Annotated in this window: 55 protein-coding genes (2 of these 55 cut by a window edge); 23 read left to right on the top strand and 32 right to left on the bottom strand. The window is 75.0% G+C overall.

Annotation, left to right across the window (positions count from 1 at the left end; all coding sequences use genetic code 11):
* On the bottom strand, window positions 1-825 hold the 5' end (the start) of the coding sequence (locus ACQP6G_RS06010; RefSeq protein WP_429763336.1) for a Y-family DNA polymerase. The gene continues 927 nt to the left of window position 1, outside the view; only the first 825 of its 1,752 coding nucleotides appear in the window; the start codon lies at window positions 823-825; the stop codon falls past the left edge of the window.
* Window positions 825-1,667 carry a hypothetical protein gene (locus ACQP6G_RS06005; RefSeq protein ID WP_429763335.1) on the bottom strand — a complete coding sequence of 281 codons (843 nt, stop codon included), beginning with the start codon at window positions 1,665-1,667 and terminating at the stop codon, window positions 825-827. Before ACQP6G_RS06005 ends, ACQP6G_RS06010 begins: the two co-directional genes overlap by 1 nt.
* Window positions 1,668-1,937: 270 nt before the next feature.
* Between ACQP6G_RS06005 and ACQP6G_RS06000 the strand changes: the two genes are divergently transcribed.
* The 4 genes from ACQP6G_RS06000 to ACQP6G_RS05985 are packed head-to-tail and all read left to right on the top strand — an operon-like array spanning window position 1,938 to window position 4,857.
* Complete coding sequence (locus tag ACQP6G_RS06000; protein WP_429763334.1) at window positions 1,938-3,086, top strand: zinc-binding dehydrogenase; 1,149 nt, start codon at window positions 1,938-1,940, stop codon at window positions 3,084-3,086.
* Entirely contained in the window at window positions 3,083-3,853 is a 771-nt protein-coding gene (gene fabG, locus ACQP6G_RS05995) for a 3-oxoacyl-ACP reductase FabG (RefSeq protein ID WP_429763333.1), read from the top strand. The genes ACQP6G_RS06000 and fabG (ACQP6G_RS05995) overlap by 4 nt, the downstream gene beginning before the upstream one ends.
* Window positions 3,850-4,314, top strand: a complete 465-nt coding sequence (locus ACQP6G_RS05990) for a MaoC family dehydratase (protein WP_429763332.1) — start codon at window positions 3,850-3,852, stop codon at window positions 4,312-4,314. The genes fabG (ACQP6G_RS05995) and ACQP6G_RS05990 overlap by 4 nt, the downstream gene beginning before the upstream one ends.
* Before the next feature lie 57 nt (window positions 4,315-4,371).
* Complete coding sequence (locus ACQP6G_RS05985; protein ID WP_429763331.1) at window positions 4,372-4,857, top strand: pyridoxamine 5'-phosphate oxidase family protein; 486 nt, start codon at window positions 4,372-4,374, stop codon at window positions 4,855-4,857.
* A 3-nt stretch (window positions 4,858-4,860) separates the two neighbouring features.
* Here ACQP6G_RS05985 and ACQP6G_RS05980 read toward each other — a convergent pair whose 3' ends face one another.
* Both ACQP6G_RS05980 and ACQP6G_RS05975 read right to left on the bottom strand, forming a co-directional pair.
* Window positions 4,861-6,087: an acetyl-CoA C-acetyltransferase gene (locus ACQP6G_RS05980; RefSeq protein ID WP_429763330.1), complete on the bottom strand. Its 1,227-nt coding sequence runs from the start codon at window positions 6,085-6,087 to the stop codon at window positions 4,861-4,863.
* A 44-nt stretch (window positions 6,088-6,131) separates the two neighbouring features.
* Window positions 6,132-7,376 carry an acyl-CoA dehydrogenase family protein gene (locus ACQP6G_RS05975; RefSeq protein WP_429763329.1) on the bottom strand — a complete coding sequence of 415 codons (1,245 nt, stop codon included), beginning with the start codon at window positions 7,374-7,376 and terminating at the stop codon, window positions 6,132-6,134.
* A gap of 99 nt (window positions 7,377-7,475) precedes the next feature.
* On the opposite strand from ACQP6G_RS05975, the gene ACQP6G_RS05970 reads away from it, so the two are divergent.
* The 5 genes from ACQP6G_RS05970 (at window position 7,476) to ACQP6G_RS05950 (ending at window position 12,789) form a co-directional block, all read left to right on the top strand.
* Window positions 7,476-8,183, top strand: coding sequence for a QsdR family transcriptional regulator (locus ACQP6G_RS05970; protein ID WP_429763328.1), 708 nt, complete (start codon window positions 7,476-7,478; stop codon window positions 8,181-8,183).
* A 51-nt stretch (window positions 8,184-8,234) separates the two neighbouring features.
* Complete coding sequence (locus ACQP6G_RS05965) at window positions 8,235-8,636, top strand: acyl-CoA thioesterase (protein WP_429763327.1); 402 nt, start codon at window positions 8,235-8,237, stop codon at window positions 8,634-8,636.
* A gap of 126 nt (window positions 8,637-8,762) precedes the next feature.
* Window positions 8,763-9,854 (top strand): phosphotransferase family protein, encoded by a 1,092-nt coding sequence (locus tag ACQP6G_RS05960; protein ID WP_429763326.1) that lies wholly within the window; start codon window positions 8,763-8,765, stop codon window positions 9,852-9,854.
* Window positions 9,854-11,071 (top strand): acyl-CoA dehydrogenase family protein, encoded by a 1,218-nt coding sequence (locus tag ACQP6G_RS05955; protein ID WP_429763325.1) that lies wholly within the window; start codon window positions 9,854-9,856, stop codon window positions 11,069-11,071. Before ACQP6G_RS05960 ends, ACQP6G_RS05955 begins: the two co-directional genes overlap by 1 nt.
* Window positions 11,072-11,133: 62 nt before the next feature.
* Window positions 11,134-12,789, top strand: a complete 1,656-nt coding sequence (locus ACQP6G_RS05950) for an AMP-binding protein (RefSeq protein WP_429763324.1) — start codon at window positions 11,134-11,136, stop codon at window positions 12,787-12,789.
* A 74-nt stretch (window positions 12,790-12,863) separates the two neighbouring features.
* On the opposite strand, the gene ACQP6G_RS05945 is transcribed toward ACQP6G_RS05950, so the two are convergent.
* The 9 genes from ACQP6G_RS05945 to ACQP6G_RS05905 form a co-directional block, all read right to left on the bottom strand.
* Window positions 12,864-14,138: an ABC transporter substrate-binding protein gene (locus tag ACQP6G_RS05945; protein WP_429763323.1), complete on the bottom strand. Its 1,275-nt coding sequence runs from the start codon at window positions 14,136-14,138 to the stop codon at window positions 12,864-12,866.
* Window positions 14,139-14,143: 5 nt separating this feature from the next.
* On the bottom strand, window positions 14,144-15,316 hold the full coding sequence (locus ACQP6G_RS05940) for an ABC transporter permease subunit (protein WP_429763322.1): 1,173 nt from the start codon (window positions 15,314-15,316) through the stop codon (window positions 14,144-14,146).
* Entirely contained in the window at window positions 15,313-16,191 is an 879-nt protein-coding gene (locus ACQP6G_RS05935) for a branched-chain amino acid ABC transporter permease (RefSeq protein ID WP_429763321.1), read from the bottom strand. The genes ACQP6G_RS05940 and ACQP6G_RS05935 overlap by 4 nt, the downstream gene beginning before the upstream one ends.
* Before the next feature lie 48 nt (window positions 16,192-16,239).
* Window positions 16,240-16,959: an ABC transporter ATP-binding protein gene (locus ACQP6G_RS05930; protein WP_429763320.1), complete on the bottom strand. Its 720-nt coding sequence runs from the start codon at window positions 16,957-16,959 to the stop codon at window positions 16,240-16,242.
* Complete coding sequence (locus ACQP6G_RS05925; RefSeq protein WP_429763319.1) at window positions 16,956-17,747, bottom strand: ABC transporter ATP-binding protein; 792 nt, start codon at window positions 17,745-17,747, stop codon at window positions 16,956-16,958. The genes ACQP6G_RS05930 and ACQP6G_RS05925 overlap by 4 nt, the downstream gene beginning before the upstream one ends.
* 128 nt (window positions 17,748-17,875) lie before the next feature.
* Window positions 17,876-18,631 (bottom strand): glucose 1-dehydrogenase, encoded by a 756-nt coding sequence (locus ACQP6G_RS05920; protein ID WP_429763318.1) that lies wholly within the window; start codon window positions 18,629-18,631, stop codon window positions 17,876-17,878.
* Window positions 18,632-18,679: 48 nt separating this feature from the next.
* A complete protein-coding gene (locus ACQP6G_RS05915; RefSeq protein WP_429763317.1) occupies window positions 18,680-19,729 on the bottom strand; it encodes an NADPH:quinone oxidoreductase family protein in 1,050 nt (349 codons plus the stop codon).
* 60 nt (window positions 19,730-19,789) lie between these two features.
* The gene (locus tag ACQP6G_RS05910) at window positions 19,790-20,374 is read right to left on the bottom strand and encodes a TetR/AcrR family transcriptional regulator (protein WP_429763316.1); all 585 of its coding nucleotides are present in this window, start codon (window positions 20,372-20,374) and stop codon (window positions 19,790-19,792) included.
* A gap of 11 nt (window positions 20,375-20,385) precedes the next feature.
* A complete protein-coding gene (locus tag ACQP6G_RS05905) occupies window positions 20,386-21,147 on the bottom strand; it encodes an SDR family oxidoreductase (RefSeq protein WP_429763315.1) in 762 nt (253 codons plus the stop codon).
* A gap of 165 nt (window positions 21,148-21,312) precedes the next feature.
* Between ACQP6G_RS05905 and ACQP6G_RS05900 the strand changes: the two genes are divergently transcribed.
* Both ACQP6G_RS05900 and ACQP6G_RS05895 read left to right on the top strand, forming a co-directional pair.
* Window positions 21,313-21,843 (top strand): YbhB/YbcL family Raf kinase inhibitor-like protein, encoded by a 531-nt coding sequence (locus ACQP6G_RS05900; RefSeq protein ID WP_429763314.1) that lies wholly within the window; start codon window positions 21,313-21,315, stop codon window positions 21,841-21,843.
* 20 nt (window positions 21,844-21,863) lie between these two features.
* Complete coding sequence (locus tag ACQP6G_RS05895) at window positions 21,864-22,433, top strand: YbaK/EbsC family protein (protein WP_429763313.1); 570 nt, start codon at window positions 21,864-21,866, stop codon at window positions 22,431-22,433.
* A gap of 70 nt (window positions 22,434-22,503) precedes the next feature.
* On the opposite strand, the gene ACQP6G_RS05890 is transcribed toward ACQP6G_RS05895, so the two are convergent.
* The 5 genes from ACQP6G_RS05890 to ACQP6G_RS05870 form a co-directional block, all read right to left on the bottom strand.
* The gene (locus ACQP6G_RS05890; RefSeq protein ID WP_429763312.1) at window positions 22,504-23,556 is read right to left on the bottom strand and encodes a siderophore-interacting protein; all 1,053 of its coding nucleotides are present in this window, start codon (window positions 23,554-23,556) and stop codon (window positions 22,504-22,506) included.
* Between the two features lie 96 nt (window positions 23,557-23,652).
* Window positions 23,653-24,588 (bottom strand): universal stress protein, encoded by a 936-nt coding sequence (locus ACQP6G_RS05885; protein WP_429763311.1) that lies wholly within the window; start codon window positions 24,586-24,588, stop codon window positions 23,653-23,655.
* A 46-nt stretch (window positions 24,589-24,634) separates the two neighbouring features.
* Window positions 24,635-26,731 carry an iron ABC transporter permease gene (locus ACQP6G_RS05880; protein WP_429763310.1) on the bottom strand — a complete coding sequence of 699 codons (2,097 nt, stop codon included), beginning with the start codon at window positions 26,729-26,731 and terminating at the stop codon, window positions 24,635-24,637.
* 20 nt (window positions 26,732-26,751) lie between these two features.
* Complete coding sequence (locus ACQP6G_RS05875) at window positions 26,752-27,738, bottom strand: ABC transporter substrate-binding protein (protein WP_429763309.1); 987 nt, start codon at window positions 27,736-27,738, stop codon at window positions 26,752-26,754.
* 99 nt (window positions 27,739-27,837) lie between these two features.
* Entirely contained in the window at window positions 27,838-28,644 is an 807-nt protein-coding gene (locus tag ACQP6G_RS05870; RefSeq protein WP_429763783.1) for an ABC transporter ATP-binding protein, read from the bottom strand.
* Window positions 28,645-28,871: 227 nt separating this feature from the next.
* Between ACQP6G_RS05870 and ACQP6G_RS05865 the strand changes: the two genes are divergently transcribed.
* A complete protein-coding gene (locus ACQP6G_RS05865) occupies window positions 28,872-30,824 on the top strand; it encodes a protein O-GlcNAcase (protein ID WP_429763308.1) in 1,953 nt (650 codons plus the stop codon).
* A gap of 73 nt (window positions 30,825-30,897) precedes the next feature.
* Here the strand turns inward: ACQP6G_RS05865 and ACQP6G_RS05860 are convergent, their stop codons facing one another.
* Window positions 30,898-31,749: a TrmH family RNA methyltransferase gene (locus tag ACQP6G_RS05860; RefSeq protein WP_429763307.1), complete on the bottom strand. Its 852-nt coding sequence runs from the start codon at window positions 31,747-31,749 to the stop codon at window positions 30,898-30,900.
* 52 nt (window positions 31,750-31,801) lie between these two features.
* Window positions 31,802-32,821: an AraC family transcriptional regulator gene (locus tag ACQP6G_RS05855; protein WP_429763306.1), complete on the bottom strand. Its 1,020-nt coding sequence runs from the start codon at window positions 32,819-32,821 to the stop codon at window positions 31,802-31,804.
* 135 nt (window positions 32,822-32,956) lie between these two features.
* Here ACQP6G_RS05855 and ACQP6G_RS05850 point away from each other — a divergent pair, with 135 nt between their 5' ends.
* Both ACQP6G_RS05850 and ACQP6G_RS05845 read left to right on the top strand, forming a co-directional pair.
* Complete coding sequence (locus ACQP6G_RS05850) at window positions 32,957-33,658, top strand: NAD(P)-dependent oxidoreductase (protein ID WP_429763305.1); 702 nt, start codon at window positions 32,957-32,959, stop codon at window positions 33,656-33,658.
* 34 nt (window positions 33,659-33,692) lie between these two features.
* On the top strand, window positions 33,693-34,226 hold the full coding sequence (locus ACQP6G_RS05845) for a GNAT family N-acetyltransferase (RefSeq protein ID WP_429763304.1): 534 nt from the start codon (window positions 33,693-33,695) through the stop codon (window positions 34,224-34,226).
* 32 nt (window positions 34,227-34,258) lie between these two features.
* Here ACQP6G_RS05845 and ACQP6G_RS05840 read toward each other — a convergent pair whose 3' ends face one another.
* The 6 genes from ACQP6G_RS05840 to ACQP6G_RS05815 form a co-directional block, all read right to left on the bottom strand.
* Window positions 34,259-36,283 carry an ABC transporter ATP-binding protein gene (locus ACQP6G_RS05840; RefSeq protein WP_429763303.1) on the bottom strand — a complete coding sequence of 675 codons (2,025 nt, stop codon included), beginning with the start codon at window positions 36,281-36,283 and terminating at the stop codon, window positions 34,259-34,261.
* A complete protein-coding gene (locus tag ACQP6G_RS05835; protein WP_429763302.1) occupies window positions 36,280-38,031 on the bottom strand; it encodes an ABC transporter ATP-binding protein in 1,752 nt (583 codons plus the stop codon). Before ACQP6G_RS05835 ends, ACQP6G_RS05840 begins: the two co-directional genes overlap by 4 nt.
* Window positions 38,031-38,801 carry a TetR/AcrR family transcriptional regulator gene (locus tag ACQP6G_RS05830; protein WP_429763301.1) on the bottom strand — a complete coding sequence of 257 codons (771 nt, stop codon included), beginning with the start codon at window positions 38,799-38,801 and terminating at the stop codon, window positions 38,031-38,033. The genes ACQP6G_RS05835 and ACQP6G_RS05830 overlap by 1 nt, the downstream gene beginning before the upstream one ends.
* A 142-nt stretch (window positions 38,802-38,943) precedes the next feature.
* A complete protein-coding gene (locus ACQP6G_RS05825) occupies window positions 38,944-40,131 on the bottom strand; it encodes an SPFH domain-containing protein (protein WP_429763300.1) in 1,188 nt (395 codons plus the stop codon).
* Window positions 40,132-40,225: 94 nt separating this feature from the next.
* A complete protein-coding gene (locus tag ACQP6G_RS05820; protein ID WP_429763299.1) occupies window positions 40,226-40,705 on the bottom strand; it encodes an NfeD family protein in 480 nt (159 codons plus the stop codon).
* A 125-nt stretch (window positions 40,706-40,830) separates the two neighbouring features.
* On the bottom strand, window positions 40,831-41,628 hold the full coding sequence (locus ACQP6G_RS05815) for an ABC transporter ATP-binding protein (RefSeq protein WP_429763298.1): 798 nt from the start codon (window positions 41,626-41,628) through the stop codon (window positions 40,831-40,833).
* 87 nt (window positions 41,629-41,715) lie between these two features.
* Between ACQP6G_RS05815 and ACQP6G_RS05810 the strand changes: the two genes are divergently transcribed.
* Window positions 41,716-42,483 carry a hypothetical protein gene (locus ACQP6G_RS05810; RefSeq protein WP_429763297.1) on the top strand — a complete coding sequence of 256 codons (768 nt, stop codon included), beginning with the start codon at window positions 41,716-41,718 and terminating at the stop codon, window positions 42,481-42,483.
* A gap of 31 nt (window positions 42,484-42,514) precedes the next feature.
* Here the strand turns inward: ACQP6G_RS05810 and glgA are convergent, their stop codons facing one another.
* Window positions 42,515-43,828: a glycogen synthase gene (gene glgA / locus ACQP6G_RS05805; protein WP_429763296.1), complete on the bottom strand. Its 1,314-nt coding sequence runs from the start codon at window positions 43,826-43,828 to the stop codon at window positions 42,515-42,517.
* 65 nt (window positions 43,829-43,893) lie between these two features.
* Here glgA and glgC point away from each other — a divergent pair, with 65 nt between their 5' ends.
* From glgC to ACQP6G_RS05785, 4 genes are all read left to right on the top strand, one after another.
* Entirely contained in the window at window positions 43,894-45,138 is a 1,245-nt protein-coding gene (glgC, locus tag ACQP6G_RS05800; RefSeq protein WP_429763295.1) for a glucose-1-phosphate adenylyltransferase, read from the top strand.
* Window positions 45,131-45,871 carry a phosphoserine phosphatase SerB gene (serB, locus tag ACQP6G_RS05795; protein WP_429763294.1) on the top strand — a complete coding sequence of 247 codons (741 nt, stop codon included), beginning with the start codon at window positions 45,131-45,133 and terminating at the stop codon, window positions 45,869-45,871. Before glgC ends, serB begins: the two co-directional genes overlap by 8 nt.
* Before the next feature lie 74 nt (window positions 45,872-45,945).
* The gene (locus tag ACQP6G_RS05790; protein ID WP_429763293.1) at window positions 45,946-47,418 is read left to right on the top strand and encodes a purine-cytosine permease family protein; all 1,473 of its coding nucleotides are present in this window, start codon (window positions 45,946-45,948) and stop codon (window positions 47,416-47,418) included.
* The gene (locus ACQP6G_RS05785; protein ID WP_429763292.1) at window positions 47,415-47,981 is read left to right on the top strand and encodes a cysteine hydrolase family protein; all 567 of its coding nucleotides are present in this window, start codon (window positions 47,415-47,417) and stop codon (window positions 47,979-47,981) included. Before ACQP6G_RS05790 ends, ACQP6G_RS05785 begins: the two co-directional genes overlap by 4 nt.
* Window positions 47,982-47,985: 4 nt before the next feature.
* On the opposite strand, the gene ACQP6G_RS05780 is transcribed toward ACQP6G_RS05785, so the two are convergent.
* The 3 genes from ACQP6G_RS05780 to fabG (ACQP6G_RS05770) are packed head-to-tail and all read right to left on the bottom strand — an operon-like array spanning window position 47,986 to window position 50,146.
* The gene (locus ACQP6G_RS05780) at window positions 47,986-48,534 is read right to left on the bottom strand and encodes a SixA phosphatase family protein (RefSeq protein WP_429763291.1); all 549 of its coding nucleotides are present in this window, start codon (window positions 48,532-48,534) and stop codon (window positions 47,986-47,988) included.
* Window positions 48,535-48,585: 51 nt separating this feature from the next.
* Complete coding sequence (gene fabI / locus ACQP6G_RS05775; RefSeq protein WP_429763290.1) at window positions 48,586-49,350, bottom strand: enoyl-ACP reductase FabI; 765 nt, start codon at window positions 49,348-49,350, stop codon at window positions 48,586-48,588.
* A 55-nt stretch (window positions 49,351-49,405) separates the two neighbouring features.
* The gene (gene fabG / locus ACQP6G_RS05770; RefSeq protein ID WP_429763289.1) at window positions 49,406-50,146 is read right to left on the bottom strand and encodes a 3-oxoacyl-ACP reductase FabG; all 741 of its coding nucleotides are present in this window, start codon (window positions 50,144-50,146) and stop codon (window positions 49,406-49,408) included.
* Window positions 50,147-50,362: 216 nt separating this feature from the next.
* Between fabG (ACQP6G_RS05770) and ACQP6G_RS05765 the strand changes: the two genes are divergently transcribed.
* From ACQP6G_RS05765 to ACQP6G_RS05755, 3 genes are read left to right on the top strand one after another with little or no spacing between them, the layout of a single operon-like run.
* Window positions 50,363-50,848, top strand: a complete 486-nt coding sequence (locus ACQP6G_RS05765) for a DUF3099 domain-containing protein (RefSeq protein WP_429763288.1) — start codon at window positions 50,363-50,365, stop codon at window positions 50,846-50,848.
* Window positions 50,848-51,084, top strand: coding sequence for a hypothetical protein (locus tag ACQP6G_RS05760; RefSeq protein WP_429763287.1), 237 nt, complete (start codon window positions 50,848-50,850; stop codon window positions 51,082-51,084). Before ACQP6G_RS05765 ends, ACQP6G_RS05760 begins: the two co-directional genes overlap by 1 nt.
* Window positions 51,081-52,076, top strand: coding sequence for an SURF1 family cytochrome oxidase biogenesis protein (locus ACQP6G_RS05755; RefSeq protein ID WP_429763286.1), 996 nt, complete (start codon window positions 51,081-51,083; stop codon window positions 52,074-52,076). The genes ACQP6G_RS05760 and ACQP6G_RS05755 overlap by 4 nt, the downstream gene beginning before the upstream one ends.
* On the opposite strand, the gene ACQP6G_RS05750 is transcribed toward ACQP6G_RS05755, so the two are convergent.
* Window positions 52,049-53,647, bottom strand: a complete 1,599-nt coding sequence (locus ACQP6G_RS05750; RefSeq protein ID WP_429763285.1) for an ABC-F family ATP-binding cassette domain-containing protein — start codon at window positions 53,645-53,647, stop codon at window positions 52,049-52,051. The two genes, ACQP6G_RS05755 and ACQP6G_RS05750, sit on opposite strands and share 28 nt — an antisense overlap.
* A gap of 111 nt (window positions 53,648-53,758) precedes the next feature.
* Between ACQP6G_RS05750 and ACQP6G_RS05745 the strand changes: the two genes are divergently transcribed.
* The gene (locus tag ACQP6G_RS05745; protein WP_429763284.1) at window positions 53,759-55,240 is read left to right on the top strand and encodes a DUF2809 domain-containing protein; all 1,482 of its coding nucleotides are present in this window, start codon (window positions 53,759-53,761) and stop codon (window positions 55,238-55,240) included.
* Between the two features lie 22 nt (window positions 55,241-55,262).
* Here ACQP6G_RS05745 and ACQP6G_RS05740 read toward each other — a convergent pair whose 3' ends face one another.
* Window positions 55,263-55,742 carry the 3' portion of a Type 1 glutamine amidotransferase-like domain-containing protein gene (locus ACQP6G_RS05740; protein ID WP_429763283.1) on the bottom strand. Its footprint extends 255 nt past the window's final position, so the window shows 480 of its 735 coding nt (coding positions 256-735); the start codon falls outside the window, past its right edge; its stop codon occupies window positions 55,263-55,265.

The following is a 55,742-nucleotide window of genomic DNA, read 5'->3' as shown; positions in this document are numbered from 1 at the left end:
GACGGCCAGGTCCTCCTCGACGCGACGCCGCGCCGGAGGGCGCAGGTCCTCGCCGCGGGCCAGCCGCTGCGCCCAGGCGCCGAGGTCGCCGAAACGCGCCTGCACGCTCGCCGCGGGCAGGGCGGCCAGGTCGCCGAGGGTGCGCAGGCCGAGCCGCCACCACAGCCCGGCCGCCTCCCGGACGGCCGCCACCCCCGCCGGGTCGCAGACGGCGTGCACCAGCTCCCCCACGGGGCGGTCGGCGAGGAACGCCGCGGAGCCGCCCGGGGGCACGACGGCGTCCTCGCGGGCGGCGAGCACCGCCGCGAGCAGACCGTCGGCGACGCCCACCTGGCTCTCGTGCCCGGTGCGCGCGGCGACGGCGCCCACCAGGGCCTGCGCCAGGGCCAGCTCGGAGCCGTGGTAGCGCGCGGCCCCGCCCGCCGGCAGCAGGAGCAGCCCCGGGCGCGCCACCTCCAGGCCCGCCACCACCGTCTCGGCCGCGAGCGCCACCGGCTCGAACTCCCGCGCGTCACGGGCGTCGTCGGCCGCCAGCAGCGCCACCTCGGGGCACCGCTCCTGCGCCTGCCGGCGCCGCATCCCGCGCCGCACCCCTTGGGCGCGGGCGACGGCGGAGACGGCCACGACGGTGTGCCCGGCGCCCGACCCGCCGCCCGACCGGGCGCCGAGCACCGCCGCGGGGACGTGCGCGTCCAGCCCGGCGCCGGCCAGCGCCGCCACCACCGGCCAGTCCGGGACCCACAGGACGGCCGTCCGTGAGGTCGCCCCGGACGAGGTCGTCGCGGACGCCGCGGACGCCGCGGACGCCGTCTTCCCGCCCGTCATCACGCCACCCGCAGCCGGGCGGGCGCGGAGGGGCCGCGCGCCCCGGCGGGCACGTGGGCGCCCGGGACGGTGCCCACGGCGTCAGAGCCGCCGACCACCCGCTCGACCTGCAGCGGCACGTCCACCTCGATCTCGACGGGCCGGGCGGCGGCCCCGCGACCGGTGCGCCGCACGCGCAGGGTGCGGCGGCGCAGCCAGCCCGCCCCGTGGTCCACGCCGGACCAGGTGCCGCCCCGTGCGTCGAGGGTGACGTGCGCGCCGGGCCACGACGCCTGCGCCAGCAGCACCGCGCCCCGCTCCCGGGCGCGCGCGGCCAGGCGGCGCCGGTCGGCGTCGAGCAGGGCGGCGCCCGGGCCGACGACCACCACGTCCATCCCGTCGAGCAGCGCGGCGAGGGCCGCCGGCGCGTCCGGGCCCGGGGCGGGGACGAGCACGGTCCGCCCGAGCGCGACCCCGGCGTCCGCGGCGGCCAGCATCCCGACGTCCGGCGTGCCGACGAACGCGACCCACGCGCCGGACCGCGACGCCTCGGCCAGCAGCGCGAGCAGGAGCGTCGACGAGCCGCGGACGGCGAGCACCGTGCCCGCGGCCAGCCCGCCCTCGGGCAGGAGGGACGCCAGCCCCGGGTGGACCGGCAGCAGGCGGCCGCCCGGCTCCGCCACGCGGCCTCCGTCGGCGCGCTGACCTGCGCGGGGGGCGGAGTGCGGGGTGGCGCGCTTCCCGGTGCGCTGCTCCGCCGCCCGCAGCGCGGCCCGCGCGACGGCGGCGCGGTCGACCGGTCGCTCGGGCTCGGGCTCGGGCATGGAGCGGGCCGCGGTACGCGGCGGGGCGACGACCGTCATGCGACCTCCCCCCGAGCCGGACGCCGGGCGACGCCCGGCGGACCGCGACCAGCAACGACCAGACGACGACAGCACGACGACCGTCGTCCTTCGAACGCTTGTTCGAACACTGCCAGTAGACGTCGCGACGGCGACCGCTGTCAACCGCGCAGGTCGGCCGCACGGGCGCCTCGCTCGTGTACGCTGCTGCCGACATACCGCGCAGTCGGTATGTCGGATGGACGGGCTCTCGGGAGCAGACTGGGGCCCTCAGCGACGAGGAGGTCGACCGTGCAGATCGTGGGCGCCGTGCTGGACCGCACCGGAGCACCCCCGCCGTACGCCACCTCCGGGGCGCTGCGCACCAGCACGCTCGACCTCGACCCGCCCGGGCCCAGCGAGCTCCTGGTCCGCATCGAGGCCGCGGGGCTGTGCCACTCGGACCTGAGCGTCGTGGACGGCAGCCGCGAGCGCCCCGTCCCCCTGCTCCTCGGCCACGAGGCCGCCGGGATCGTGGAGACCGTCGGCGACGCGGCGCACGACGGCACCGATGGCACCGATGGCACCGACGACATCGCCCCGGGACGGCGCGTCGTCCTGACCTTCCTGCCGCGGTGCGGCGCCTGCGCAGCCTGCGCCACCGACGGCCGGCTGCCCTGCACGGCCGGCAGCGCCGCCAACGCCGCCGCCACGCTGGTCGGGGGCGCGGTACGGCTGCACCGCGGCCCGGAGCCGGTCCACCACCACCTGGGCGTCAGCGCCTTCGCCACCCACGCCGTCGTGCACCGCACCTCCGTGGTCCCCGTGGACGACGACGTGCCCGCCGACGTCGCCGCCCTGCTGGGCTGCGCGGTCCTCACGGGCGGCGGCGCCGTGATCAACGCCGGCCGCCCGGCACCCGGCGACCGCGTGGCCGTCGTCGGTTTGGGCGGGGTCGGGATGGCCGCGCTGCTCGTCGCGCTCGCCCTGGGGCACGAGGTGCTCGGCGTCGACCCGGTGCCCGCCAAGCTCGACCTCGCGCGCCGCCTCGGCGCCACCACCGCGCGCACCCCCGACGAGGCGCTCGACGCCGGCGAGCGGGCGCCCGTCGTCGTCGAGGCCGCCGGCTCGGCGCGCGCCTTCGAGACCGCGCTCGCGCTCACCGTGCCCGGCGGCACCACCGTGACGGCCGGGCTGCCCGGCCCCGACGCCCGCGCGTCCGTCGCGCCGCTGACCCTGACGGCCGAGGCCCGCACGGTCGTGGGCTCCTACCTCGGGTCGTCCGTGCCGAGCCGCGACATCCCGCGGTACGTCGACCTCTGGCGCGCGGGCCGCCTGCCGCTCGAATCACTCGTCTCGGCCCGCATCGGGCTCGAGGACCTGCCGGCCGCCCTGGACCGGCTCGCCGCCGGCGCCGAGCTGCGCCAGCTCATCACCTTCGACGAGAGGACCACCGCATGACCGCCACCGCCGACCCCACCTCGCGCGTCGCCGTCGTCACCGGAGCCGCCCGCGGCATCGGGGCCGCGACCGCCCGCCGGCTGGCCGCCGACGGCCACGCCGTCGCCGTCCTGGACCTCCTGGAGGAGCAGGCCGCCGCGACCGCCGCCGACATCGTCGCCGGCGGCGGTCGCGCGATCGGCCTCGGCGTGGACGTCGCCGACGCCGCGGCCGTCGAGGCCGCCGTCGCGCGCGTGACGGACGAGCTCGGCGCGCCGACGATCCTGGTGAACAACGCCGGGATCCTGCGCGACAACCTCCTGTTCAAGATGTCCGAGGACGACTGGGACGCCGTGCTGCGCGTGCACCTGCGCGGCGCGTTCGTCGCGACGCGGGCCGTGCAGGCGCACATGGTCGCCGCCGGCTGGGGCCGCGTCGTCAACCTGTCCAGCACGTCCGCGCTCGGCAACCGGGGCCAGGCGAACTACTCCGCCGCGAAGGCGGGCATGCAGGGGTTCACCAAGACGCTCGCGATCGAGCTGGGCAAGTTCGGTGTCACCGCCAACGCCGTGGCACCGGGCGTCATCGCGACCGACATGATCGCCGAGACCGCCGAACGCATCGGCATGACGCCCGAGGAGTTCCACGCCGCGGCGGCCAAGGACGTACCGGTCGGGCGGGTCGGGCAGCCCGAGGACATCGCCGCCGCCGTGTCGTTCTTCTGCTCCGAGGAGGCGTCGTTCGTCTCGGGCCAGGTGCTCTACGTCGCCGGCGGGCCGAAGGCGTGACCGCGGCCATCCAGGTCTCCTCCCCCGCCGCGCTGGACGGCGCCGTCGGGCAGAAGGCCACGGGCGAGTGGTTCACGATCGCGCAGGAGCGCATCGACGCGTTCGCCGACGCCACCGAGGACCTCCAGTGGATCCACGTCGACCCGTGGCGCGCCGCCGACGGCCCGTTCGGCACGACGATCGCGCACGGGTTCCTCACCCTGTCCCTGCTGCCCCGGCTGGCGTCGTCGCTGGTCGAGGTGGGCGGCGTCGCGATGGCGATGAACTACGGCCTGGACAAGGTGCGGTTCCTGCACCCCGTCCCCGCCGGCTCGCGCATCCGCGCGACGACGGAGCTCACGGGTGCCGAGACCGTCGCCCAGGGCGTGCGGCTGGCCTCGACCGTGACCGTCGAGATCGAGGGGGTCGACAAGCCGGCGCTCGTCGCGCAGACGCTGGCGCTGTACGTCCCCGAGCGATAGGCGGCGCCCCCGGACGGCGCCGCCGTCCGGAGGCACCGGATCGGGCAGGATGGCGCCATGACGACGAACCCGCAGGTCGCACCCGGTCCTCGCACACGCGAGCAGCGCCGCGCCGACACGCTGGCGATGCTGAGCTCCCCGGTGCGAGACGTCTGGGTCGCCACGGCGTCGACGGCACCCGACGGCACGCCCGAGCCCTACCTGGTGCCCCTGTCGCTGGCCTGGGTCGACGACCGCGTCGTCCTCGCGCTGGAGGCGACGTCGCGCACGGGCCGCAACCTGCTCGCCACCGGTACCGCGCGGCTCTCGCTCGGGGCGACACGCGACGTCGTCATGGTCGACGCCGTCCTCGAGCGCTCGGTCCGGGTCGCCGAGGCGCCGCCGGAGCTCGCCGAGGGGTATGCCGCGCAGGCGGACTGGGACCCGCGCCCGGGCGGCGAGCACGACGTCTACCTCGTGCTGCGCCCGCGACGCGTCCAGGCCTGGCGCGAGGTGGACGAGCTGGCCGGCCGTACCCTCATGCGCGACGGCGAGTGGCTCTGAGCGCTACGCGACGCGCTCCAGCACCATCGCCATGCCCTGCCCGCCGCCGACGCACATGGTCTCCAGCCCGTAGCGGCCGCCCGACGCCTCGAGCCCGTTGATCAGCGTGGAGGTGATACGGGCGCCGGTCATGCCGAAGGGGTGCCCGACGGCGATGGCGCCGCCGTGGACGTTGAGCCGCTCGTCCTCGATGCCCAGCTCGAGGGCCGACGCGATGACCTGCGCGGCGAACGCCTCGTTGATCTCGACGAGGTCCATGTCGTCGATCCCGAGCCCCGCGCGGGCGAGCGCCTGGCGGCTCGCCCCCACCGGGCCCAGGCCCATGATCTCGGGCGACAGGCCCGTGACGCCGGTCGACACGATGCGCGCCAGCGGCGTCAGGCCGAGCTCGTCGACGACGCGGTCGGAGACCACGACGACGGCGGCGGCCCCGTCGTTGAGCGGGCACGCGTTGCCGGCGGTGACCGTGCCGTCGGGGCGGAACACCGGGTCGAGCGTCGCGAGCCTCTCGACGGTCGTGCCGGGGCGCGGGCCGTCGTCCGCGGACACCACCGTGCCGTCGTCGAGCGTGACGGGCGTGATGTCCCGCGCCCAGAAGCCGTCGGCGATCGCCGCCTCGGCGCGCTGCTGGCTGCGCGCGGCGAACTCGTCCTGGTCGCGGCGCGAGATGCCGCGCAGGTCCGCGACGTTCTCCGCCGTCTGCCCCATGGCGACGTACGCGTCCGGCAGGGCCCCGACGGCGCGCGGGTCGGTCCAGGGCCCGGCGCCGCCGACGGCGCGCTTCGCCGTGCGCTCCAGCGCGTCGGCGAAGCGAGGGTTGGTGAGGTCGACGCCGGGGATCTCGTCGCTCGACCCGACGGCCATGCCGCTCACCGACTCGACGCCGGCGGACACGAAGACGTCGCCCTCCCCCGCCCTGATGGCGTGGAACGCCATGCGCGTGGTCTGCAGGCTGGAGGAGCAGTACCGGGTCACGGTGGTGCCGGGCACGGAGTCCCAGCCGTTCAGCACGGCCACGACGCGGGCCATGTTCATCCCCTGCCGGCCGCCGGGCAGGCCGCAGCCCAGCAGGAGGTCGTCGATGCGCGCCGGGTCGAGCCCGGGCACCTGCGCGACGGCGGCCTCGACCATGCGCGCGGCGAGGTCGTCGGCGCGGACGTCCTTGAGCGATCCCTTGTGCGCGCGCCCGATCGGCGAGCGCGCGGTGGCGACGATGTACGCCTCGGTCATGTCGTGTCTCCTTCGGGTCGGTACGAGATGGGGGAGCGGGCGGCTCAGACGAACGCCGCGTGGCCGGTGATCTCGCGGCCCACGATGAGGTTGTTCATGTCCCGGGTGCCCTCGAACGTGTACACGGCCTCGGCGTCGGCGAAGTACCGCGCGACGCCGGTGTCGAGGGTGATGCCGTTGCCGCCGCAGGCCTCGCGGCACAGCGCGACGGTCTCGCGCATGCGGGTGGTGACGAACGCCTTCGCCATCGCGGCGTGCGCGTCGCGCTGCGTCCCGGCGTCCTGCAGCTGGGAGACGCGCACGCACACGGCGAGGCTCGCAGTGACGTTCGCGAGCGCGGTGGCGAGCTTGTCCTGGATCAGCTGGTAGCTGGCGATCGGGTGCCCGAACTGCTCACGCTGCCGCGTGTACGCCACGGCCGCCTCGTAGGCGCCGATCATCGTGCCCAGCGACTGCCAGGACACGCCGTCGCGCGTCACGCGGAGCACCTGGGCGACGTCGCGGAAGCGGTCGACGCGCTGCAGCCTGTCGGCCTCCGCGACCTGGACGCCGTCGAGCGCGATGTCCGCGTTCTGCACGATGCGCAGCGACTGCTTGCGCTCGATCTTCGTGGCGGTGAAGCCTGGCGTCCCCTTCCGGACGAGGAAGCCCTTGACCTGGTCGTCGGCCGTGTCCTTGGCCCAGATCACGACGACGTCGGCGAACGTCGCGTTGCCGATCCAGCGCTTGGCGCCGTGCAGGGTCCAGGTGTCGCCCTGGCGCGTGGCGGTGGTGCGCAGCCCCTTGGCGGTGTCGGAGCCGGACAGCGGCTCGGTGAGGCCGAAGGCGCCGATGACGTCGCCGCTCGCCATCGGGGGCAGCCACTGCGCGCGTTGCTCGGGCGAGCCGCCCAGGCCGATCGCGCTCATCGCGAGCCCCGAGGACACGCCGATGAAGGTGCAGAACGAGGAGTCCACCCGGGCGAGCTCCATGCCGATCCAGCCGCGGAACACCGCCGAGCTCTCGAACGGCGCGCACTCGGGCCACGCCGCACCCACCGTGCCGAGCTCGGCGAACGGCTTGAAGAGGTGGACGGGACACTCCGCTCGCTCCCAGTAGTCGTCCGCGAGGGGGCGTACCTCGCGCTCCATGAACTCGCGCACGGCGAGCGCCGCCTCCTGCTCGCGGGGGGTGAGCAGGTCCTGGAAGCCGTAGAAGTCGGCGTCGAGCACCGCGGGGCCGGTGGTCGGGCCGGTGGTCGGGCCGGTGGTCAGGCCGGTGGTCGAGGTGGCCGGGGAGGTGAACGTCATCGTTGCTCCGATCGTCGTCGAACGCGACCAGTGTGCACCCCCGTGCATCATTTTCCAAGATGTTGCACGGACCTCGTCCCACGACACTAGGCTGCGGTCATGCCGGACAGCGCCACGAGCACCACGCCCGCCCCGCACGACGACGCGCCGATCGCGACCGTCGGCCTCGAGGCCGCGCCCACGCCGCTCTCCCTGCGCCTGGCGCCCGGCGCCCACGCCGACGCACGGCGGGCGTTCGACCTCGCGCGGGAGACGTTCGTCGCCGGACGGCGCCTCGACATGGCCCCCCTGGCCGCGAGCCTCGGCGTCGACCGGACGTCCGTGTTCCGGTGGGTCGGCAACCGGGACGCGCTGCTCACCGAGGTGCTGTGGTCCCTCGCCGTCCCGACCCTGGTCCAGGCCGACCGCGCGACGGCGGCCGAACGCGGGGCCGAGCGGGTCGCCGGCGTCCTCACGCGCTTCGCCGGCGACCTCATCACCGCCCCGTACTTCCGGGACTTCCTCACCCGCGAGCCCGCGCGCGCCCTGCGGCTGCTCACCACCAAGGCGAGCCCCATCCAGCACCGCTTCCTCGCCACCTGCGAGTGGCTGGTGCGCACCCACCTCGGCGACACCCCGTTCGACGACGACGGCGGGACCGAAGGCGGGAGCACGAGCGGCATCGACCCCGCGTCGCTCGCCTACCTGCTGGTGCGCGTCTCCGAGTCGTTCACCTATGCCGACCTCATCACGGGCGAGACGCCCGAGGCCGACCGCGCCGCCGTCGCGTTCCGCCACCTGCTGCGGGTGCCGTCCACCTCCGCCTGATCCCGCCCGCCGACACCCCTGAGACCCCGCCCGAGACCCCCAGGAGCACCGATGCCCCGCGCCCGCCACCCGTTCCCGCTGCGCTGGAACGACAACGACCAGTACGGCCACGTCAACAACACCGTGTACTACGCCGCGATGGACACCGCCGTGAACGCGTGGATGATCGCCCACGGGGGGCTGGACCCGCGGGGCGACGTGATCGGGCTGTGCGTGGCGTCGTCGTGCGAGTTCCGCGCGCCGGCGTCGTACCCCGAGGAGCTCGAGGTCGGGATCGGCGTGGAGCGCCTGGGGCGCACGAGCCTCACGTGGGACCTGCACGTGCTCCGCGCCGACGGCGACGAGCCGATCGCCGTCGGCCGGTTCACGCACGTGTTCGTCGACGAGCCCTCCCGGCGGCCGGTGCCCGTGCCGGACGGCGTCCGGCGGGCGGTCGCCACCCTGCAGGACTGACACGCCGCAGGACCGACCACCACGACACCGCGCGCCCCGCGGACGACCTGGTCGCACCACATACCGACTGCGCGGTATGCTCGCTCGAGCCCCGGGACGATCCGGGTCGACGGAAGGTGGTCATCGATGACCGACGTGCCCGGACTGGACACCGCAGGGCTGCGGGCGTGGCTGGAGCGGGAGCACCCCGAGCTCACCGACGGCGGCACGGGTTCCGGAGGTGAGCTCACCGCGAGCGTGATCGCCGGCGGCCGCAGCAACCTCACGTACCGCGTCCACGGGGCCCGCGTGCCGCTCGTCGTGCGGCGGCCGCCGCTGGGCCACGTGCTGTCCACCGCGCACGACATGCGCCGCGAGCACCGCGTCGTCACCGCCCTCGCGGACAGCCCCGTCCCGGTGCCCCGCACCGTCGACGTCGTCGACGACACCGACCGCGGCGAGGTCACCGGCACCGTCTTCTTCGTCATGGAGCACGTGGCCGGCACGGTGCTGTCCCGCCCGGCGCAGAACGGGGCGTTCACGGCGGACGGCCTGCACGCCCTCGGTCTCGAGCTCGCCGAGGTGCTCGCCGACCTGCACGCCGTGGACCCGGCCGCCGTCGGCCTCGCGGACTTCGGCCGCCCCGACGGGTACCTCCACCGGCAGCTGGCCACGTGGCGGCGCCAGTACGACGCCTCCCGCAGCCGCCCGCAGCCCCGGCTCGACGCGCTGCAGGACCGGCTCGCCGCGGGCGTCCCCGACTCGGGCGGGCGGGCCGGCATCGTGCACGGCGACTTCCGGCTCGACAACGCGATCGTCGCCGGCCCGCCCGACGCGCCCCGCGTCGCCGCCGTCCTCGACTGGGAGATGGCGACCCTCGGCGACCCGCTGGTCGACCTCGGCATGCTCGGCCTGTACTGGGACATCCGCGGCCTCACCGGTACGGCAGGCGACGACGGTTCCGACGACGGCGCGCTGAGCGCCGTCGTCCCCGGCGCCGGCTACCCGGAGTTCGCGGCCCTCGTCGACGCGTACGCCGCGCGGTCGGGCGCCGCGCCGCCCGACCTGGCCTGGTACCGCGCGTTCGCCGCGTACAAGCTCGCCGTGATCCTCGAGGGGATCCACTACCGCTACCGGGCGGGCGAGACGGTCGGCGAGGGCTTCGACCGGATCGGCGCCCTCGTGGCGCCGCTGGCCGAGGACGGCCTCGCGCACGCGACGCCCGCCGGGAGGGCCTGATGGACTTCGCCCCCGACGCCCGCACCGCCGAGCTCACCGTCCGGGTCCGCGCGTTCCTCGACGAGCGCGTGCTGCCGGCGGAACCGGTGCTGGACGCGCAGCTCGCCGCCGCCCCGGACGACTGGTCCCCGCGCCCCGTGCTGCGCGAGCTCCAGGACGCCGCCCGCGAGCAGGGCCTGTGGAACCTGTTCCTCCCGGGCGACGGGCCCGCCGGGGACCGCGGCGCCGGCCTCACCAACCTGCAGTACGCGCCCCTCGCCGAGCTCACCGGCTGGAGCCCGCGGCTGGCCCCGGCGGCGTTCAACTGCGCTGCCCCCGACACCGGCAACATGGAGCTGCTCGCGCACTTCGGCACGCCGGACCAGCAGCACGAGTGGCTCGACCCGCTGCTCGACGCGCGCCTCCGGTCGGCGTTCTGCATGACCGAGCCGGGGGTCGCCTCGAGCGACGCGTCGCAGATCGGCACGCGCATCCGCCGCGACGGCGACGAGCTGGTGATCACCGGCCGCAAGTGGTGGTCCACCGGCGCGATGAACCCGGGCGCCGCGCTGCTCGTCGTCATGGGCAAGACCGACCCGGACGCGCCGCCCCGCCGGCAGCAGTCGATGGTGCTCGTGCCGCGGGACGCCCCGGGCGTGACGGTCGTGCGCCCCCTGACCGTGTTCGGCTACGACGACCGCGACCACGGCGGGCACGCCGAGATCGCCTTCGACGACGTCCGCGTGCCCGCCACGAACCTGCTCGGCGGCGAGGGCGACGGGTTCGCGATGGCGCAGGCGCGCCTCGGGCCGGGCCGCATCCACCACTGCATGCGCGCCCTCGGCATGGCCGAGCGGGCGCTGGCGCTCGCCGTCCGGCGGGCGCGCGAGCGCTCCACGTTCGGCCGCCCGCTCGCCGAGCAGGGCGTGGTCCGCGAGTGGGTCGCCACCTCCCGCGTCGAGGTCGAGGCGTTGCGCCTGCTCGTGCTCAAGACCGCCTGGCTCATGGACACCGTCGGCAACCGGAAGGCCATGCGCGAGATCCAGGCCATCAAGATCGCCGTGCCGCGCACCGTCCAGGCGATCCTCGACCGCGCGATGCAGCTCTTCGGCGCCGCCGGGCTGTCCGGCGACCAGCCGCTCGCCGAGATGTTCGCCGCGGCCCGCGCCCTGCGCCTCGCCGACGGCCCCGACGAGGTGCACCTCGGCTCCCTCGGGCGCGCCGAGCTGCGCGGCTGAGCCGTCCCGGAGCGCCGGGGCCCGCACGACCCTCCGGATCGACGACGACGAAAGGACCGGACATGACACCCACCCCCGACCCCAGCGCGGACTCCCCTGGCCCCGCGCCCGACGCCCCCGCCGACGGTTCCGCCCGGACCTCCACCGATGCCGTCGACGGCCCGGGCTTCGGGACGCTCTCGGCCGCGTCGCTGCTCGCGGAGACGGCGCGACGCCATCCCGGGTACCCCGCGCTGCACTTCGCGGGGACCACCACCACCTACGGCGAGCTCTGGGACCAGACCTGCGCCTACGCCGGCGCCCTCGCGGCACGCGGGATCGGGCGCGGCTCGCGCGTGGCGATGGTCGTGCCGAACGTGCCCGACTTCGCGCGCGTGTACTACGCCGCGCTCTCCGTCGGCGCCGTCGTCGTCCCGATCCACCTGCTGTTCCGGTCGGGAGAGATCGAGTTCGTGCTGCGGGACAGCCGGGCCGACCTCGTGGTCGCGGCCGCGCCGCTGCTCGCCGAGGCCGCGCCCGCCGCCGAGCGCGCGGGCGTCCCCCTCGTCACGGTGCTCGCCCCCACCGCGGAGCAGGGCGGGCCCGCCCTCCCCCGGCTCGAGGACGAGGCGGCCGCGGCGACGCCCGTGGAGCGGCACACGGCGGTGCACCCGACGTCGGCCGCGACGATCCTCTACACCAGCGGCACCACCGGGCTGCCCAAGGGCGCCGTCGGCTCCCACCTCGCCGCCGTCGAGCAGGTGCACTGCTCCCTCATCGACTCCTTCGACCTGCGGCACGACGACGTCGTCTTCGGCGGGCTCCCGCTGTTCCACGCGTTCGGCCAGATGGCGGTGATGAACTGCGCGTTCCGCGTCGGGGCGTCCGTGGTGCTGCTGCCCCGGTTCGACCCGGACCAGGCGCTCGAGCTGCTCGTGGCGCACCGGGCCACGGTGTTCACCGCCGTGCCGACGATGTTCGTCGGGATGCTGGAGGCCGCGCGCCGCAGCGACGCCCGGCCGCCGCTGCGGTACGCCGTCTCGGGCGGCGCGGCGCTGCCGATCAGCGTGCTCGAGGAGTTCGCCGCCGCCTACGGCGCCGAGGTGCACGAGGGCTACGGCCTCACGGAGACGTCCCCGAGCGTCTCGTTCAACACCGTCTTCGAGCCGATCCGGCCCGGCACGGTGGGTCGTCCGATGTGGGGTGTGGACGTGGCCGTCGCCGACGCCGTCATCGACCACGAGGTGCACCTGCTGAGCGAGCCGGGCGCGCTCGGCGAGATCGTGGTGCGCGGGCACAACCTGCTCAAGGGCTACCTGGGACGGCCGGACGCGGACGCCGCGGCCGTCGTCGACGGCTGGTTCCGCACCGGCGACCTCGGCACCCTCGACGCCGACGGCATCCTCGCGATCACCGACCGCAAGAAGGACATGATCATCCGCAACGGGTACAACGTGTATCCCACCGAGGTGGAGGCGACGCTCGTGTCGCACCCCGACGTCGCGCTGGCCGCGGTCTTCGGCGTCGCGGACCCGGTGCACGGGCAGGAGATCCACGCCGCCGTCGTGCCGGCCGACGGGCGCACGCTCGACGCCGACACCCTGGCCGCCTGGGTCCGCGAGCGTGTGGCCGCGTTCAAGTACCCGCGCGTGGTGCACGTGGTGGACGAGCTCCCCCTCGGCCCCAGCGGCAAGATCCTCAAGCGCGAGCTGCCCGCCCGCTTCGCCCCCGTCCGCTGAGCCGTGGTGGGCGCTCGTCTGGCGCTATCCGGTACTCGGATGGCGCCAGACGAGCGCCCACGACGGCGGCGAGACTACGGGGCGGGGACGCCGCCGCCTCGCAGCTCCACCGGCTGCGGCTCCACCTCGGTGACCTTCCCGCCCCCGACGGCGTAGGTCGCGCCGACGTAGTCCTGCACGCCGTCGGCGACGACGGTGATGCCGACGCCGTCGAACGCGGAGTGGTCGTCCGGGCCGAACATGAGCGGCAGGATGCCGTTGCCCTCGAGCTTGCCCGATTCGACGGCCTCGACCAGGCTCTCGCGCGTCGGGTCCTCGCCCGCCTGGGCCAGCGCCTCGGCGAACAGGTAGCCGACGCTCATGCCGTACACGGTGTTGCCGTCGAAGCGCGCGCCGTCGTTGTACTCGTCGTTGATCTGCTCGAACAGCTCGACCCACTCGCCGTCCGGCCCGAAGGGCAGGTAGTTCGCGCTGACGAAGCCCTGGAGCAGGGCGGGCGCCACGTCCTCGCCCAGCAGCTCGACGAGCGTCGGGTAGTCGCCGCCCGACGACGACGCCAGCCACCGCGGGCTCCAGCCCATCTTCGCGGCCGTGCCGACCGCGAGCGCCGTGAAGCCGTTCACCGTGGCGAGCAGCACGTCCTCGCACCCCGCGGCCTGGAGGGCCCCCATCTGCGCGGTGACGTCCTGGTTCGACGTCGAGTACGACTCGTGGGCGGTGACGCCGTCCGCGCCGAGGGCGAGCTCCACACCCTCGAGGAACTCCGCCCCGAAGTCGTCGTCCTGCCCGAGGACGCAGACCTTGCTGCCGGCGTGCTCGTCGGCGGTGTACTGCGCGAGCGCGGCGCCCTCGACCACGTAGTCGGCGTTGAAGCCGAACGTGTTCGGGTGCCCCTCGGGGTCGTCCCACATCGTGCTGCCGGACGCGACGAAGAGGTCGGGCACGTCGTTCTGGTCGAGGTAGTCGAGCACGGACGAGTGCGTCGGCGTGCCGAGGCCGCCGAGCAGGGCGAACACCTGGTCCTCCTGCACCAGCTCGCGGACCACGGTCTGGGTGTTCGCCGGGTTGTACCCGTCGTCCTTGACGACGTACTCGATGGAGCGGCCGTGGACGCCGCCGTTCGCGTTGACGTACTCGAAGTACGCCTTCGTGGCGGCCGAGATCGACGCGTACCCGGCGGCGGCCGGGCCCGTCAGCGGCTGGTGCGTGCCGACCGTGACGGTGTCGTCACTGATGCCGGGGGCCGCCGCGGCGGGCGTGCTGCAGCCGGCGAGGGCCAGGCACGCGACGACGGACGCCGCGGCCACGCCGGCCGTCGTACCGACGGTGGCGGTGCGGGGGTTCCGCATGGGGATCACCTCTCGAGTGGTTGTGACGCTGGGGGTGGTGGCGGGGCCGCGGGCGCGTCGGTGCGGCCGCGGGGACGGTGGGAACGGTGGCGACGACGGGCCGCGGCGCGGGCGAGCCCGCCCGGCCAGGCCAGGGTCACGACGATCAGCAGGGCGCCGAAGACCAGCACGGCGAGGTTGCCGGACAGCCGCTGCTCGAGGTCGGCCGGGACGCCGACGGCGCCGGTGACGGTGTCGACGAGCCACGGCAGCAGCACGACGAGCGCCGCGCCGGCGGCCGCGCCGCCGAGGCTGCCGAGCCCGCCGACGACGGCGGCCACGACGAGCAGCAGCGAGAACGCGAGGTCGTAGCGGCCGGGCCCCACCGACTGGGTGACGAGGCACAGGACGGCGCCGCCGAGCCCGGCGGCGAGCGAGCTCGCGACGAACGCGCCGACCTTGACGCGCGCGGGCGACACCCCGGAGAGCCGGGCCGCGGTCTCGTCGCCGTGCACGGCGCGCATGCGCAGGCCCGCGCGCCCGGAGCGCAGCACGGCCAGCGGCGTGACCGCGAGCGCGGCCACGACGATCGCCACCCAGGCGTGCCACTGCTCCACGACGATCAGCCGGGACAGCACCTCGGGCACGCCCTCGAACGGGACCGCCAGGCCCTGGTCGCCACCGAGCGCCGGCACCTGCGTCGTGAGGGCGGGCAGCGCGACGACCATGGCGAGCGTCAGCCCCGCCAGGTAGGGCCCGCGCAGGCGGGCTCCCGCGAGGCCGAGCAGCCCGCCCAGCGCGCCGGAGGCGACCAGCGACCCGACCAGCCCGAGGACGACGCGCGCGGTGCCGGCCGCCCCGTCGCCGTCGAGGCCGGCGGAGGACGCCGCGTTCACGGCGAGGGCGTAGCCGTAGCCGCCCGCGGCCATGAGCACGGCGTGACCGAGGGAGAGCTGGCCCGTGAGCCCGACGAGGAGCGTGAGGCCGGCCGTCGCGCAGAAGGTCGCGGCGACGACGGCGAGCTGGTAGTTGCGGTACGGGTCGAGCAGGAACGTGGCGGCGACCGCCAGCAGCGTGAGCACGACCGCACGCAGCAGGATCCGCTGGGTCGGGGTGAGGCGGCGGGCGGGCCGCGGGTCGGGGCGGCGCGCGTCGCGCACGGCGGTCTCCTCGGTCTCGGCGGGTCTCGTGGCGGTCATGCGGCACGCACCTGGGCGGCCGCGAAGATCCCGGCGGGCCGCACCAGCAGCACGAGCGTGAGCAGGGCGAGCACGGCGAGCGGCGCGACGCCGGCGCCGAGGTATCCGGTCACGAGGCTGACGAGCACCCCCACGAGGACGCCGCCGATCAGCGCGCCGGTCGGCGAGTCGAGCCCGCCCAGGACTGCGACGGTGAAGGCGTGCACGAAGAGCAGGTCGGCGGAGTGCGCGTTGAGGCCGAGCTCGGTGGGCACGAGCAGGAGCGCCGCGAGGGCGGCGACGGCGCCCGACAGCGCCCAGCCGAGGGTGACCATGCGCGGCACGCGCACGCCCAGCAGCCGGGAGACCTCCGGCGCCGCAGCCGACGCCCGCAGCTGCAGGCCCAGCGTCGTGCCGTTGAAGAGCCACGCGAGCAGCCCGACCACCGCCAGCGCCACGGTCAGCACGAACAGGTCGTACGGCGAGAGCAGGGGGACGCCGCCCACGACGAACGGGCGCTCGTCGAACGGCGCGGCCATCGGCCGGTGCCGGGGGCCGAAGGCGATCCCGAGCGCCGACTGCAGCACCATGACCAGCCCGATGGCGACGATCATCCCGGGCAGCGGGCTGCCCTGCGGCACGCGCCGCACGAGGCCGCGCTCCACGGCCGCGTTCACCGCTGCCCCGGTGAGGAGGGCGGCGGCCAGCCCCGCCCAGAAGGACCCCGTCGCGCCGGTGACGGCGAACGCGGCGAAGACGGCGACGGTGGCGACGGCGGCCTGCGCGAAGTTCACGAGGCGGGCGGCGCGCCAGACGATCACGAGGGACAGCGCGAAGAGCGCGACGACGAGCCCCCGGGCGAGCCCGGTGGCGAGGAGGAAGACGAGTCGGTCCATGGGGAGCCTCTCTCGGGGGACGCGGGTCGGGAGCCGGTCGGAAGCCGGTCAGAAGCCCAGGTAGGCGTGGCGGAGGGCGGGATCGTCGGCGAGCTCGGCAGCGGGGGCGTCGACCACCACCGCGCCGAGGCTCAGCACGACGCCCCGGTCCGCGATCGACAGGGCGCTGGTGACGTTCTGCTCCGCGAGCAGCACCGTCAGGCCGGTCGCCCGCGCTGTGGCGCGCAGCACGCCCATGAGCTGCGCGACGACGCGCGGCGCGAGGCCGAGCGACGGTTCGTCGAGGAGCAGCACGCGCGGGCGGGCGAGCAGGGCGCGGCCGAGCGCGAGCATCTGCCGCTCGCCGCCGGAGAGCTGGTGCCCGAGGCTGGAGCGGCGGCGCGCGAGCGGCTCGAACAGGTCGTAGGTGCGGGCGACGGCGACCCGTCGGGCGGCGCGGCCGGGATGGCACCACAGGGCGCCGAGGTGGAGGTTCTCGTCGACGGTCAGCTCGGTCACGACGCTCCGGCCCTCGGGGACCTGGGCCAGCCCTCGCCGGGCGCGGTCCTCGACGCTCAGGTCGGAGAGGTCGGCGCCGTCGAGCAGCACGCGGCCCGCGCGCGGCGCCGTGAGGCCGGAGAGCGCCCGCAGCAGGGTCGTCTTGCCGGCGCCGTTCGCCCCGAGCAGGGCGACCACCTCGCCGGGGGCGACGGCGAGAGCGAGACCGTCGAGCACGGGCGCGCCCGCGTAGCCGACGGTCAGGCCCTCGACGGCCAGGGCGGCGCTCACGCTGCCTCCAGCCCGAGGTAGGCCGCCTCGACGGCGGGGTCGGCGCGGACCTCGTCGGGCGTGCCGCTCGCGACGACGCGCCCGAAGTCGAGCACGACGACCCGGTCGGCCACGGCCATGACGAAGTCGACGTGGTGCTCGACCAGGAGCACCGCGCAGCCGTCCGCCACGACGTCGCGCACGACGTCGGCGAGGGCCTCCACGTCGTCGGCCCCGAGGCCGCCGGCGGGCTCGTCGAGCAGCAGGAGCCGCGGCCGCGCCACGAGCGCGCGGGCGAGCGCCACCCGCTTGCGCACGGGATAGGGCAGGGCGTCGACCGCGGTCCCGGCGTCGACTGTCAGGTCGAGCCGCGCGAGCGCGGCCGCTGCGGCGTCGGAGGCGCCGGCGGTCCCGGCCACCGGCACCAGGACGTTCTCGAGCACCGTGAGCCCGGCGAAGAGGCCGAGCCCCTGGAGCGTGCGCGCGAGCCCGCGCTCGAGCAGCCGGGACGGGGACGCGGGCGCGGGGCGCCCGTCGAGGCGGATCTCCCCCGCGGACGGGCGCACCAGGCCGCACACCGCGTTGAAGACGGTGGTCTTGCCCGCCCCGTTCGGCCCGATCAGGGCGACGGTCTCGGCGCCCTGCCCGGGCCCCTGATCGGCACGGCCGGACGGGTCGCCCACCGTGAGGTCGACGCCGTCGAGGGCGGTGAGGCCGCCGAAGGTCACGGTGAGGCCGGACACCTCCAGGCGCGGGCGGGCGGCGGGGCTGTGCGCGGTCACGGGGGACGCGGGGATACGGCGGGACATCGGCACCTCTTCGTGTCGGGTGGTGCCACGCTAGCCGATAAACCGACTAGCCGGTATGCCCTGGCGAGACATTCTTCAGAATGTTGCAGTGCCGTGACGTCCGGCCCGCCCGGCGGGCCCGGGGACGCTCAGACGCCCGCGGTGAGGCCACCGTCCACGACGAGCTCCGTGCCCGTGAGGTACGCCGACGCGTCGCTCGCGAGGAACACCACGGCGCCCGCCACGTCGTCCGGCACGGCCGCGCGCCCGATCGGGATCGGCACGGCGTCGGTGTCGATGCGCGTCGTCATCTCCGTCCGCACCAGGCCCGGGTGCACGGAGTTCACCCGGACGCCGTCCCGCCCCAGCTCCACCGCGAGCGACTTGGTCAGCCCCCGCACGCCGAACTTGGACGCCACGTAGCCGTGCAGCCGCTCCCCGCCCCGCAGCCCCTCGACCGACGACACGTTGACGATCGACCCGCCCCCGGCGGCCTTCATCACCGGCACGACCGTGCGGCAGCCCAGGAACGTCCCGGTGAGGTTCACGGCGATCACGGCGTCCCACTTGGCCGTGGAGTAGTGCTCGATGGGGGCGGAGTTGGCGATGCCGGCGTTGTTCACGAGCACGTCCAGGCCCCCGAACGCCTCGACCGTGGCCTCGACCGCCGCCGCCCACCCCGCCTCGTCCGTCACGTCGAGGCGGACGGACCGCGCCCGGTCGCCGAGGTCGGCCGCGAGGGCCGCGCCCTCGTCGTGGAGCACGTCCGCGACGACGACGGCGGCGCCCGCCGCGTGCAGGGCGCGGACGTACGCCGCGCCCAGGCCGCGGGCACCGCCGGTGACGAGCGCGACCCGCCCCTCGAGCGGGCGGTCGGGGACGGTCGGGACGGGACGAGCGGGCATGGTTCCTCCGAGCGAGATCTGGCGTGCCCCTTCGGTCAGGGGTTCGCGTCAGCCGGCGACGTGGACGACGAGGCGGCCGGTCGTGGTGCCGCCGGCGAGTCGTTGCACGGCGGCGGGGGCGTCCTCGAAGGGCACCTCGTCGGCGACGACCGGCCGCGAGGCGCCCTCCGCGACCAGGCGCGTCAGCGCGTCGTGCGCCGCGTCGACCAGGTCGGGACGGCGCTGCTGGTAGAGGGCCCAGTGCAGGCCGAGCACGTCGTAGTTCTTCACGAGGGCGTGGTTCGCGCGCACCGGCGGGACGTCGCCGCTCGCGAAGCCCACCACGACGATCCGCCCCTCGAAGGCGATGCAGCGCGTCGACTGCTCGAACGACGCACCCCCGACCGGGTCGACGACCACGTCGGCGCCTGCGCCTCCGGTGAGCTCCTTGACCCGGGCGGCGAGGTCGTCGTCGCGCACGAGGACGTGGTGCGCACCGGCCGCCGTCGCGACAGCGGCCTTCGCCGGGCTCCCGACGACGCCGATCACCCGGGCCCCCGCCGCGACGCCGAGCTGCACCGCCGCGGTCCCGACGCCGCCGGCCGCGGCGTGCACCAGCAGGTGCTCCCCCGGCCGGATGCGGGCCTTGCGGTGCAGGGCGAACCACGCCGTCTGGTACGCGATCGTCAGCGCGGCCGCCTCGGCGTCGCCCAGGCCCTCGGGCGCCGGCCGCACGGCGGCGGCGGGCAGCGCCGCCAGCTCGGACAGCACGCCGATCGCGGAGCCGACCACCCGTGCGCCCGGCGCGAGCCCGCGCTCTCCCACCGCGACGCCCTCGCCGAGGGCGACCACGTCGCCGCACAGCTCGATGCCGGGCACGAACGGCGGCTCGGGCCGCACCTGGTACTCGCCGCGGGCCAGCAGGACGTCGGGGAAGTTCACCGCGACGGCGCGCACCCGCACGAGCACCTCCCCCGGCCCCGGCTCGGGCGCGGGCACCTCGTCGAGCCGGAGCACGTCGGCAGGTTCGCCCGGGCCGGTCACGCGCCAGGCGCGCATCGTCGCGGGACCCTCGGCGGCGGGGGTGCGGGCGGGGGTCGTGCCGGGCAGCGTCGTCATCGTCGCTCTCGTCTCGTCGGTGTCGTGCCCGCCCGGTCGTCGGCGCCGCGGCGGACCTGGTCAGTCCGCGGCGGTCCGGATCCCGCGCAGGAACAGCTCCGTGAGCTGCTCGGCCACCTCGGACTTCGTCTCGGGCCCCTCGGGCGAGTACCAGTGCGACAGGTAGTGCACGTCGCTGAAGAAGTGCGCCACCAGCAGCGGCCGCGGGACGTCGGTGCGGAAGACGCCCTCGTCCTGGCCGCGCCGCAGGAGCGCCGCGAACGCGTCGTGGTACTCGCGACGGCGCTGCGTGACCTCCTTGAGCCGCGGCTCGGTGAGCATGTGCATGCTGCGGAAGAAGACGGTGCCCTCCGGCAGGAAGTCGATCGACGTCTCGACGACGTCGACGCACACGGCCCGCACGACGTCCTCGACCGGCCCGCCCGCGGCGACGATCTGGTCGAGGTGGGCCTTCTGCAGCGCCAGCATCCGGTCGTAGATGGCGAACAGGAGGTCGTCCTTGGACTGGAAGTAGTGGTACATGGCGCCCTTGGTCACGCCCGCGGCCTCGACGATCTGCTGCACGCTGGTGGTGGCGTACCCCTGCGTGGCGAACAGGTCCAGGGCGGCCGCGGTGACCCGGTCGGCGACGTTCGTGCTCTTCATGCCCCCATCCTTCACCCGACGGGCGCGATGCTCGCGCCGCCGTCGATCCGGAGCGTCTGGCCGGTGACCCAGGCCGCGTCGTCCGAGAGCAGGAAGGCGACCGGCCCGGCGACGTCGTCGGGCACGCCCAGCCGCGCGAGGGGGTAGCGCTCGGCCACCTGCCCCTCGTGCCCCTCGTAGAGCGCGCGGGAGAACCGCGTCTTCACGACGGCCGGGGCGACGGCGTTGACCCGGAGCGCGGGCGCCAGCTCCTGGGCGAGCTGCTGGGTGAGGTTGATGAGGGCAGCCTTGGACGCGCCGTAGAAGGCGATGTTCGGGCTGGACGACGTCCCGGAGATCGACGCCACGTTCACGACAGACCGGCTCAGCCCGCCGACGACGGCGTCGCGGGTCCACTCGAGCGCGGACACGACGTTGACCTCGAGGATCTTGCGCGCGACGCCCGGGTCCACCTCGAGCGCGGGCCCCCACGCCGGGTTGATGCCGGCGTTGTTCACGAGGTGGTCCAGGCGCCCGTGGCGCTCGGCGACGTGAGCCAGGACGGCGGCGCGGTGCGCGGGGTCGTCGACCCGGCCCGCCACGCCCGAGGCGCGCTCCGGCCCGAGGGCCGCGACGGCCTCGTCGAGCGCCTCCTGCTTGCGCCCGGTGACGACGACGGCGCAGCCCTCGTCCACGAGCCGCCGGGCGACCGCGAGCCCGATGCCCCGGCTGCCACCGGTCACCAGCGCGACCCTGCCCGTGAACCTGCCCGTGAACCGGTCGACCGACCCCACCATCGCCTCCTCGCGACGCTCCCTGCCGACCGGCGTACCGTCCAGTCGGTTTGCGCGAGCACCGTACCACGGCCCGCCCGCGCCGCGCTCTGGCCTGCATCGCCGCCCTGGCCAGCACCGCGGGCGGTCGGGCAGCATGGCCCCATGACAGGCACGGACACAGGCATGGAATTCGCACGACCGCTGCCCCCGGACCCGTACTCGCTGCTCCCCGTCCCGGCGACGTTCACGCTCAAGAGCGCGGACGTCACCGACGGCGAGCCGCTCGCCGTCGAGTTCAGCGTCGACGGCGCCGACGTGTCGCCCCACCTCGCGTGGTCGGGCGCGCCCGCGGCGACGCGGTCGTTCGTGGTGAGCTGCTTCGACCCGGACGCACCGACGCCGTCGGGCTACTGGCACTGGACCGCCGTCGACGTCCCCGCGGACGTCACCTCGCTGGAGCGCGGCGCGGGCGCGGTCGGCGGGGCGAGCCTCCCGGCCGGGGCGTTCCACGTGCCGAGCGACGGCGGACGGCTCGGCTTCGAGGGGGCCGGCCCGCCGCCCGGCGACCACCCGCACCGCTACGTCTTCGCGGTGCACGCCCTCGACGTCCCGTCGCTCGGCCTGTCCGAGGAGAACAGCCCGGTGCACGTCGCGTTCAACGTCTACTTCCACGTCCTCGCGCGCGCCACGCTCACGGCGACCTACCGCCGGTGAGCGGCGCGACGACACCCGGGATGCCCGGGCTCCCCACCCTCGGCGACCTGACGTGGACGCCCGCGCTCGACCGTCCCGACCTGCTCGCGCCGCCCGTCGCCGACGCGCTGCGCGCCTGGGCCGCGCTGGACGGCCGCGTCGGCGGGCTGGTCGCCGTCACGGAGATCGACCCGGACCACGCGGACACGGCCACGCTGAACGACCTGCACGGGCTGCCGCCCGAGGCCTCCGCCAACTGCGTCGTCGTCGCGGGCCGGCGCGGCGACGTCGAACGCGTCGCCGCCTGCGTCGTCACCGCGGCCACGTTCGCCGACGTCAACACCCGCGTGCGCAAGCTGCTCGACGCGCGCAAGGCGTCGTTCCTGCCCATGGAGCGCGCGACCGACGAGTCGGGGATGGAGTACGGCGGCATCACCCCGGTGGGCCTGCCCGCCGGGTGGCGGGTGCTCGTGGACTCCCGCTTCGCCGCACCGGGGGCGCTCGCGCTGATGGGCTCCGGGGTGCGGCGGTCCAAGCTGCTCATGTCCGGCGAGCTCCTCTGCGCGATGCCGGGCGTCGAGGTCGTCGACGGGCTCGGCGTCACCCGCTGACGCCGCACGCACGACGGCGCCCCGCTCCCGAGGGTCGGGAACGGGGCGCCGTCGTCGGCTCAGCGGACCGTCAGCACTCCGCGCGGCCGCGGCGCCAGTAGCCCATGAACGCGACGGCCTTGCGGTCGACGCCCTTCTCCGAGACGAGGTAGCGGCGCAGCGTCTTGATCGAGCCGGCCTCGCCGGCGAGCCACGCGTAGAGCACCGTGTCCTGCGCGAGCGGCTGGCCGGTCGCGTCGACGGGCACCTCCCAGAGGATGTCCGCGTCGATGTCGACGTCGGGCAGGTCGCCGTCCAGGTCGACGCCCGCGGCGGTCAGCGCCGGGCCGTCGCCCTCCACGGCCAGCAGCTCGGGAACGGCAGGGGCGTCGGCCGACGGGCGCACGCCCATGGCGAGCAGCCGGTCCGCGGCCTCCTTCACGGCGGGCACGAGCACGTCGCCGTGCTCGCGGTCCTCGCGCGGCAGCCACGAGATCCGCACGCCGGCGGGCGCGGCGAGGGTCCAGCGGTCCTCGCGGTGCGGGACCTCGAGGAAGACCTCGCCGACGGCGTCGTCGGGCAGGGACTCGCAGATCGCGGCGATCGCCGGGACGGCGGTCTCGTCGCCGGCGAGCAGCAGGGCGTGGCTGCGGGCGGGCGGGTTGAACTCGAGCCCGCCGTGCGGCCCGTCCGTGTACGCGGCGTTGGGCCCCATGATGACGAGCGGGGCGCCCGGCTTCGCGCCGTTGGCCCAGCGGGAGGCGGGCCCCGTGTCACCGTGCAGCACGATGTCGACGTCCACCTCACGCAGGTCCTGCCGGACGGCGCGCACGGTGTAGGTGCGCAGCGGGTTGCGGCGCTCCTCGGGCAGCGCGCGCCACGAGGTGAACCAGTCGGGGTTCTGCCGATCGAGGTACTCCCAGCCACCGCACGGCGCGGGGAGCAGGAACTTGATCCGCTGGTCCTTGCCGTTGTCGGCGAACCCGTCGAGGTCCTCGCCGGTGAACGTGATGCGGATGAACGACGGGCAGAGCCGGGTGACCCGGGAGACGGTGACGTCGAACATGCGGTACGGCTGCTCGGGGACGACGTCCTGCGCGGCGGTCTGGTCGGCGCGCTCGGTCGCCTCGACGGTCTCGGTCACGGTGGTAAGCCTAACCTCACCTCGCCGGGGGTCCGCAACCCCGGGTGACCGTCGTCACACACGCGCTGAGCACCGGTGGGCACCGGCGCGCACCGCCTACGTGGTCGCCTCCACCGCGCCCGGCGCGCGGACCACCACGACCGGGCAGGCCGCCGTCCGCACCAGGGTGTGCGTCGCGGAGCCCAGGAGCAGGGACGCGAAGCCGCCGCGGCCGCGCGTGCCCAGCACGAGTCGCTCGGCGCGCTCCGCCTCGCGGTGCAGCACCCGGACCACCTGGCCCTCGCGCGTCTCGCCGAGCACCTCCAGCGCCCCCTCGGGCGCGCCGCGCTCCCGCAGCCGCTCCTCGACCCGGGCCAGGGCGTGCTGCAGCACCGGCCCGGCGTCGGCCTCGGTGATGTCGTGCGCCTCGTGCTCGGTGGGTCCGCGCGACGTCACCCACTCGGTCACACCGGGCCGCCACACCACGACGACGCGGAGCGCGCGTCCCAGCTCCCACGCGGCGTCGACGGCGGCGTCGAGGGCCACGGCGGACTGCTCCGAACCGTCGAAGCCGACGACGACAGGGGCGTCCGGCGGCAGGTCCGCCCGCGGGCCCTCGGCCGGCACGACGACGACCGGGCAGTGGGCGTGCGCGGTCACCTGCAGCACCACCGTGCCCCGGATCGCCTCGTACAGGCCGCCGTGCCGGGTGGCGCCCAGCACGAGGGCGCCGGCGTCGGCCGACATGCCCACGAGCGCCGCGGACGGGGAGGCGTACTCGACGAAGGTCTCGACGGTCACGCCGGGGGCGACGTCGCGGGCGCGGGCCGCGGCCTCCTCGACGACGGGCCACGCGCCGCCTTCGCCGCGCTCCCCCAGGTCCTCCCCGTGCGGCCGCGCGGCCACCCCCGTGTCGTGGGCGTCGCGCACGTAGACGACGCGCAGCACGGCGCCGCGCGTGCGCGCCTCCCGCGCCGCCCAGGCGAGGGCGACGTCGGCGGGCTCCGACGCGTCGTAGCCGACCACCACCGGGGCGGCCCTGTGCTCGTCCACCCCGTCATCGTCCCTCGCCGCGGCCCCGCTCGAAAGGCGGCGAGAGTCAGGCGGTCGCGCGTCCCCGCGACCGCCAGAGCAGGTAGACGAAGTACGGCGCCCCCAGCAGCGCCGTCCCGAGGCCCGCGGGGATCTGCCCGGGGGCGATGACGACGCGGCCGAGCGTGTCCGCCGCGGACACCAGCACGGCGCCGACGAGGATCGCCACGGGCAGCACCCGCGCGTGCCGGGCCCCGACCAGCGCGCGGGCGGCGTGCGGGGCGACGAGCCCGACGAAGCCGATGACGCCCACGGCGCACACGGCGGCGGCCGTGGTCAGCGCGGCGGCCCCGAGCAGCACCAGCCGCGAGCGGTCGACCGGGAGCCCGAGGACGCGGGGGGTGTCCTCGTCGAGCGACAGCACGTCGAGCTCGCGGCGGTAGGTCGCCGCGAGCGGCACCATGACGAGCAGGGCGAGGGCGACGGGCAGGAGCTGCTCCAGGCTGCGCCCGTACGTCGAGCCCGACAGCCACGTGAGCGCGAGGTTGACGTCCCACGGCGCGATGACGAGGACGACGAGCGTGATGAGCGCCGTCGTGCCCGCCTGGGCGCCGATGCCGACGAGGACCAGGCGTTCGGAGCCGAGCCCGCCGCGCGACGACAGCACGTACACGAGGGCGAACACGCCGAGCGCGCACGCGCCCGCGGCCGCCGACATCGGCCAGATGCCGACCCCGGGCACGAGCAGGATCATCAGCACCGCGCCGAGGCCCGCGCCCGACGTGACGCCGAGCAGGCTCGGCTCGGCGAGCGGGTTGCGGCACACGGCCTGCACGATCGTCCCGGCGAGCGCCAGCGCCGCCCCCGCGAGCACGGCGGCGAGCACGCGCGGCACGCGCTGGTCGAGCACGAAGCTCACCTGGCGCCCCGCAGCGCCCTGCACCCAGTTCGAGACGTCGCCGAGCAGCACGATCCGGTCCCCGAGCAGCAGGCCCGCGACCACGGCCGCGACCAGGGCGACGGAGAGGACGACCAGGACGGTGACGACCCACGCTCGTGAGCGGGGCCGCCCCAGCGCCCCTCGGGCGCCCCGTGCCCCCGCCCCGGCGTCGCGCAGCCGCCCGGCCATCCACACGAGGATGCCTGCGCCGAGCACGCTGGTCACGACGCCGGTCGGCACCACGACCGAGGCCTGACCGGGCAGGATCGCGCGCAGCAGCACGTCCGCGCCGAGCACCACGACGACGCCGACGAGGGCCGCGAACGGCAGGAGCAGCACGTGCCGGCCGAGGCCGGGCACCCTGCGACCCACGAGCCGGGCGATGACGGGCGCGGCGAGTCCGACGAAGCCGATCGGGCCGGCCACCGTCACGGCGATCGCGGCGAGCAGGACGGCCGCCAGGACGGCGAGCACCCGCGTGCGGCGCACGTCGATACCGAGGACGCGCGCGGCGTCGTCCCCGAGACCGAGGAGGTCGAGCCGGCGGGCCAGCAGGAGCGCGCCGAGCACCCCGGCGGCCACCACCGGCGCCGCGAGGCTCACCGTCCGCGTGCCCGACTGCACGATGCTGCCGCTCCCCCACGCGAACAGGCCGGTCGTCTCCTGCTCGAAGAGCACGAGCAGCACCATCGTCAGCGAGTGCAGCGCGAGCATGATGGCCGAGCCGGCGAGGACCAGCCGGGTGGGGCCGTCGGCGCCGCCGCGCGCGAGCGCGAGCACGAGCGCCGCGGCCGCCAGGCCGCCCACGAACGCGATGCCGCCCTGCAGATAGAACGGCACCGACAGGCCGAGCGCGGCCGCCGCGACCACCGTGACGTACGCGCCGGCGTTGACCGCCAGGGTGTCCGGCGAGGCCAGCGGGTTGCGCGCCACCGACTGCAGCACCGCCCCCGCGACGCCGAGGGCCACGCCCACGAGCAGGCCCGCCAGCAGGCGCGGCAGCCGGGAGGAGACGAGCACGGCGACCGTGCCGTCGTGGTCGGCGCCGACGAGCGCGCGCAGCACGTCGAGCGCGCCGACGTCCGCCGTGCCCTGGGTGAGGTGCACCGCGGCCAGGACGAGAACGGCCAGCAGCGCGACGGCGAACGCCGCCACGACACGGACGGGCGCCGCCCGCCGCCCCGGCACGGTGGCGGGGGCGGCGGACAGCGGGGAGACGGTCACGGACACGTGCTGCGGGCGGGTCAGGCGAGCGCGTCGACGAGCGCGTCGATGTACGCCGCGCCCGACAGCGGGCCGCCGAACATCCAGATGCCGTCGGGGATGCGGTGCACGTCGCCCCCCGTGACGAACGGCAGCTGCTCCCACACCTTGTTGCCCTTCAGCCCGTCGGCGAACGGGTCCGCCTCGGAGTCGTTGGCGGCGTAGACGAACTTCACGTCGCCGAGCTTCGTCAGGCCCTCGACGTCGGTCTGCGCGAGCCCGTAGTCGGGGTCGCCGCCCTCGGTCCACGCGTCCTTGAGGCCGACGGCCTCGCCCAGCGCGCCGAAGAAGGATCCGGGCGTGTACATGCGCACGGAGACTGTGCCGTTGGCGATCCACCCGTCGGCCATCGTGAACTCGGCGCCGCCGAGCCCGGCCTCCTCGAGGGCGGCCTTGCCCTCGGCGACCTTGGCGTCGAAGTCGTCGAGCGCGGCCGCGGCGGCGTCCTGCTTCCCCGTGACCTCACCGAGGGTGGTCACGGTCTCCCTCATGTACCCGAGCGGGTCGGTGCCGTCGGAGCCGCGCAGCGTCAGGACCGGCGCGACCTCCTCGATCTGGGCGATGACGTTCTCGGGGAGGTCGGTGGTGGTGACCACCAGGTCCGGCTCGAGCGCCGAGATCGCGTCGAGGCTGGGCTCGCCGCGCGTGCCGACGTCGGGCGTGCCCTCGTCGATCGGCGCGACCGTGTCCCACGTGTTGTAGCCGGCCACGTCGGCCTGGCCCGCGGGCTCGACACCGAGCGCGACGAGGTTCTCCGTGAGGCCCCACTCGAGCGAGACGACGTCGGCCGCAGGGGCGTCGAGGGTGTGCTCGCCGCGCTCGTCGGTGTACGTGACGGGACCGGTCGCGGCCGACGGCTCGGCGGCGGCCTCGGCCGCCGGGTCCTCGGTGGTGCCGCACGCGGTGAGGGCGAGCGCGGCCACGGCGGCGGCGGTTCCGGCCAGCAGCGAACGGGTGGGGATGCGCATGGGTGTCTCGGTGTCCTTCGGGTCGGTGCGCCACGGGTGCGGGCGCGACGGTGCCGGGCGGGGCGCCGGCGGGGTGTGGGTCTGGTGGCGAGGGGGAGGTCAGGCGCCGCGCGCGGCGTGCCTGCCGACCGCCTCGCAGCGGGTGCGGCCGGTGTCCGGGTGGGTCGTGACGTCGACGCGGATGCCGTAGACCTCGGTGAGGAGCTCGCTGGTGAGCACCTCTCCCGCCGGGCCGGAGGCCCGCACCTGGCCGCGGTGCAGCACCACGACGTGGTCCGCGACGGCGGCAGCCTGGTTGAGGTCGTGCAGGACGACGCCCACGGCGACGCCGTGCTCGGTGGCGAGGTCGCGCACCAGGTCGAGCAGCTCCACCTGGTAGCGAAGGTCGAGGTAGGTGGTGGGCTCGTCGAGCAGCAGCACGCCGGTGTCCTGCGCGAGGCAGGTCGCGAGCCACACCCGCTGCAGCTCGCCGCCGGAGAGCTCGTCCACGCCGCGCTCGGCCATCTCGGCGACGCCGGTGACGTCCATGGCGTGCGCGATCGCCCGGGGGCCGTCCGCGTCCGCGGACCGGAAGCGTCCGCGGTACGGGTGCCGGCCGTAGGCGACGACGTCGCGGACGGTCACGCCGCTCGGCGTCGGGTGGCTCTGCGACAGCAGCGTGACCCGCCGCGCGAAGTCCTTGGGGTGCAGGGCGAGCGCGTCGGTGTCGCCGTCACGGTCGCCGTCGGCGAGCGTGACGCTGCCCGCGTCGGGGCGGTGCAGCCGCGCGAGCGAGCGCAGCAGGGTCGACTTGCCCGAGCCGTTGGGGCCGAGCAGCGCCGTCACGGCGCCCGGCCGCAGCTCGATCTCCGCGTCGTCGACGACGATGCGGCGGTCGTAGGACAGCCGCAGCCCGCGCCCGGCCATCGCGGCGGCGGGACGGGACTCGACCACGGGGGGCGCCGTGGGCGCCAGGGTCTGACTCACGTAGGTGAGGCTAACCTTCACCCCAGGGTTTCGTCATCCCCCTGTTTCGTAATTCCATGTGGCGCGGGTCACCGACGAGCCCCCTGACGACGACCCCGTCCTCCTGTTGACAGGAGCATCGACCTTCGCCAGGGTGGTCAAACTGGTCTAGACCAATGGAGGTTCTCATGACCACCGTCAGACGACGACTCGCCGCCGGCACGCTCACGGCCACGATGCTCCTCGCCGCCGGCGTGACGACGACCGCGTCCGCGTCGCCCCCCACCCGGGACGACCTTCCCACCGTCAGCCCCGCACCGCAGGAGATATGGCGTTCCGACGACGACCTCCGCCTCCCCCGGTCGGTGGACGTCGTGGTCGACGCCGACACCGACGACGAGGCGCGCGACGCGCTCACCCGCACGCTGCAGGAGCACGGGGTGCGCACCGTCGTCCGCGGCCCCGACAGCCGGCGTCCGGGCGGCGCGGGGGTCCGCGTCCTCCTCGGCGACGCGTCGCGCACCGACGTCCGGGCCGCCCTGGGCCGCGTCACGGTGCCCGACCACGACGAGGCGTACGCGGTGCAGGTCGACGCGCACAGGGGCCGCGGCACCGTCGTGCTCGCCGGGGCCGACGCGACCGGGCAGTTCTATGCCGTCAAGACCCTCGGGCAGCTCCTGGTCGACGGTCGGCGGGGTACGGCGCTCGCCGGCGCCACGGTCCGCGACTTCCCCGCCATGCCGTTGCGCGGCACCATCGAGGGCTTCTACGGCGAGCCGTGGACGCACGCCGAGCGGCTGGACCAGCTGGCCTTCTACGGCGACGTCAAGGCCAACACCTACGTCTACGCCCCGAAGGACGACCCGTACCACCGCGAGAAGTGGCGCGAGGACTACCCGGCCGACAAGCTCGCCGAGCTCGCCGAGCTGGCCGAGGCCGCGACGACGAACCACGTGCGCTTCACGTTCGCGCTCTCCCCGGGCAACAGCGTCTGCTACTCGAGCGACGAGGACATGGCGGCCCTCGAGCGGAAGTTCCAGGCGTTGTACGACGTCGGCGTCCGGGCCTTCAGCGTCCCGCTCGACGACATCGACTACTCGCGCTGGGCCTGCGACTCCGACCAGGAGGCCTACGGCGACCCGTCGCCGGGGAACGCCGGGAAGGCGCAGGCAGACTTCCTCACCCGCGTGCAGCAGGGCTGGATCGAGACCCACGACGGCGCCCGGCCGCTCCAGACGGTACCGACGGAGTACTACAACACCACCGAGTCGCCGTACAAGGCCGCGCTGCGGTCGATGGACGAGGACGTCGTCGTCATGTGGACGGGCAACGACGTCGTGCCCCAGTCGATCTCGGTGGACCAGGCGATCGAGGCCGACACCGTCTTCGGCGGCCCGACCTTCCTGTGGGACAACTACCCGGTCAACGACTACGGCCAGACCAGCGGGCGGCTCCTGCTGGCGCCGTACGACAAGCGCGAGCCGGGGCTGTCGGACCACCTGGCCGGCATCGTCTCGAACCCGATGAACCAGGCCGCGGCGAGCAAGGTCGCCGTCTTCGGTATCGCGGACTTCGCGTGGAACGACCGCGGGTACGACCGTGACCGGAGCTGGCTCGAGGCGATGCGCTACCTGGCCCACGACGACCACGACGCGGTGGAGGCGCTCCTGGCGTTCGGGGACCTCAACCACCTGGCGCCGAGCTTCGGCGACCCGTGGCAGCCGCAGGCCCCCGCCCTCGCGGCGGAGATCGACGACTTCTGGGAGCGCTGGGAGGCCGGCGACCAGGCGCCGGCGATCGCCCGCCTCCGGGACGACGCCCGGACGGTCGCGGGCATCCCCGAGACGCTCCGGCGGTCCGGCGTGGACCCCGCGTTCGTGTCGGACGCCGCGCCCTGGCTGGAGGCGAACGACCTGTGGGGCGACGCGTTCCTGGCCACCCTCGACGCCGCCAGGGCCGACCTGCGCGGCGACGCCGCGCGGCGCGACGCGCTCCTCGCCCGGGCCGACGCCTCGGCCGTGGCGGCCGAGCAGGTGATCGTGGACCCGCCGGACAACCGCTGGGGCGCCGCCCCGGTGAAGCTGGGCGACGGCGTGCTCGACGTCTTCCTCGACGATCTGGCGGCCGAGCTGAAGGGTTGACCGGGTTCGCCGGGGGGCGACGAACGGCGAGGGGGTCGGTGCGGTTGCACCGGCCCCCTCGTCCGTGCCGGGATCAGGCCCGGGTCGCCCAGAACGCCACGGCGGACGCGGCGGCGACGTTGAGCGAGTCCACTCCCCCGGCCATGGGGATGCGCACGACGACGTCGGCCGCGGCCACGGCGCCGCGCGACAGGCCGTCGCCCTCGGTGCCCAGCACCATCGCGAGGCGCTCGGGCGGGTCCGTCACGAGGTCGTCGAGGGACACCGAGTCGTCGGACAGGGCGAGCGCCGCGACGGTGAAGCCGTCGTCCTGCAGCGCGTGCAGGCCGCCAGGCCAGGAGTCCAGCCGTGTCCACGGCACCTGGAACACGGTGCCCATGGACACGCGCACCGAGCGGCGGTACAGCGGGTCGGCGCAGCGCGGCGAGACGAGGACGGCGTCCACGCCCAGGGCCGCCGCGCTGCGGAAGATCGCGCCCACGTTCGTGTGGTCCACGATGTCCTCCAGCACGGCGACGCGGCGCGCGCCCGCGCCCCCGCGGGCCGCGGCGAGGAGGTCGTGCACGGAGGGCAGCACCGGTCGGTGCATCGCCGCGAGCGCCCCGCGGTGCAGGTGGAACCCGGTGATCCGCTGCACCACGTCGTCCGACCCGACGTACACGGGGGCGTCGGGGTGGGCGGCGAGCACGTCGGCCATGGAGTCGAGCCACTTCTCGGCCATGAGGAACGACCGGGGGCGGTGGCCCGCCTCGAGCGCACGCCGGATCACGGACGACGACTCGGCCATGTACAGCCCTTCGGCGGGCTCCCTCGCAGCGCGGAGCTTCACGTCCTTGAGGTCGGTGTAGTCGTGCAGTCGCGGGTCCGCGGGGTCGGTGACGCGGGTGGTGCGGGCGTCGTCGACGCCGGGCTCGGGGATGCTCACCGAGGCATTCTCCCCCGCACCGGCACCCCCACCGGACCGGTGCCGGCCGCCCTCAGCGTGCGAGCACCTCGGCGAGGCTGCGCGCAGGGCCGGTCGAGCGCCACGCGCCCGGCGTGGCGCCGTGCCGCCGCACGAAGGCGCGGTGGAACCCCGGCACCGAGTCGTAGCCGACCTGCCGGGCCACCCGCTCGACGCTCGCGTCCGGCGCGCGGAGCAGCCGCGCGGCGGCGTCCATCCGGCACCCGGCCACGTAGCCCATGGGCGGCTCGCCCACGGTGCGGGCGAACCGTTCGGCGAACGCGGACCTGGACAGCCGCGCGACGGCGGCGAGCGACTCCAGCGTCCACGGGCGCTGGGGCTCCGCGTGCACGGCACGCAGCACGGGCCCGAGCGCAGGGTCGCGCAGCGCGGCGACCCACCCCGACGCCGGCTCCTCCGCCTCGAGCCAGCGCCGCACCACGTGCACCAGGAGCACGTCGGCCAGCCGGGCCGTGACCACGTCCGTGCCCGGCCGCGGGTGGTGCGCCTCGTGGTCGATCGCGGCGACGACGGCGCGCAGCCAGCCGCCGTCCGGCCCGTCGTCCGCGCCCGACCCGCTCGCGGCGTCCGGCGCCCGCAGCACCGGCGGCAGGCTCGCCAGCAGGCGGCCGACACCCGGGTCGGTGAACCCCACCGCCCCGCAGACCAAGGTCGCCGGTCGTCCGCCCCCGTCGATCCGCAGCTGCTCGTACCGGTCGGCGACCACCGTGCGGTCGACGTCCCACAGCCCGGTGGCGGGGTCGTCGGCGGTGCCCGTGATCGCGTGGCCGGCGCCGTGCGGCACCAGCACGAGGTCGCCGGGGCCGAGGTCGTGCCGCCCGCCCTCGACGTCGACGACCGCCCGGCCGTCGAGCAGCAGGTGGAACATGAGGACGCCCGGCAGCGCCGGCATCGCGATGCCCCACGGCTCGGAGAACCGGCCGGTGGAGCAGAAGACGGCGTCCATCTCGAGGGTCCCGAGCACGTCGGCCCAGGGGTCGGCCTGAGGCTTCCCGGCGCCCGGGACGGGCAGCAGGGCGGCAGCGTCGCTCATCCCGCCATCCTGCGACCCTCCGGACGAACGGTCAAGACTCCCGGATGTCACCTCATGGATCGTCCGGCGCCGTGCCGGAAATCTGGAACCAGACGCCGAAGCCGCACGGGGCCCGGCACGACGAGGAGGACTCTCATGGACGTACTGGTGGTCGGAGCGACGCGGGGCAGCGGCCTCGCCATCACCCGCGAGCTCGTGGCCGCGGGGCACCGCGTGACCGCGTTCGGCCGGACGGCGAGCACCGCGTTCGCCGCACCGGTCGCAGGTCCGGACGCGCAGCCGGGGTCCCTGCAGCCCGTCGACGGCGACGCCCTCGACCCCGAGGCGGTCGCCAAGGCGGTCGCCGGGCAGGACGCCGTCGTCGTCACGCTCGGCATCTCGGACAACCCGCTCGCCGTGCAGTGGCTGCGCCGGTCGAGCACCCCTGCGGACGTGCGCTCGCGCGGCACGGCGACCGTGGTCGCGGCCATGCGCGAGACCGGCGTACGCCGCCTGGTCGTGCAGAGCACGTACGGCCTCGGCGGCTCGTGGGCGCACCTCGACCTCACCTGGAAGCTGGTGTTCCGGTTCGTCATCGGCCGCCAGTTCACCGACTCGGGTCGGCAGGAGGAGGTGGTGCGCGCCAGCGGCCTCGACTGGACCCTCGTCCGCCCGGTCTCGCTCACCGACGTCCCGGACGACGCGGCCGACAGCGCCGGCGTCGGGGGCCCCGCCCACGTCACGACCGACGACACGCGGCGCGGGCTCAAGGTGTCCCGCGCGCAGCTCGCGCGGGTGCACGCCGAGGCGCTGGCCGACGTCGCCACCGTCGGCGCCACCCTCAGCGTCTCGGGCTGATCCCGGCGTCGGGGCCCCGTGCGAGGATCGCCTCGTGCCACGCCGAGTGACCACCGCCCCCGCCATCACCGTCCGCCCCCGCGTCGAGGCCGACGTCCCGACGTTGATCGACGTCGTCCGCGAGCAGCAGCCGACCAGCGGTTACCCGCGGGCCTGGCCGCCCGTCGTCGGGGTCCGCGAGTTCCTCGTGCGACCGGACGAGGAGGCCGCGTGGGTCGCCGTCCACGAGGGCCGGGTCGTCGGGCACGTCAGCGTGACGTCGGTGCACGACGACGAGCACGGCGCGATCTGGTCGGCCGGCGCGGGGCGCCCGGTCGACCAGCTCGGGTGCGTCTCGGTGCTCTTCGTCGCGAGCGACGTCCAGGGCATGGGCGCGGGAGGTCGCCTGCTCGACGCCGCGGAGCAGCACCTGCGCGCCCAGGGCCGCACGCCCGTCCTCGACGTCGACGACCGCGACGGCGTCGCGCACGCCGTCTACGTGCACCGGGGCTGGCAGGTCGTGGGCGAGGCCCGCTTCTTCTGGCAGGCCCCCGACTCTCCGCCCGCCCGGCTGCTCGTCCTGCCCTGACCCCTGACGACATCGAGCGTGCCGGGGCGAGGTCAGACCCCGGCGGGACCGGCGACCACGTCCTCCTCGTCCACCACGGGGGCGCTGAACTGCGACTCGTAGAGCCGCGCGTAGGCCCCGCCCGCGGCGAGCAGCGTGTCGTGGTCGCCCTGCTCCACGATCTGCCCGTGCTCCATGACGACGATGGTGTCGGCGTCGCGGATGGTCGACAGGCGGTGCGCGATGACGAACGACGTGCGGTTCGCCCGCAGCGCGTTCATCGCCTGCTGGACGAGCACCTCGGTGCGGGTGTCGACCGAGCTCGTCGCCTCGTCGAGCACGAGGATCTCCGGGTCGGCGAGGAACGCCCGGGCGATGGTCAGCAGCTGCTTCTCGCCCGCCGAGAGCGAGGTCGCCTCGTCGTCGAGCAGCGTCGCGTACCCGTCGGGCAGCGTGCGCACGAACGGGTCCACGTGCGTGGCCCCGGTCGCGGCGAGGAACTCCGCCTCGCCGACCGTGGCGCCGTCGCGCACCCCGTACCGCAGGTTCTCCTCGATGGTGCCCTTGAACAGCCACGTGTCCTGCAGCACCATGCCGATCCGCGAGCGCAGGTCGTCGCGCGTCAGGTCCCGGCTGTCCACGCCGTCGAGCGTGATCCGGCCGGAGTCGACCTCGTAGAACCGCATGAGCAGGTTGACCAGCGTCGTCTTGCCGGCGCCCGTGGGGCCGACGATCGCGATCGTCTGCCCGGGCTCCGCCACGAGGTCGAGATGCTCGATGAGCGGCGTCTCGGGGTCGTAGGAGAACGAGACGTCCTCGAACGCGACCCGGCCCTGCACGTGGTCCAGCCTGCGCGGGTCGGCCGGGTCCGGCTCCTGCTCGGGGGCGTCGAGCAGCTCGAAGACCCGCTCGGCCGACGCGACGCCCGACTGGAGCAGGTTCATCATCGACGCGATCTGGGTGAGCGGCTGCGTGAACTGCCGCGAGTACTGGATGAACGCCTGCACGTCGCCCAGGGACAGCTGCCCCGAGGCCACGCGCAGCCCGCCGATCACGGCCACGATCACGTAGTTGAGGTTGGCGAGGAAGCCCATCGACGGCTGCATCGTGCCGGAGATGAACTGCGACTTCCTGGACGCGTCGTAGAGCGCCTCGTTCTCCGCGCCGAAGGTCCGGGCCGCGGCCTCCTGGCGACCGTAGACCTTGACCAGCGAGTGGCCGGTGAACATCTCCTCGACGTGCGCGTTGAGCCGCCCGGTCGCCGCCCACTGCGCCACGAACTGCGGCTGCGACCGCTTGGCGATCTGCATGGTGAGGATCACCGACAGCGGCACGGTCACCAGCGCGACCAGCGCCAGCACCCACGAGATCCAGAACATCATCCCGAGCACGCCGATCACCGTGAGCACGGAGGTGACGAGCTGCGCGAGCGTCTGGGTCGTCGTCTGCGCGACGTTGTCGATGTCGTTGGTGACGCGCGAGAGGATCTCGCCCTTGGCCTGCTTGTCCACGTAGCTCAGCGGGATGCGGTGCAGCTTGGCCTCGACGTCGTCGCGCAGCCGGCGCATCGTGTTCTGCACGGCGATGGTCATGATCCGCGCCTGCAGCCACCCGAAGAGGAACGCCCCCAGGTAGATGGCGATCACCCACATCAGGATCTCGCCGAGGCGGGTGAAGTCGACGCCCTGGCCCGCCACCACGTTCGGCAGGGAGGAGATCAGGCCGGCCTGTGCGCTGTCCCCGGAGGCGCGCAGCATGGCAGCGGCCTCGTCGCCGGTGGTCCCGGCGGGCACGCCGGCGGCCGCCAGTCCCTTGCCGACGAAGCCCGCGAAGATGACGTTGGTCGCGTCGCCCAGGATCTTCGGCCCCGCCACGGTGAGCGCCACCGAGACGACGCCGCACAGGGTGAGCAGGACGACGCGCGCACGCTCGGGGCGCATCACCCCCGCGAACCGCACGAGCGACCCGCGGAAGTCCATCGCCTTGGCGCCCGGGGCGCCGCCCATCATGCCCATCGGGCCGCCGCCACGGGGGCCGCCACCCGGCCGGGCCGCCGGTGCCTTGCGTTCGGTGCTCATGCCGCCTCCTCGAGGGACATCTGGGAGGTGACGATCTCCTGGTAGGTCTCGTTGTCGGCCAGCAGCTCGGCGTGCGTACCGCGCCCGACGATGCGCCCGTGGTCGAGCACGAGGATCTGGTCGGCGTCGCGGATGGTCGCCACGCGCTGCGCGACGACGAGCACTGTCGCGTCCTGGGTGCGCGGCCGCAGGGCGGCGCGCAGCCGCGCGTCCGTGCTGTAGTCGAGGGCCGAGAACGAGTCGTCGAACAGGTACACGCGCGGACGCCGGACGACGGCGCGCGCGATCGCGAGCCGCTGGCGCTGCCCGCCGGAGAACGTCGTCCCGCCCTGCGCGACCGGCGCCTCGAGCCCCTCGGGGAGCGCCTCGACGAAGTCGCGCGCCTGCGCGATCTCCAGCGCGGCCCACATCTCGTCCTCGGTGGCGTCGGCCTTGCCGTAGCGCAGGTTGTCCGCGACGGTGCCGCTGAACAGGAAGGCCTTCTGAGGCACCAGGCCGAGCTGCGACCCGAGGTCGGCCGTCGCCAGGTCGCGCACGTCCACGCCGTCCAGGAGGACTCGGCCGCCCGTGACGTCGAAGAGCCGCGGCACGAGGTTGAGCAGCGTCGTCTTGCCCGCACCGGTGGAGCCGATGATCGCGGTCACCCGGCCGGGCGACGCGGTGAACGTCAGGTCGTGCAGCACGGGCTCGTCGGCGCCCGGGTACCGGAACTCGACGCCCTCGAACGTCACCTCGCCGCGCGGCCCCTCTCCGTCGGCCAGGGAGGTGAGGGAGACCGGCGCGGCCGGCTCGGTGACCGAGGTCTCGGTGTCGAGGACCTCGGTGATGCGGCCCGCGGCGACCGACGCGCGCGGCACCATCATCACCATCATCGTCGACATCATGACGGCCATGAGGATGTACATGATGTAGCTGAGGAACGCCATGAGCGCCCCCACCTCCATCTGGCCGTTGTCGATGCGCTGCGCGCCGAACCACAGCACGGCGACGCTCGACGCGTTCATGATGAGCATGACCATCGGGAACGCCAGCGCCATGAGCTTGCCGGCGTTCAGCGACGTGTCGTAGAGGGCCTCGTTCGTGGCACCGAACCGCTCCAGCTCGCGGTCCTCGCGGACGAAGGCGCGCACCACGCGCAGGCCGGTGATCTGCTCGCGCAGCACGCCGTTGATGGCGTCGATCCGCTTCTGCATGGCCCGGAAGTACGGCACCATCCGCCACATCAGCAGGCCCATCGCGATGCCCAGCACGGGCACCACCACGAGCAGCAGAGCGGACAGCTCGACGTCCTCCTGCAGCGCCATGATGACGCCGCCGACCAGCATGATCGGCGCCATCACCATGATGGTGAAGGTCATCAGCACGACCATCATCACCTGCTGCACGTCGTTGGTCGTGCGGGTGATGAGCGACGGGGCGCCGAACTGACCGAGCTCGCGGGCGGAGAAGCCCTGCACCGAGTCGAACAGGTCGCGGCGCACGTCACGGCCCAGCGCCGTCGCGGCCCGGGCGCCCAGGAACACCGCGCCGATCGCGCAGGCGACCTGGACGAGGCTCACGACGAGCATCCACCCGCCCACCCGCATGATGTAGGCCGTGTCCCCGGTCGTCACGCCGTTGTCGACGATGTCCGCGTTGAGGGACGGCAGGTAGAGGGAGGCGAGCGTCGCGAGCAGCTGGAGCACCAGCAGCACGCCGACGGCGCCGGCGTACGGGCGCAGATAGGTCCGCGCCAGGGAGACGAGCATCAGGGCTCCTGGGGGTGGGAGGTACGGGGCGTCGCCGTCCCGGGGGGAATCTCGGACACGGTGGTCTTCCGGTCCGCAGTGTTCTGCGCCGCGGTGGCCTCGGGCACGTGTCTTTCTCCTCGATCCTCCGCGATGCCGTGGACGAGCGCATCGGCGACGACCCGGGGCGAGGGTGCCGGCAGCAGGTGGTCGACGCGGGCGTGCGTGCCGGCGATGCTCGCCTCGACCAGGGCCACGGCGACCTCGATCGGCACCCGGAGCCGGTGCTCGTCGGGCTGCAGCACCCCGATCAGGCCGGCGACCGTGGCCTCGCGCTGCTGCTCCCGCTGCTCCATCAGCTGCGCGCGGAAGTCCTGCACGTGCCCGGGCTCGACCTGGTCGCGCGCCCCGGTGCGGTGGTGCAGCGCACGCAGCACACCCATCCAGCGCATGACATCGCTCATCCGGCGGCGGCCGAGCTCGATGACCCGCTCGAGCCGCTCCTCGAGCGGCGCCTCGCGGTCGATCGCCGCCAGCTCCGCGCGCGTCTCGACCGGCCCGGACGCGCGGTGCAGGCCCTCGACCGCCACCGCGCCGATGAGCGTGTACTTGTCCCCGAAGGCGCGGAACAGCGTGCCCTCGGCGACACCGGCGGCGTCCGCGAGCTCGCGGGACGTGACGTCGAGGCCGAATTCGCCGACGAGCGGGAGCACGGCGTCGACGATCGCCGAGCGGCGGTCGTCCGGCGCCATGGGGGCGGCACGACCGGTCGGCGTGGGCGGGGGGCTCATGGGCGACACACTAAATGAGTGAGCACTCACTCCGCAACGCGGTCGTCGCTTCCCCCGACGGCACCGCCCGGAGACGCACGAGGGCCGTCACCCCTCGGGGTGACGGCCCTCGCGACCGCGCCGGCGACGTGCCGGGCTGCTGCTACTGCTGCGGCTCCTCCGGCTCGCCGCCGAGCGACCGCGGCTGCGCGCCGGGCGACGGCGGCGCCGTCGGGCCGTCCGACGGCCGCTGGCCGCGCTCGGCGGACGGGTCGAACGGCGCACCCGACCGGGTGCCCGCGCTCGTGGCGTCCGCCGTGGCGGCCTCGGCCTGGCGCCGAGCCTCCGCGAGCGCCTCGCCCGGGTCCTCCAGGGCCTGCGCGGGGAGCGACGTCGCCCGCGGCCGCGGCTCGGCGGCGCCCTCGTCCTCAGCGGGCGGGGTGGGGATGCCGGGGGTGCCGGGCACGCCGCCGAAGCCCTGGGCGATGGACCCCAGCGCGGCCGTGAACTCGGTCGGCACCACCCACAGCTTCGAGGCCGTGCCGTTCGCGATCTGGGGCAGCATCTGCAGGTACTGGTACGCCAGCAGCTTCGGGTCGGCGTCGCCCTCGTGGATCGCGCCGAACACCTGGAGGATGGCGCGCGCCTCGCCCTCGGCCTGGAGGATCGCCGCCTGGGCGTTGCCCTCGGCCCGCAGGATCTGGGACTGCTTCTCGCCCTCGGCGGTGAGGATCTGCGACTGCTTGACACCCTCGGCGGTGAGGATCGTGGCGCGGCGGTCGCGCTCGGCGCGCATCTGCTGCTCCATCGCGCCCTGCACGCTGGCGGGCGGGTCGATCGACTTGAGCTCGACGCGGTTGACACGCACGCCCCACCGCCCGGTGGCCTCGTCGAGGACGCCGCGCAGCTGGCCGTTGATCTGGTCGCGGCTGGTCAGCGTCTGCTCCAGGTCCATGGACCCGACGACGTTGCGCAGCGTGGTGACCGTGAGCTGCTCGATACCGGTGATGTAGTTCGCGATCTCGTAGACGGCCGACTTCGGGTCGGTGACCTGGAAGTAGATGACCGTGTCGATGCTCACCACCAGGTTGTCGCTGGTGATCACCGGCTGGGGCGGGAACGAGACGACCTGCTCGCGCAGGTCCACCCGTGCTCGCACCTTGTCGATGAACGGGACGAGCCAGTGCAGCCCGGGCTCGAACGTCTTGTTGTAGCGGCCGAGACGCTCGATGACCTGCGCGCTGGCCTGCGGCACGACCTGGACCATCTTGAACAGCGCCACGACCACGAAGATCACGAGCGCGAGAATCACGATCCACAGCACGATGGTGCCGGCGGAGGGGTCGGACACGAGGGTCCCTTTCTGTCGACGTCGATCAGGGCGCCGGCGGACCGGCGGGTGGTGCAGGCTCAGGAGGTGCGCGGGCGGGGCGGTCGAGCGTCGGTCACGCGGTGCGCTCGGGCTGGGTGTGCGAGGACCCGGCGGGCTCGACGACGGCGGTGGCCCCGTCGATCCGCACGACGCGCAGCTCGGCACCCACGGGCACGCGGCCCGTGGAGTCGGGGACACCGTCGTCGACCAGGCGCGCGCTCCAGACCTCGCCCATCAGCTTGACCCGCCCACCGGCCTCGGTGACCTCGGTGATCGCCACGGCGGGGCGCCCGACGTGAGCGGCGGCGTTGGTCTCGACGAGCGGCACCCGCTGCTTGAGATGCTGAAGCAACCACGGGCGCAGGACGAAGAGCAGCAGCAGGGCGACAGCGCACGCGACGACGAACTGCAGCCACACCGGCCCGCCTGCCGCGGCCGTCACCGCACCACCGAGCGCGCCGCCCGCGAGCATGATGAACACGAGGTCGAGCGAGAGCATCTCGATCGCGGCGAGCAGCAGCGCGCCTCCGACCCACCACAGCCAGGAGTCCACGGCCCTCTCCCCTCGTCGTCCCTCGCGGGAGCGTGCGGTGCCGGGAGACCCCTCAGGGGGGCGACGCCCCCGCCACCAGGTTTTGCACAGACTTTACCAAGCCTGAGCCGACGCGGGAAGCCGTCTCAGCGACCGGCGGGTCGCGCCGCGCGGGCCAGCCAACGGCCGCCGCCGTGGGCGACCATGAGGGGCGTGCCGAACGCCTGCGAGAGGTTGTCCGCGGTGAGCACCTCGCGGATCGGGCCCGCGGCCTGGATGCCGCCACGCTTCATGAGCATGAGGTGCGTGAACCCCGGCGGAATCTCCTCGACGTGGTGCGTCACGAGCACCAGGACCGGCGACGCCGGGTCGGCCGCGAGCTCGGCGAGCGCCCCGACGAGCTCCTCGCGGCCCGCGAGGTCCAGGCCCGCCGCGGGCTCGTCGAGCAGCAGGATCTCCGGGTCGGTCATGAGGGCACGGGCGATCTGCACGCGCTTGCGCTCGCCCTCCGAGAGGGTCCCGTAGAAGCGGTCCGCCAGGTCGGCGACGTCGAACGCCGCGAGCAGGTCCTTGGCCCGCTGCTCGTCGAACTCCTCGTACGTCTCCTGCCAGCGGCCGGTCACGCCGTACGCCGCCGTGAGCACGACGTCGCGCACGGTCTCGCTGCCCGGGATCCGGTCGGCGAGGGCGGCGGAGGCGAAGCCGATCCGGGGGCGCAGCTCGAAGACGTCGACGCGGCCCAGCCGCTCGCCCAGGAGCTCGGCCGTGCCGGCCGTGGGGTGCGAGCGCGCGGCGAGGATCTGCAGCATGGTCGTCTTGCCGGCGCCGTTGGGGCCGAGGACGACCCAGCGCTCGCCCTCGTTCACCTGCCAGTCCACGGCGTCGAGGATGGTGGTGGTACCGCGTCGAACGGTGACGCCCTGCAGGTCGAGAACCGCGCTCATGAGGCCCGACCCTACCCGAGCCGCGCGCCGCGACCGGCCCGCGTCCCGGCCTGCGACGACGGCGGCGGGACGTCTACTGTGAGGGCCGTGGAGACCGACCCGACCGCGCTGCCCCGCAGCGTCGTGCTGGCGCTCTGGCTCGCCACCACCGGCGCCGCGCCCGGCGTCGTCGTGCGCAGCGTGCAGGGCGACGACGAGCCGCACGGCGTCGTGGGGATGCCGGGGCGGGAGGACGACGCCGACCTGCGCGCCCTGGTGACCGCCTGGCTCGCCGGGCCCCGCGAGGTCTGCGCCCTGCTGCCCGCCCCCGGCGACCTGGGCGGCGCACCCGCCGCCGTCAGCGCCGAGGCCACCGACGCCGGCGAGTGCATGATGATCACCACCCCGGCCGGGTCGTGGGCCGCGGTCCCGGCCGTCACGGCATTCGGCAGCGCGCTGGAGCCCGGCCACCTCGTGGCCTGGCAGGTGCGGCCCGTGCCCGCCTGGTCGACCCACGTCGCCGGGACCCTCGGTTCCCTCGCCGACGCCGAGCAGGAGCTGCGCACCAGCCTCGTCACCGCGACCGACGCCCTCGACGCCCTCGACGTCGCCCGGTGGCGCGACGACGCCGCGGACGCCATCGAGCGGCTGCGCGGCGGCAGCACGGACGGCTGGCCCGTGCCCGCGCTGGACGGCCGGCGCGCCCGGGTGCTGCAGCTCGCCACCCGGCTGCTCGCGATCGTCGACCTCGCGACCGTCGACGACGGCGGCGCCGTGAACCTCTGGCAGTCGGACCAGCGGTCCACCGCCCTGCGCGAGGTGGAGCGCACCGCACGGCACGCGCTCAGCGCCGCGACGTACGCCGCGGTCCGCTGACGGCCCGGGCGGCCCGTCCCCTGGCGTCCGGTCAGTCCGCGAGGACCGACCGGTAGACGTCGAGGGTGCGCTCGGCCACCGCCTCCCAGGAGAACAGCTCCTCGGCCCGGCGCCGGCCGGCCTCCCCCATCGCCGTCGCACGCGCGGGGTCGGCGAGCACCCGCTCGAGCGCGGCCGCCAGGTCCGCCACGAACCGCTCGGGGTCCAGCGGCGTGCCCGTGCCGTCGTCGGCCTGCTCGATCGGCACGAGCGCACCCGTGACGCCGTCGTCGACCACCTCGGGGATGCCGCCGGTCGCGGTACCGACCACGGGCAGGCCGACGGCCATCGCCTCGAGGTTGACGATCCCGAGCGGCTCGTACACCGACGGGCAGACGAAGACGGTGCTCGCCGCGAGCACGGCGACCAGGTCGGGACGGGGCAGCATCTGCTCGATCCAGACCACCCCGGCCTCGGCACCGGAGCCGGCGGGGCCGGCGACGTCGGCGCCGCCCGTGCCCCCGCGGGCGCGGCGCAGGTCGGCGACGAGCCCGCGCACCTCCGCCGTGAGCTCCTCGGTGTCGGGGGCGCCCGCGCACAGCACCACCTGCACCTCGCGCGGCAGCCGCGCCGCGGCGCGCAGCAGGTACGGCAGGCCCTTCTGCCGCGTGATACGGCCGACGAACACGACGGCCGGGCGCTCGGGGTCGATGCCGAGCTCGCGGACGACCCGCTCGGCCGCCGGGTCGCCGTCCGCCGGGCGCCGCCAGCCCGCGAGGTCGATGCCGTTGTGCACGACGTGCACGCGCTCGGGATCGAGCTCCGGGTAGACCCGGAGGATGTCGGCGCGCATCCCGGCGGACACCGCGATCACGCCCGCGGCACCCAGGTAGGCGGTGCGCTCCGCCCACGACGACAGGGCGTACCCGCCGCCGAGCTGCTCCGCCTTCCAGGGCCGCAGCGGCTCGAGCGAGTGCGCCGTCACGACGTGCGGCACCCCGTGCAGCAGGCCGCCGACGTGCCCGGCGAGGTTGGCGTACCAGGTGTGCGAGTGCAGGACGTCGGCTCCCCCGACGTCCTGCGCCATCGCCAGGTCCACGCCGAACGTGCCGAGGGCGGGGTTGGCGGCGGCGAGCTCGGCCGGCACGCCGTACCCGGTGACGCCCGCCTCGGCGTCGTCACCGGCGCGCGGCCCGTCGAAGCAGCGCACCCGCACGTCGGCGTGCCGGCGCAGCACCGCCGACAGCTCCGCCACGTGCACGCCCGCGCCGCCGTAGACGTGCGGCGGGTACTCGCGGGTCAGCAGGTCGACCCGGAACGGGTCGCTGGAGAGGGTGCTTGCTGGGCTGCTGGCTGGCGTGCTCACGCGGCCAACCTAGCGGGGTCGGCGGGTCGCGGGCGCGGCGGCCTGCGACCCCCTAGGGTCGTGGCATGGCGTCGACCCAGCCCCGCGTGCTCGCGATCGTCCTCGCCGGCGGCGAGGGCAAACGCCTCATGCCGCTCACCGCGCACCGCGCCAAGCCGGCGGTCCCCTTCGGGGGCATCTACCGGCTCGTCGACTTCGCGCTGTCCAACATCATCAACTCGCACTACCTGCACGTCATCGTGCTGACCCAGTACAAGTCGCACTCGCTGGACCGGCACATCTCGAAGACGTGGCGCATGTCGTCGCTGCTCGGCAACTACGTGTCGTCGGTGCCCGCGCAGCAGCGGGTCGGCAAGCACTGGTACCTCGGGTCGGCGGACGCCATCTACCAGTGCCTCAACATCATCGACGACGAGCGGCCCGACATCGTCGTCGTGGTCGGCGCGGACCACGTGTACCGCATGGACTTCTCCCAGATGGTGGAGGCGCACGTCTCCTCGGGTGCCCGCGCCACCGTGGCAGCCATCCGGCAGCCGATCGCGATGGCCGACCAGTTCGGCGTCATCGAGGTGGACCGCGAGGACCCGACGCGGATCAGCGAGTTCCTGGAGAAGCCCGAGAGCCCGGTGGGGCTGCCCGACTCCCCCACCGAGGTGCTCGCCTCGATGGGCAACTACGTGTTCGACGCCGACGCGCTCGTCGAGGCCGTCACGAAGGACTCGGCCGACCCGGACTCCCGGCACGACATGGGCGGCGACATCATCCCGGCGTTCGTCGCGGACGGCACCGCCGGCGTGTACGACTTCATCCGCAACGACATCCCCGGCTCCACCGACCGCGACCGCGACTACTGGCGCGACGTCGGCACCATCGACGCCTACTTCGAGGCCAACACCGACCTCATCGCCGTGCACCCGGTGTTCAACCTCTACAACCAGGACTGGCCGATGTTCACGGGGTACACGGGCCTGCCTCCGGCCAAGTTCGTGCACGCCGGGCCGGGTCGCCTGGGCCACGCCGCCGACTCGATCGTCTCGCCTGGTGTCCTCATCTCCGGCGCGACCGTCGCAGGGTCCATCCTGTCCCCGGGCGCGCACCTGCACTCGTGGGCCACCGTCACGGACGCCGTCGTGATGGACAACGTCCAGGTGGAGCGGCACGCCCAGGTCCACCGCGCCATCCTCGACAAGAACGTGGTGGTGAGCGAACGGGCCCGCGTCGGCGTCGACCACGACGAGGACCGGGCCCGCGGCTTCACCGTCTCGGAGTCGGGGATCACCGTCGTCCCGAAGGGCACCGTCGTTGCTTGATCCCGCTCCCCGTACCGCCCCCGCCCCCGGCAGCACCGCGGACGGCGGCGCCGAGGCGCCGCGCCGCCGGCTCGTCGTCACCGACGTCGACTCCACGTTCATCACCGCCGAGGTGATCGAGCTGCTCGCCGACCACGCCGGCACCCGCGCCCAGGTCGCCGAGGTGACGGAGCGCGCGATGCGCGGCGAGCTCGACTTCGCCGGCTCCCTGCGCGAGCGCGTCGCCACGCTGCGCGGCGTGCCCGTCGAGGCCCTCACCGCGGTGCGCGAGGCCGTCGTGCTGACCCCCGGCGCCGCCGACCTCGTGAGCGAGGTGCACCGCCGCGGCTGGGAGTTCGGGCTCGTGTCCGGCGGCTTCGCCGAGATCCTCGGCCCGATCGCCGACGCGCTCGGCATCGGCCGCTGGCGCGCCAACCGCCTCGAGGTGGCCGACGGCGTGCTCACCGGCCGCACCGTCGGTCCGGTCGTCGACCGTGCCGACAAGGCCGCCACGCTGCGCCGCTGGGCCGCCGAGTGCGGGCTCGAGATGGTCGACACGGTCGCCGTCGGGGACGGCGCCAACGACCTCGACATGATCGGCGCCGCGGGCATCGGCATCGCCTTCGCGGCCAAGCCGCTCGTGCGAGCGCAGGCGCCGTTCAGCGTGGACGGCCCCCGGCTCGACGACGTGCTCGGCGTCATCGACGCCGTCGACGCCGCGGCGGGCCGCGGGCCCGGGAGCGCCCGCCCCTGAGCCGGCGGCCCGAGCGCACCGGCCCGAGCGCGCACCCGTAGCGCGAAACCCCTGGCAGGGGCCAGGATCGGACCATGGCGACGACGGTCGAGACCAACGCGCTCAACACCATCGACGAGTCCGAGCGGCACGGGAGGCCGCGGGACCTGTTCTGGCCGTGGTTCGCGGCCAACGTGTCCGTGCTGGGCCTGGGCTACGGCGCGTACCTGCTGGCGTTCGGCGTGTCCTTCTGGCAGGCCGTGGCCGTGGGTGCGGTCGGCATCGTGGCATCGTTCCTGGCCTGCGGGTTCATCTCCCTCGCCGGCCGGCGCGGGTCGGCGCCCACGATGGTGCTGAGCCGGGCGGCGTTCGGCGTGGACGGCAACCGGCTGCCGTCGCTGCTGTCCTGGATCCTCACCGTGGGCTGGGAGACGGTGCTGGTCGCCCTCGCGACGCTCGCCACCGCGACCGTGCTCGGCACGCTCGGGTGGGGCGGCGGCACCGTGACGCAGGTCGTGACGCTCGCCGTCGTGGCCCTGGTCGTGGTGGCCGCGGGGATCTTCGGGTTCCAGCTCGTGATGAAGCTGCAGCAGGTCATCACCGTGCTGACCGCCGTGCTCACGGTGGTCTACGTCGTGCTCGTCGCGGGCCACGTCGACTGGGCGACCGTCGCGGCCATCCCGGCCGGGCAGGCGCCGCAGGTCATCGGCGGGCTCGTCTTCATGATGACCGGCTTCGGCCTCGGCTGGGTGAACATGGCGGCCGACTACTCGCGCTACCTGCCGCGCACGGCGTCCGGGGCGGGCGTCGTCGGGTGGACGACGTTCGGCGCCTCCCTCCCGCCGGTGCTGCTGCTCGTCGCCGGGATGCTGCTCGCCGGCTCGGACCCCGCCCTCGCCGACGCGATCGGCGCCGACCCGATCGGCGCGCTGGCCGTGCTGCTGCCGGAGTGGTTCCTCATCCCCTTCATGGTCGTGGCGCTGGCCGGGCTGATCGGCGGCGCGGCGCTCGACATCTACTCCTCGGGCCTCGCCCTGCTGTCGCTGGGGCTGCCCGCCCCGCGCTGGGTGGCGGCCGCGATCGACGGCGTCCTCATGGTGCTCGGTGCCACCTACGTCGTCTTCGTCGCCGACGACTTCTTCGGCCCGTTCCAGGGCTTCCTCATCACGCTCGGCGTACCGATCGCCGCCTGGTGCGGCGTGCTGCTCGCCGACATCGCGCTGCGCCGCAAGGACTACGCGGACGACGAGCTCGCGGACCGGCGCGGGCGGTACGGCAGCGTGCGGTGGTCGGCGGTGCTGCTCGTCGTGGCGGGCACCGCCATCGGCTGGGGTCTCGTCACCAACACGTACGCCGGGTGGCTGTCGTGGCAGGGCTACCTGCTGGGGCCGCTCGGCCTCGGCGGCCGCGACGGCCAGTGGGCGGGCGCGAACCTCGGCGTGCTCGTGGCCCTCGCGCTCGGGCTGCTGGGCACGTTCGTCCTCTCGGCGCGCGCGGTGCGACGCCAGGAGTCGGTGCAGGACTCGGTGCAGGACTCGGTGCAGCACTCGGCGCAGGAGTCGGCGTGAGCGCCGCGCTCGTCGTGGTCGACATGCAGGTGATCTTCGGCCGGCCGGGCAGCCCGTGGGCCGCGCCGGGCTTCGACGCCGCGTCCGCGCACCTGCGACGGCTGCTGCCGGCCTTCGCCGGCCGGACGGCGTGGACCCGCTACGTGGCGCCCCTCGCGCCGCAGGGCGCGTGGCGGGAGTACTTCGCGCAGTGGCCGTTCGCCCTCGTGCCGCCCGACGACCCGCTGTACGGCTTCGCGGACGGCCTGGACCCCGCGGGGGCGCCGGTCGTCACCGCCACGACGTTCGGCAAGTGGGGGCCGGAGCTCGACGCGGCGACCGGGCACGCGGACGAGCTGGTGGTGGCCGGCGTCTCGACCGACTGCTGCGTCCTGTCCACGGTGCTGCCCGCCGCGGACGCCGGGCGGCGGGTGCGGGTGGTGGCCGACGCGTGCGCCGGGGCGAGCGACGCCGACCACGCGCGGGCGCTCGACGCGATGCGGCTCTACGCGCCGCTGGTCGAGGTCACAACGGTCGACGAGGTACTCGGCGAGCTGCCCGACGACGGTCGCGGCACGTCCTGACGGTTCAGGAGGGGCGGCCGACGTGCACGAGGCGGGCGCCGTCGCGGCCCCACTCGGCCCAGGGCTCCGCGGACTCCAGCACCGCGTAGGTGGCGGTCGGGACGCCCACGCGCACCTGCGCGACGGCCGCGGCGTCCGAGCCGTCGCCCGCAAGGTACGCCGCCGTCGCCGCCATGGTCGGCTCGTGCCCGACGACGAGCACGGTGCGCGCGGACGCCTCGACCTCCCGCAGGAGGCCGAGCACGTCGCGCACGCTCGCCTCGTAGAGCTCGTCGCGCACGTCGAGCGCGGCGTCGGCGGAGCCGTCCAGGTGCGAGGAGGCCAGGTCCCAGGTCTGCCGGGTGCGCAGCGCGGAGGACACCAGCGCGACCTGCGGCCGCAGGCCCGCCGCGGTGAGCGCCATGCCGACGCGGCTCGCCTGCTTGCGACCGTTCAGCGCCAGCGGGCGCCGGTCGTCGGGGATCACGCCCTTGCCGGGCTCGGCCTTGGCGTGCCGCAACAGCACGAGGCGCCAGGTCGGCGCGTCGCCCTCGGCCTGCGTTACCGCTCTCATGCGCTCCGTCTCACAGGTCGTCCCAGGGGCCCGTGCCGGGCCCCCGACCCGTCACTGACCCATCGCGTGCACACCGCCGTCGACGTGGACGATCTCCCCGGTCGTGGCGGGGAACCAGTCCGAGAGAAGTGCCACGACGGCGCGCGCAGCCGGCTCCGCCGTCGTCTGGTCCCAACCCAGCGGGGCCCGCTGCGGCCAGGCGTCCTCCATGGTCGCGAAACCCGGGATGGACTTCGCGGCCGTGGTGCGGATGGGCCCGGCGGAGACGAGGTTACACCGGATGCCGTGGGGCCCGAGGTCGCGGGCCAGGTACCGGTTGGCGGACTCCAGGCCCGCCTTCGCGACGCCCATCCAGTCGTAGACCGGCCAGGCGAAGGAGGCGTCGAACGTGAGCCCCACGTAGGCGCCACCGGACATCAGCGGGCGGGCCGCCTCGATGAGCGACTTGTACGAGTACGTCGAGACCTGCAGGGCCGTCGCGACGTCACCCCACTCGGCCGCGAGGAAGTTGCCGCCCATCACGGTCTGCGGGGCGAAGCCGATGGAGTGCACGACGCCGTCGAGGCCGTCCACGTGCTCCTTGACGCGCTCGGGGAGCGCCGCGAGGTCCTCCTCGCTGGTGACGTCCAGCTCCACCACGGGCGCCGTGACCGGCAGCCGCTTCGCGAACGCCTGCGTGAGCTTCATCTGGCGGCCGAAGGAGGTGAGCACCACCTCGGCGCCCTCCTCCTGGGCGAGGCGGGCCGCGTGGAACGCGATGGAGCTGTCCGTGAGGACGCCGGTGACGAGGAGCTTCTTGCCGTCGAGCAGAGCCATGATGACCTTCCGGTTGTGCGGGGGTGAGGTAGCGAGGGGGCAGGGCCAGGGCTGGTCAGTGACCCATGCCGAGGCCGCCGTCGACCGGGACGACGGCGCCGGAGACGTACGCCGCGGCGTCGGAGGCGAGGAACTCCACGACGCCGGCGACCTCGTCGGTCGAGGCGAAGCGGCCCGCGGGGATGGACGCCTGGTACTGCTTCTGGGTGGCCTCGGGCAGCGCCGCGGTCATGTCGGTCTCGACGAAGCCCGGCGCGACGACGTTCGCGGTGATGCCACGACCGCCGAGCTCACGGGTAATCGACCGGGCCATGCCGACGAGCGCAGCCTTGGACGAGGAGTAGTTCACCTGGCCGGGGCCGCCGTAGAGGCCCACGACCGAGCCGACGAGCACGATGCGGCCCTTGCGCGCGCGGATCATCCCCTTGGAGGCGCGACGGACACAGCGGAAGGTGCCGGTGAGGTTGACGTCGAGCACCGTCTCGAACTCCTCGTCGCTCATGCGCATGAGGAGCTGGTCGCGCGTGACGCCGGCGTTGGCGACGAGCACCTCGACCGGGCCGAGGTCGGACTCGACGGCCGAGAACGCGGCGTCGACGGCGGCGCTGTCGGTCACGTCCGCGACGTAGCCGTGCACCCCGTCCGGCAGGTCCCCGCCCCGGTAGAGCGTGGCGACCGTGTCGCCCGCGGCGACGAAGCGCTCGGCGATGGTGCGGCCGATGCCGCGCGCCGCACCGGTCACGACGACGACCCGTCCGGCGGGCGCGGCGGGCTGGGGGGCGGGGGCGTCGGTCACGGGTTCTCCTCGGCGGTCGTGCGGGTGGTCACGGACGGGGGTGGGCGGGACGGCGTGCGCGCGGCCGTCGACGCCCTGGTGACGCTACCCCGAGCGAGCGGCCACGCAGGGTCGCGGCGCGTCACACGTCCTCGCGACGCTTTGTCGGATCCCTACAAGGCGGGTCGCTCGGCGGAGAGGTCCCTGGGGCTTCGCGCGCCGTCCTAGACTGGCCGGGTGAGCAACGCCCGCGCGACCTCTCCCGGTCCGCGCCCCTCCGGAGGCCGGCGCCACGGTGCGGACCAGGGCGCCGAGGTCCCCTCGATCACCAGCGCCCCCGAGCCGCTGGAGGAGGACCAGGCGCGCCGCACGCGGCGCTACCTCGTCCAGATGGGCATCCGGATCGTGTGCTTCCTCGGCGCCATCGCCGCGGACGGCTGGGTGCGCTGGACGCTCGTGGTGCTCGCCGTCGTCCTGCCCTACTCGGCGGTGCTCTTCGCCAACGCCGGCCGCGACCGCGTCTCCTACGACACGTCGCCGATGGTCGACGTCGCGCCCACCGAGCTGACCGCGTCCGCCCAGGGCGACGCCGACCCGCACCGCCAGGAGGCTTCCGGGCCGGAGACGTTCGACGGCCCGCACCGCGTCGTCGAGCACCAGGACGACCCGGCGGACGAGGACGAGGACGAGAACGAGAACGAGAACCCCGGAGGGACCCGCTGATGGACGTGCTCGGGACGAACGCCGACCCGGTCGTGGGCGAGCTGGTCTGCTCCGCCAAGGGCTGCCGCGCCGAGGCCGCGTGGGGCCTGCTGTGGAACAACCCGCGGCTGCACACCCCGGAGCGCCGCAAGGTGTGGCTCGCGTGCGACGACCACCGCGAGCACCTCGAGCAGTTCCTCGGCGCGCGCTCGTTCTGGAAGCAGACCGTCCCCGTCGCGGAGCTCGATCGCGCGTGACGACCGACCGCTCCCCCGACGCGCCGACACCCCCGCGCACCCGCCGGCAGTGGATCACGCTCGGCCTGGGCGCCGTGCTCCTGGCCGCCGTGTGCGTCCTGGCGGCCGTGTGGCAGTGGCACCGGTACACCTGGCGCGAGGCGCAGATCGACCTGGTGCAGTCCAACTACGCGGCGTCCCCCGTCCCCCTCGCCGACGTGCTGCCCGAGCCCGGCGCCGTCCTCGACCCGGACGACGAGTGGCGCCCCGCCGTCGCGACCGGCACCTACCGCCCCGAGGACACGGTGCTGCTGCGCAACCGCCCCGTCGGCGGCCAGCCCGGCTTCCACGTGCTGGTGCCGCTCGAGACCACCGGGGCGGACGGGCAGCCGGTCGTCCTCGTCGTCGACCGGGGGTTCGTGCCGCTGGGCGAGGACGCGAGCGCGCCGTCCTCCGTGCCCGACCCGCCGGCCGGCGAGGTCGAGGTGACCATGACGATGCGGCCCGACGAGCCCGCCTCCGACCGGGGCACCCCGGCGGGGCAGGTGCAGGCGATCCACACCGACCAGGTGCTCGCCGCGGGCCCGGACGGCGCCGCGTGGGCCGACGGCGACACCGTGGGCGGGTACGGGCAGCTGCGCTCCGAGGACCCGGCCGCCGCGACGACGCCGGGGGCCCTCCCCGAGCCGGACACCGACCCGGGGTCGCACCTCAGCTACACGGTGCAGTGGTGCATCTTCGCGCTCGGCGCGCTGGGCGGCTACGTCGTGCTGTGGCGGCGCGAGACCCGGCCGGTGCACGTGACGGCGGGCGATCTCCTCGCCGCGGGCGACGGCCCGGACCCCCTGGACGGGACCGGGCGGCCGGGCGCCGCGGTGCGCCCCCAGCGCCCCCGCCGACGGAAGGTCGACGAGGACTACGAGGACGCGCTGCTGGACGCCGCCGAGCGGCCGCGGGCCGACGCCGACAGGCCCACCGGCGAGCGTCAGGCCAGCGACACCAGCTCGGCGTAGTCCGCGGACCACAGGTCCTCGTCGCCGTCGGGCAGCAGCAGCACCCGCTCCGGGTTGAGCGCCTCCACGGCGCCGTCGTCGTGGGTGACCATCACGACGGCGCCCTCGTAGGTGTCGAGCGCCCCGAGGATCTCGGCGCGCGACGCCGGGTCGAGGTTGTTGGTGGGCTCGTCGAGCAGCAGCACGTTCGCGCTCGAGACGACGAGCGTGGCGAGGGCGAGGCGGGTCTTCTCGCCGCCGGACAGCACGTTCGCCGGCTTCTCCGCGTCGTCGCCGCTGAACAGGAACGAGCCGAGCACCGAGCGCACCTGCGTGTCCGTGAGGTCGGGCGCCGAGTGCCGCAGGTTCTCCACGACCGTGGCGTCCAGGTCGAGGGTGTCGTGCTCCTGGGCGTAGTAGCCGATCTTCAGGCCGTGCCCCGGCACGACGCGGCCGGTGTCCGGCTCCTCCACGCCGCCGAGGATGCGCAGCAGCGTCGTCTTCCCGGCGCCGTTGAGGCCGAGGATGACGACGCGCGACCCGCGGTCGATCGCGAGGTCCACGCCGGCGAAGACCTCCTGCGAGCCGTAGCTCTTGGACAGCTCCTCGGCGGTGAGCGGGGTGCGGCCGCACGGCGCGGGCTTCGGGAACCGCAGGTGCGCGACCCTGTCGGCGCGCCGCTCCCCCTCGACGCCGGAGAGCATGCGCTCCGCGCGCTTGATCATGTTCTGCGCGGCGGTGGCCTTGGTCGCCTTGGCGCGCATCTTCTCGGCCTGCGCGACCAGGGCGCCGGCCTTCTTCTCGGCGTTGGCGCGCTCGCGCCGGCGGCGGCGCTCGTCGGTCTCGCGCTGCGCGAGGTAGGCGTCCCAGCCGAGGTTGTACTGGTCCAGCTCGCCGCGGTTGGCGTCCAGGTGGAACACCTTGTTCACCGTGGCGCGCAGGAGGTCGTTGTCGTGGCTGATCACGATGAACCCGCCGCTGTATGCCTTGAGGTAGTCGCGCAGCCAGGCGATCGAGTCGGCGTCGAGGTGGTTGGTCGGCTCGTCGAGGAGCAGCGTGTCGACGCCCGAGAACAGGATCCGCGCCAGCTCGATGCGGCGGCGCTGACCGCCGGACAGGGTGTTCAGCGGCTGGGCCAGGACCCGGTCGTCGAGGCCCAGGTTGCTGGTGATCCGGTGCGCCTCGGACTCCGCCGCGTACCCGCCCGCGGCGAGGAACCGCGCCTCGAGCTTCGGGTAGCGCTCGAGCGCCGCGGCCTGCGTGTCGGCGTCGGCCGAGGCCATGAGGCCCTCGGTCTCGCGCATCTGCGTGACGATGTGGTCGAGCCCCCGCGCGCTGAGCACCCGGTCCATCGCGACGACGTCGAGGTCGCCCGTGCGCGGGTCCTGCGGCAGGTAGCCGATGTCGGTGCCCCGCGTGATCTGCCCGGCCGCGGGGAGCGTCTCGCCCGCGAGCGTCTTGGTGAGCGTCGTCTTGCCCGCGCCGTTGCGGCCGACGAGGCCGATGCGGTCGCCCGGGGCGATGCGGAACGTCGCCTCGTGCAGGAGGGTGCGGGCGCCGAAGCGCAGCTCGACGCCGTGGGCGGTGATCAAGGCAGGGGTGTCCTTCGACAGGGGGTGGGAGGCCCCCCGAGTCTAGTGCTCCCGGGGTCCGGCCCACGACGACCTAGGTCACACCCCCGCCGGGCTCGGTAAGGTTCGCGCGTGAACCGCGCCCCTCGCCCGACGACGGCCGTCCTCGCCGTCGCCGTGGTCCTCGCCGGCCTCGGTGGCCGCGCCCTGCTCCCGCCCGCGGTCGGCGGGCCGCTCGGGGACGCCCTCTACGCGACGCTCGTCGTGCTGCTCGTCGCGTTCCTCGCCCCGCGCACGCGCCCCGTCGTGGCCGGCGTCGTCGGGCTCGTCGTGTGCGCGGGGATCGAGGCGGCCTGGCTGACCGACGTCCCGGCCCAGGTGGTCGCGCGGTTCCCGCTCACGCGGTACGTGCTCGGCACGGCGTTCACGCCCACCGACCTGGCGTGGTACGCCGCGGGGGCCGTGGTGGGCGGGGCGCTGATCGCCCTGACCCGCCCCCGGCCGCGCGGGGTCGACCTCTCGCTGCGGCACGTGCGCGCCGAGACCGGGGGCCGACGACGGGGGGCGCGTGTCGCGGTCCCGGTGGTGCTGGTCGTCGCGCTCGCCGCGGGCGGCGGCACCCTGGCCTGGGTGCTGCGTTCCGAGACCCAGGAGCTCTCCGCGCGCGTCGTCGTCGCGCAGGACGCCCTCGACGGTTCCGCCGACCGGGTGGCCGACGCCGGCGTCCGCGACGACCTCGCCGCGACGATCGACGAGGCCCGCGCCCTGCTCGACGCGACGCCGGTCCTGGACCGGATGCCCGGCGACGCGCCCGCGCTCGCGACGCGGCTCGACGGCGACGTCGAGGCGGTGGAGGCCTCGCGGCTCGTCCTCGCCCGCACGCAGGCCGCCGACGCGCGCGACGCGCTCGCCCCGGTGGCGCGTCGCGCCGACCGCGTGCTGGCCGCGACCGACGAGCTCGCCGAGAGCGGGCGGGACGCCGGCGAGAGGGTGCGCGCGTCGTCCCGCGACGCGCTCGGCACCGCGGACGAGCTGACCGCCGAGACCCAGGACGACCGGATCGCCACCGCGTCGTTCACGGAGCTCGAGTCCGCCGCGGCGGACCTGGCCGCGCTGCGCGCCGACCTGGCGGACGCCACCACGGACCTCCTGACGGCGCAGGACGCCGTCGTCTGCCCCGAGCCGGACCAGGTGTGGTTCCCGGAGGCCGGGAAGATCTCGGCGACGAAGCTCGCGCCGATCCCGTGGGCGCCGCAGCACTCCGTGCGCGCGGACGTCCTGGACGGGCTGGTGGCGCTCGACGCCGCCTACCGCGCCGAGTTCGGCCAGCACCTGACGGTGAACTCCGCCTACCGCAGCTACGACCAGCAGGTCGAGGTGTACCACCCGGACGACCCGAACCCGCTGGCCGCGCCGCCCGGCTGCTCCAACCACGGCCTGGGCACCGCCGTCGACATCTCCATGGGCCCCGAGGGGTTCGACGGCGCGCGCTACGCCTGGCTCAAGAAGCACGCCGAGGAGCACGGCTGGACCCACCCGGGCTGGGCCGAGCCCGACGGCCGGCTGCCCGAGCCGTGGCACTGGCAGTCGGTGGAGACGCCGACGGAGTACTGAGGAGCCGGGCGGCGACGTCCCGTCACGCCCCGGGGAGGCGTCGCACGTCGAACGGCACCTCGCGCGCACCGTCGCCGTCGCGCTCGACGCGCAGGACGGGGCGGTCGGGTCGCTCGCTCACGGCCTCGACGGGCACGCCGTCGACGAACCGCAGGGCGGCGTACTCGTCCACCGCGTACCCGTCCGCGAGCGCCCCGGACGACACCCAGCCCAGGTAGGCGTCGCGGCGGTCCGCCTCGCCCAGGTAGTGCGGGCAGGCGCTGCCGGGCAGGAACCCGAGCCCGTCGTCGAGCGGCGCGAGGGGGCCGAACGAGTCGGTCGAGGAGGACTCGAACCAGCAGTTCATCCCGGCGCTGATGCCGGCGAGGACCGTCCCCTGCGCCGCGGCGCGGGCGAGCAGGTCGGGCAGGCCGTGCCGACGCCAGACGACCAGCAGGTTCGCCGTCGAGCCCCCGCCCACGTACACGACGTCCTGCTCGAGCAGCATCTCCGGGTCGGCGTA

Source organism: Isoptericola nanjingensis, assembly GCF_050311635.1.
Classification (GTDB): Bacteria; Actinomycetota; Actinomycetes; order Actinomycetales; family Cellulomonadaceae; genus Isoptericola; species Isoptericola nanjingensis.
The sequence above is the reverse complement of the archived record's forward strand: the minus strand, read 5'-3'. Positions and strand labels throughout refer to the sequence as shown.

Bases quoted from the DNA above. Each gene is read 5' to 3' on its own strand.
- fabG (WP_429763333.1), top strand. From the start codon at position 3,083: ATGACCGCCACCGCCGACCCCACCTCGCGCGTCGCCGTCGTCACCGGA.
- ACQP6G_RS05975 (WP_429763329.1), bottom strand. From the start codon at position 7,376: ATGACGTTCACCTCCCCGGCCACCTCGACCACCGGCCTGACCACCGGC.
- ACQP6G_RS05850 (WP_429763305.1), top strand. From the start codon at position 32,957: ATGGACGTACTGGTGGTCGGAGCGACGCGGGGCAGCGGCCTCGCCATC.
- ACQP6G_RS06005 (WP_429763335.1), bottom strand. From the start codon at position 1,667: ATGACGGTCGTCGCCCCGCCGCGTACCGCGGCCCGCTCCATGCCCGAG.
- ACQP6G_RS05970 (WP_429763328.1), top strand. From the start codon at position 7,476: ATGCCGGACAGCGCCACGAGCACCACGCCCGCCCCGCACGACGACGCG.
- ACQP6G_RS05780 (WP_429763291.1), bottom strand. From the start codon at position 48,534: ATGAGAGCGGTAACGCAGGCCGAGGGCGACGCGCCGACCTGGCGCCTC.
- ACQP6G_RS05980 (WP_429763330.1), bottom strand. From the start codon at position 6,087: ATGACCGAGGCGTACATCGTCGCCACCGCGCGCTCGCCGATCGGGCGC.
- glgC (WP_429763295.1), top strand. From the start codon at position 43,894: ATGGCGTCGACCCAGCCCCGCGTGCTCGCGATCGTCCTCGCCGGCGGC.
- ACQP6G_RS05985 (WP_429763331.1), top strand. From the start codon at position 4,372: ATGACGACGAACCCGCAGGTCGCACCCGGTCCTCGCACACGCGAGCAG.
- ACQP6G_RS05865 (WP_429763308.1), top strand. From the start codon at position 28,872: ATGACCACCGTCAGACGACGACTCGCCGCCGGCACGCTCACGGCCACG.
- fabI (WP_429763290.1), bottom strand. From the start codon at position 49,350: ATGGCTCTGCTCGACGGCAAGAAGCTCCTCGTCACCGGCGTCCTCACG.
- ACQP6G_RS05840 (WP_429763303.1), bottom strand. From the start codon at position 36,283: ATGAGCACCGAACGCAAGGCACCGGCGGCCCGGCCGGGTGGCGGCCCC.
- ACQP6G_RS05815 (WP_429763298.1), bottom strand. From the start codon at position 41,628: ATGAGCGCGGTTCTCGACCTGCAGGGCGTCACCGTTCGACGCGGTACC.
- ACQP6G_RS05760 (WP_429763287.1), top strand. From the start codon at position 50,848: ATGGACGTGCTCGGGACGAACGCCGACCCGGTCGTGGGCGAGCTGGTC.
- ACQP6G_RS05855 (WP_429763306.1), bottom strand. From the start codon at position 32,821: ATGAGCGACGCTGCCGCCCTGCTGCCCGTCCCGGGCGCCGGGAAGCCT.
- ACQP6G_RS05935 (WP_429763321.1), bottom strand. From the start codon at position 16,191: ATGGACCGACTCGTCTTCCTCCTCGCCACCGGGCTCGCCCGGGGGCTC.
- ACQP6G_RS05950 (WP_429763324.1), top strand. From the start codon at position 11,134: ATGACACCCACCCCCGACCCCAGCGCGGACTCCCCTGGCCCCGCGCCC.
- ACQP6G_RS05895 (WP_429763313.1), top strand. From the start codon at position 21,864: ATGCCCGGGCTCCCCACCCTCGGCGACCTGACGTGGACGCCCGCGCTC.
- ACQP6G_RS05870 (WP_429763783.1), bottom strand. From the start codon at position 28,644: ATGGCCGGGCGCGGGCTGCGGCTGTCCTACGACCGCCGCATCGTCGTC.
- ACQP6G_RS05915 (WP_429763317.1), bottom strand. From the start codon at position 19,729: ATGACGACGCTGCCCGGCACGACCCCCGCCCGCACCCCCGCCGCCGAG.
- ACQP6G_RS05925 (WP_429763319.1), bottom strand. From the start codon at position 17,747: ATGTCCCGCCGTATCCCCGCGTCCCCCGTGACCGCGCACAGCCCCGCC.
- ACQP6G_RS05875 (WP_429763309.1), bottom strand. From the start codon at position 27,738: ATGCGCATCCCCACCCGTTCGCTGCTGGCCGGAACCGCCGCCGCCGTG.
- ACQP6G_RS05955 (WP_429763325.1), top strand. From the start codon at position 9,854: ATGGACTTCGCCCCCGACGCCCGCACCGCCGAGCTCACCGTCCGGGTC.
- ACQP6G_RS05900 (WP_429763314.1), top strand. From the start codon at position 21,313: ATGGAATTCGCACGACCGCTGCCCCCGGACCCGTACTCGCTGCTCCCC.
- ACQP6G_RS05830 (WP_429763301.1), bottom strand. From the start codon at position 38,801: ATGAGCCCCCCGCCCACGCCGACCGGTCGTGCCGCCCCCATGGCGCCG.
- ACQP6G_RS05960 (WP_429763326.1), top strand. From the start codon at position 8,763: ATGACCGACGTGCCCGGACTGGACACCGCAGGGCTGCGGGCGTGGCTG.
- ACQP6G_RS05790 (WP_429763293.1), top strand. From the start codon at position 45,946: ATGGCGACGACGGTCGAGACCAACGCGCTCAACACCATCGACGAGTCC.
- ACQP6G_RS05920 (WP_429763318.1), bottom strand. From the start codon at position 18,631: ATGCCCGCTCGTCCCGTCCCGACCGTCCCCGACCGCCCGCTCGAGGGG.
- ACQP6G_RS05910 (WP_429763316.1), bottom strand. From the start codon at position 20,374: ATGAAGAGCACGAACGTCGCCGACCGGGTCACCGCGGCCGCCCTGGAC.
- ACQP6G_RS05940 (WP_429763322.1), bottom strand. From the start codon at position 15,316: ATGACCGCCACGAGACCCGCCGAGACCGAGGAGACCGCCGTGCGCGAC.
- ACQP6G_RS05835 (WP_429763302.1), bottom strand. From the start codon at position 38,031: ATGCTCGTCTCCCTGGCGCGGACCTATCTGCGCCCGTACGCCGGCGCC.
- ACQP6G_RS05965 (WP_429763327.1), top strand. From the start codon at position 8,235: ATGCCCCGCGCCCGCCACCCGTTCCCGCTGCGCTGGAACGACAACGAC.
- ACQP6G_RS05945 (WP_429763323.1), bottom strand. From the start codon at position 14,138: ATGCGGAACCCCCGCACCGCCACCGTCGGTACGACGGCCGGCGTGGCC.